The organism is Bifidobacterium sp. wkB344, from assembly GCF_003688305.1.
GTDB lineage: Bacteria > Actinomycetota > Actinomycetes > Actinomycetales > Bifidobacteriaceae > Bombiscardovia > Bombiscardovia mizhiensis.
The window spans coordinates 230,686-288,356 of the sequence record NZ_NPOQ01000013.1; the positions used below are offsets into that span (position 1 = coordinate 230,686).

Sequence of the window (57,671 nt, forward strand, 5' to 3'; positions counted from 1 at the left end):
CGCAACCAGGCCTTGACGGCCAGCAGGAGCAGAACCAGGAGAGCGGGCAGCCAGACCGGCATGGTCCAGAGCGTCACTTTGGCTATCAAAGGGCCGTACCGCTTCCAGAATGAGGGTGAAGACTGCCGGGATGCTTCCTGTCCGCCGACGGTAGTCCGACCCTGGGTGGTTCGGTCGTCGCGGGGAGGATCGACCAGCGGGGGCGGTGGCTGGCGGACCAGGGTGCGCGGGTTGGGTGGCGTAGAGTCCAGGGACCTGTCCGGGGTCTTGGTCTCCGGTGGCGTGGGGTAGAAGGGGACCCATCCTAGACCCTCTAGGTTGACCTCCACCCAGGCCTGGGCATCGCGGCCTGTGAAGTCGATTCTGGTGCTGCCGTCCGCCTGTGTCCTGGTCCGTTCCCTGCTGATGGAGCCGTCACGGTTCTTGGGCAGGAATCCCAAGACCACCCGGGATGGCAGACCCATCTGCCGTGCCAGGAGGGCCATGGCTGAGGCGTATTGCTCGCTGTCGCCCACCATGGCCTGGCCCTGCAGGAGTTGATTGATTCGATAGTCGCCGTGGCCGGAGGCCGAAGGGTAGTCGCCGGCCAGACCGTGGGAGAACCACCCCTCCCGGTGCAGCCGTTCCTCGATGGCCAGAGCCCTGGCACCGCCGCGCACCTGCATGGAGGTCATGGAGGCAGCCGCCTTGGGCAGGCTCTCAGGAGCATCCGCCAGGGGAGGCACCTGCACATCGCCCGGATCGCTGTCGGCGATGCGACGGGTTGCTGGTCTATCTTCGGCCAGGCCATGCACTGTATAGCTGGTCCCCTTCTGCAGGGCCTGATCGGTCAGGGCAGTGTCTGTGGCCTTGTTGAAGTAGAGGTCCTCCCGTTGCAGGCCCTTAGCCGTATCGATGCCGTTGACCTGTCCGGCGGAAGGCAGCCATGCGTGGTTGAATCCCTCTCGAATCTCGAAGGTCGCTGTAAAAGGTCGTCCGGTCGATTTGGTGTCTTTGGCCTTCTCCTGGTGTGTTTCTGTCCGGATCTGGGCGCCGATGCGCCGGTAGTCGGCGGCTCCTGCACCTGAGGAGTCGGACAGATTCCAGACCTTGCCGTCATAACGGTCCATGACGGCCATACGAACTGGGGTGCCAGCGGGCAGGTTGCGGACCGTGACCAGGGTATCGTCGCGGTGGCGTTTGATGTAGGCGCGGTAATCGCTCAAGGGGCTGGTGAACTGGTAGGGGTCTATGGGCGGCTGATAGTGGTCGCGAATGACCAGTCGGGTCGGGGCGGGCAGGAGCCCAGCGGAGAGCATCAGTCCGGCTGCCAGGGTTAGGGTCAGGAGGGCGGATGCGGGCCCCTGCAGACGCAGCAGTCCCAGCCCACTGGCGCACCAGATCAGCAGGAGCAGCCAGAGGATGCCACCTGTCAACGCCGGATAGAGGCCTCTGCTGGTGCCTAGTGCTGCTGACAGAGCCATGGTGGCCAGAATGGGCAGGGTGGCTGTCAGGACAGCCACGGGGTGCGCCGGCCGTCCCAGGTTGCGGCCCAGGCCATGACGGGCCAGCAGCACGGCCAGGTAACAGGTCCAGAGCATCAGCGTCCACAGGGCCATCAGTCCGCCTGCTTCCGGTCCAAGGGGCGGATCGATGGCTGCCAGGGTCTTGAAGGCGCCGAAGGTGGCGGACCACCCTTGTGCCAGGGTTGCCCAAGTGGGCAGGACATGGGCCAGGGTGGTCCCGTTCAGAGCGAATATAGGTCCTAGCAGGAACTGGGCGGCAATCAGCAGCAGAGGCTGCAGGAGGGCAGTGGCGATCCCACGGCGGGGGAGCATGGCGATCAGCAGTCCAGTCAGACAGGCGGCGGCTCCCACTGTCAGCCAGAAGGGCAAGCTGCCATAGACCGGCAGCAGCTGGAGTCCGGCCAGCAGATCAAGTGGGGCCAATGCGGCGACCAGAATGACGGGGGAGCGGCGCCTGGTCGGGTCGACGGTGGATTGCAGACCAGATTGGTCGATCAGGCGGATAGGCTCCCTCTGGGCTTGGTCCATCCATGATGCGGATGTGCTCATGGCTGGTTCTCCATGAGGATGGGAAGGTCCTTCCTGTTACCCACAACAGCGTTGACCAACCCCGGTTGCGTCTGCAGGCTTGGATGGGCATCCAGGTCAGCAGCTAGCAGCATGACCGGGGATGCGTTCTGGGCCGATCTGTCCGCTAGGACTGAGGGTTGGCGGTCACCCAGCGAACCGGTCACCAGGATGGTCAGACTGGTTTGCTCGGGAGCATCAGCCAGATCGGGCTTGTCGTAGCTGTCCTGGCGGGGGCGGATGGCGCTGCAGGCATCCAGAAAGCTTCGGGGATCCTCCGTAGGCAGGGTGGTGATCCCATGGGCATCGGGATCGTCCGGTTCTGGGGCCAGCGCTTGCAGCCGACGGCCGTCAAGCAGGCATCGGCAGCCCAGAGAGGCATAGATTTCGACTGCCAGCTCGAACTCATCCGCGCTCCTGTAGGAGGTGGCCTGGCCGTCCAGGATCAGTTTGATTCTGGTGCGCAGGGTGGGCTCGTACTGGCGGACCATCAGGGTGCCGGCCCGGGCGGTGGATAACCAGTGAACCCGTTTTATGTCGTCGCCCGGAACGTAGGGGCGTAGGGCATGGAATTCCAGATCGTCGTCGACAATGCCGGGGCCAGGGTTCCCCTCCAGATCGCGCTCCAGCCCGGCTTCGAGGGGCGGCAGTGCCACCGTGCGGGGATGGATATAGAGTTTGCGGGCGCCGGTCAGAATTCGGCGGCGACGGATGAGTCCCAGCGGATCCCCAGCCTCCATGGTCACCGGGCCTAGGTCAATCACGCCACGGGATCTGGCCTCCAGTTTCAAGCGGATCTGGTGACTCTGACCGGGTGCCAGGGCTGGCAGGGGTGCCATGACGGTTCCTTGGCCTAGGGCCAGGCCGATTCGGCCGCGGCGGGTGGAGCGGCTGCCTGGGTTGGTCAGCACCAGGATCAGCTCGGCCTGGCCACCCACCTCCAGATGGCCTTGGTCCAGGCTCGTTTCAGCGTTACAGGACAGGTTGCCCAGGCTCATCAACAACCCCAGTAGGAGCATGCCCACGCCCAGCAGAGCGCTCGCCAGCAGTTCACGCCAGCCTGTAGGGGCGAAGGCCAGAGCGCACAGAAGCGTGGCCAGAGCCATAGCCCGGCCCAGGGCAGTGATCGACTGCCATAGGTCGGCGGCCCGGGATCGCAGGCTCTGTTCGGATCCTGCCGAGGATGCCGGTCTAGCTTTCGGGGCAGTTCGGCTGGCGAAGGCGGTCATGGCTCACTGCTCTCCTGTGGGGACGGGGACCTTGGCCAGGGCTTCGGCCAGCGCCTGGTGTTCATCCATGTCCGCCAGCCTGCTCTGGGAGGTCAGGATCAGCCGGTGGGCCAGGATGGGGTCGACCAGTTTCTTGACATCATCGGGGATCACGTAGTCGCGGCCCTGGGCGCAGGCCCGGATCCTGGCACAACGGACCAGAGCCAGCCCGCCTCTGATGGAGGAGCCGACCCGGATGGCGGGACTGTGCCGTGTGGCTTCGATGATGTGGATGACGTATTCCATGATGGAGGAATCACAGAAAACCTTGGAGGCGCAGGCAGCCATGGCCTCCACCTGGGCGGCATCGACCACCGGTTCCACCAGGCCTGCCCGGTCGCGGATGTCGGCCTCTTCAAGAATACGCATGCTGGCATCGTGTCCAGGCGCCCCAAGCGAGGTGCGGATCAGGAAGCGGTCCATCTGAGCTTCGGGCAGGGCATAGGTGCCCAGCTGTTCGATGGGATTCTGAGTGGCCATCACCATGAACGGCCGAGGGAGGCGGTAGGTGCGGCCATCCACGGTCACCTGGCCCTCCTCCATGACCTCCAGCAGGGCCGACTGGGTCTTGGGGGAGGCTCGGTTGATCTCGTCGGCCAGAACCAGGGAAGCAAAGACCGGGCCGGGCCGGAAGGAGAATTGTCCTTGAGCCTGGTCATAGAAGGTCACACCCAGCAGGTCGGAGGGCAGCAGGTCCGGGGTGAACTGGATCCGCTTGCAGTCCACGGCGATGGAGGCAGCCAGGGCGCGTGACAGCTGGGTCTTGCCAGTGCCCGGATTGTCTTCCAGGAGCACATGGCCTCCCGCGATCAGGGCGGTGACACATAAGGCGACGGTTTCCTCCTTGCCCAGCACCGCCTGGCCGACGTTGTCCACGATGGAGCGGAAGAGGTTGGCGAAGGTCGACACATCCAGGGCGGCCTGGCTGTTGCCTCTGGCATGGCCTGAACGTCGCTGCTGCCTGGTCTCTGCTGCATGACCTCCTGCTTCGGTGGGAGGCCGTTGGTTCTGCCCGGTCTCGACTTCGTATCTGGGAACTGAGGTGCGCTCCAGCTGTGGGTGACGGGATTGATCGGTGGCGTCGACGAGGTCAGGCCCTGTAGGAGCTGAGGACGACCGGGAGAACAGGTCACGGACTGGCTGATGACTGGGGATAGTCCCGTCTTCCACCATGGTGCGGTCCGATGGGGCAGATTCCGTCCCGGATTTCTGATTCATTTCTTGTCCGGCAGCCACGGGGATGCGGCCGGGCCTGGTCCGGTCGTCGTTCGCCGCCGAGTCAGATTCCTGCTGCCCCAGACCGGCCATGAGGGCCTGGCGCTGTCGCTTGAGTACATCCAGTCGGTCGGCGGGGATCCGTCGGCCTTCCTTGCTTGCCTCGCGGGCGGCCTTGGGGGTACTCCTCCTGGTCGCGTCATCCGGGATGGTGCCGTCCTGCTGGATGGGTTCCTGTGCGCTTCGATCATCCATGGTCATTCATCCTTGTCTGCTGAGGGACCCCTGACGGGTAAGGGTCTTGTCGCTTGGTTTGTCGGCATCCTCGGGCAGGGTCAGCTCCTTGGTGGCGGCGGGCGAATGGCCTTCGGATCCCACTCCACGGATGCGAGCTACCGCCCGGAAGTTCAGCCTGGCACCAGGTTTGACTGATCCGGCGGGCAGGGTGATGACATCACTGACCTCCGGCTGACCGCATGGCAGGGTCCAGGAAGCCTTGCCGGGGTCTAGGCCATCGATGCTCACCTGGATGTCTGCGCAGGGTCGGCCGTGTTCGGCACCAGGGTTCAGGACCAGCTTGACCTGATCCTTGCCTTGGTACTCCAGAGTCTGGAATGCAGGCGGATCCGGGTGCGACCAGGTGGTTCCAGAGGCTGAGGCCACAGGTCCTGATCCGGCCATATTGACTGGGGTCACGCTCACTGTGCAGGTGTCTCCGGACTCGTCATGACCCACATCGAAGACCGCCTTGGTGGAGGTGGCCGACCGCCATCGTGGCGAACCGCAGCCGGAACCCTCCCCGTGGACCGTATAGCCCTGGATGGGTGAGCCATGATTCTCTGGCGGACGCCAGGTGACGGTCAGGGTTTCCTTGCTGCCGCCGTCCACAGTCAGTGCCTGCACGCCTCCGGGGAGTGCGTCTGGCCTGGCTGCCGCCGGCGAGGAGGCGGGGGACCAGCCCACCTGGTTATGGGCTTGGACAGTGAAGGAGTAGTCATGGCCGTTGGCCAACCCGTCGACCCGGCAGGTGACGGTATTGCCGCAGGAGCGTTGTCCCGAGCCTGCCGATGAGGTGTAGGAGACTAGATACTCGTCCACCGGACTGCCGTTGGCTGCACCCGGCTCCCAGGCCAGCAGAACCGTTCCGTCGCCTGCCTGGGCCGCGCCCGCCAGCATTCTGGGGGCCTGAGGGCGGTCGATGATGCCCACGGTGATGGTGGCGCTCACCCGGCGGCCCGGATCCCGGCTGCCATCCTCGACCGTGGCCAGAATGGTATTGGTGGAGGCGCCGATGTCACGATCGGCTTTGATGGCGATCCTCCCGTCGCCCAGGTTGTTGGCTGTCAGACGTGAGGTGTCGTCGCTGACCAGGCCGACCACGCGCAGCGGGGTGTCGGGGAAGGGATTGAGGGCATCGTCGAATAGGTTCAATTCCAGACTCTGACCGGCTTTGAGCCCCACCTGGCGTGAGGGGACCGAAGCCAGAGGCCGGGTGGTGGCGACGATGCGGAAGGTCAGGACCGTACGCACCTGGCCGGATGAACCGGTGATGGTTACCGGCAGGGTGGCCTTGGTGCCAGGTGTCGCGGTCTTGTCAGCGGACACGTTCAGCTGGCCTCGAGGACTCAGCTTGGCATGGATCGGCCCCTGGGGGTCCCCGGAAGAGAATGTGCTGTCTGCCGGGTCGCTTCCCTGAGGCCAACGGGTCATGGCAGGCAGGGAGATGGTCTGTGCTGGCTCCCCGGCCACCAGATCGATGACCGGTGCCGAGAGGACTGGCGGTGATGCTCTGCCGCCTGTCACGGTGATGGGCAGGGTCAGCACCGACTCGTTGACGATGGCCTGGCCGCCTGGATCCCCATCACGGACGGCAAAGGTCAATGAGGCTGGACCGGCATAGTCCTTGGCGGCGGTGAACCTCAGGGTGTGCTCGTCCACATAGGGGTCGGACCCGTCGGACTTGGTGGCGGAAACGGACTGGCGGGAGGTGATCCGTGCGGTCTTGCCTGCGCCCACCCTGACCTGATCGGCGATGTCGATGGTGATGCTCTGACCAGCCCGCACTTTGAGGGCCGGAGCGCGTGGTCTTAGGGCCGGAGGGAATACACCATAGGCGGGGACCTTCACAAAGGCCATTGAGGTGATCTTGTACCGGGTGTTGGTGACGGTGTAGGGTACGGCCCTGGCCTGGTCGGTCAGGTCGATGACCAGCTTGGTGGAGCCGGCTTCACCTACGGTCCTGGCGTGGGCCTTGGCCCCGGGATGAATCCCCAGGCGCAGGTCATCGAGCGTACCGGATGGATTGCTGATGGAGTCGGCCAGATTGACTTCCACGCTGCGCTTGTCCACCGTATCCTCGGGAGCCACCTGGTAATCCTGGGCTATGGGCGGCTGGATGGGGGCCTGGGGATCCGAGACCACGGTCAGGGTGGCCTGGTCGCTCAGCCCTGCCCGGTTGTGAGCCCGGTAGACCAGATAGGAGGTGCCTGGCTGTGAGGGGGCGGTCAGCCGGATCATGTCGTCCTTTACGCTGGCTTGGTCCAGGCCCTGGCGCTCCAGGTGGGGGTCCAGACTCAAGGAGTCATCATTCCCAGAGATGTCGTTGAGCAGAACCGGCACGTCGGCCACGGTCCCGGGCCGTAGTCTGACCTTGTCGTCCCGGGCGAAGACCCCGGTTACCGAGGAGTCGGGGAAGACGCCGATGCGCACGTGTGCCTGGGCGCGCTGCCCCATCCAGTCCTCCACGGCGTAGGTGAACTCGTCAGTGCCATGCGAGTCGGGATAGGCCTCATAGATCAGGTAGTCGGCACCGGCTTTGACGATCCTGCCCAGCCTGGGTGCCTGGTTGCCCAAGCCGGACAGGGTGTCGCAGTCTCCGTCCGGGTCGATACCGGTCAAGGGGACGGGGATGCGCACCTTGGTTCCGGCAGCCACCTGGGCCCGCAGATCCTTGGGTGTAGGCGCGGGCTTGCTGGCCGGGTCGGAGGCATGCACCCGGAAGGTGATGATGCCTGAGGCCGCGTTGCCCAGATCGTCCCTGACCGTATAGGTGGCCGGGAAGTCCCCGGTGCGCTCGCTGGCCTGATATCTGACCGTATCCCCGGATACGAAGGCCAGGCCCGCAAAGACCCGCTGATCCGTAGTCAGCTGCTGGTCCAGGGTGACGCTGGTCCCGTCAGCGTGGGTGACCTTGTCCATGACCGAAACCGTGACCAGGCCCGATGAGCGAACCCCTACCGTCAGATTCGGGGCCTTGGGCGCTGAGGCTGCCCTGCTCAGGGAGGGAGGCTGCAGGACGATGGTTCCCTGGGCGCTGCCGCTGGCGTTGGCAACTGTGTAGGCAATGCTCAGCGGCCGTGTGGGGATTTTTCTGGCAGACAGGTAGACCCGGCGGTGGTCCACGATGCCAGCCTTGATGCCGGAGTCCGGATCCACCCGCACATCGGTCAGGGCCAGCACTCCGCCCATGGGATCCAGGTCGTTGTCGAGCGGATCGACGATGGCGGTCTGGTCGGTCCCCAGCAGGGCTACATCGTTGACAGGAACCGGCAGCGCGGATCCGCCATGGTCGTGTTCTACCTCCAGCCTGACCAGCCCTTGGGTCTCCCGGTCACCCTGGGCCACCCGGTAGGGCACGTAATAGGTGCCCGGGTTGGCGGCGGTGGCAGTGAAGGAAAGGCTCTCGGCGTTGACCTTTACCTGGATTCCGTCGGGCTTATCGACCCGGATCAGGCGGAGGGGCTGAGCGGCATTGGCGTGTACGCTCTTGCTCAGGTCCACGGTGGCCTCTCGGCCGACAGTGGCCTGGCGAATGACCGGATCGACCAGTGGAGCCAAGGTGTTGACGGGTCTAATGGTGAAATAGATGAGTCCCTGACCGCGCATGACTCCGTCTGAAACAGTCACCTTGACTGCCAGCCGACCGGAGGTGGCCGATCCGGCACTCATGGTCAGCTGTCCGTCAGCCCTGGTGGACAGGGATATCCGATCCGAATTGACGGACTCGGCACCGGCCAGGGTCAGGGGGTCCCCGTCGGGATCCTCGAAGCCGGCCAGGGCGTTGACGGTGGTTGTGGCTCCCTGCTCCACCTCGTACTCGGGAGGGGTATCGTTCTGGACCGGTGCCTGATCGCCCCGGTCCAACTTGGCCGGGGCAATGTTGAGGTCGATGCCAGCCGAGGAGACCTGGCCGCGTCCGTCGGTGATGGAGTAGTTGATCCGGGCCCGGCCGACAGGTGCGTCGGTGGCATCCACCTGCAGGTAGCGGCCGTTCATGACCGGGGTCAGGCGAAGGTTGCCCTGTGAGCTGCGCGCATCCTCGATTCGCAGAACCGAGCAGTCGGTCTGGTGATCGTTACGCAGGGGATCCAGCAGGGCTCTGGATCCGGCTCGAATGCCCAGACTGTCGTCCTCGGCCTGGATGGGTTGGGATCCTGATCGACAGGTGGCCGCGAACCGCTGACGATTGTCAGCCGAGTCCTGGCGCTGATCGGTCCTGTCCGTGTGCTTGACCTCCATGGTCTGCCACTGCGGCCGAATCACCTTGGTGGAGGTTCGGGGGTTCCAGACATCGCCGGTCAGTACGTCGTTGAGGATGACCCTCCGGTGGTTGGCTCGGAAGACCAGATCCGAGGTGGGGTTGATGGCCTCCAGGGTGGAGGGACGCGGCTGCGGTGACCGAACCTGCGGCATGGCTGTCCCTGTTGCGCACAGTCGCAGGAAATTGTTCCCCGAGGAGGCCCAGGCCGTCCAAAGGCATCCACCAGAGGAGACCGGTTGAGCGGGTTGACCGCTGCCGCCGGTGCCTACAGTCTCAACCTTGTTTCTGGGGTGATCCAGATCAACTAGGTGGACGCTTTCCTGATCGGTCAGGCCCACCCAGGGCCCCTGGCGGTCCATATCCACTGGAGTGGATTGGAGTTGCAGGTCTCCCTGGTGCGGTATCCGGATGGATCCCTGGGGCCAGTAAAGCCGGTCGCCAGCCAAAAGAACGGGCCTTCCGTCGATGACGCTGAAGGCAGTGGCCCGGACGGGGGTGTGGTTTGTCAGGGAGTCCAGTTCACGGTGGGCCCGGGAGTCTGGTCCGTCGATCCTCAACACGACCCCGTCCGAGGGCCGGTAGGCGTAGACGGCTCCGGAGGCATCCACGGTGACGGATGCCCCGGAGCCCAGGGTCAGCACAGGGTCCCGCCGCTGCGGGTCCAGATCTCCCGGCGAAGCGGCCCGGCCCACCCAGATTTTGCCGGTCCGTGCTTGGAAGAGAGCCAGTGTGGGTCCGTTGACCATCCGCTGAACCCTGGCATCCGAACGCGTGGTGTCCCCCAAGGTGGCGGTGGAGGCCGCTATGGGTGCCATGCCTTCCTCCCGGCCCAGGATGACTGCGTATCCGCTTTGGGCCAGGTCGAAGTGGTCGGTGCCCGTCGACAGGGCCACGTCCGCCTCTCCGATGTCGGGCTTGAACCGGGCGACCTTGCGCTCGTTCTGGGAGGTGATCCAGATGCTGCCGTCATCCACCTGAACGGCACGGCGGTCCACCCCATGCACGAATAAGACGCCCAGGATGAGCAGGACCAGCGCCGTCAGCGTGACGGCCAGGATGGCGGCAGGGTTCTTGGCGCGGACAGCCAGAGCATGCCGCAGGCGCAGCCCGGCCCGGCGCATCCGCAGGAATCCTCCCTGCAAGTCCATAATCCCCTGGGTTCCTTTCCTGTCCTGCCACACAGGCTTAGCTTCTTAACTCGTCCCGGACCGCCGTCAATGCTCTCTCTGAGGACTGATTTTAGCTGGTTTGCAAGGGCTTGTCGGTCTGTGAAAGTCGGGGTGGTCGAATGTGAAAATTCGTCCACCGAATGTTACTGAACAGCGCAGATGATGGTCGGTTCCTGGGACATGCTGCGGTCGGCCCGCACCAGGGTGACGGTGATGCAAGTCTGGCCCCCCTGTGGATCGTCGATGCGGGCGGTCGGCTGTCGGGTCTGCACGCTGCGGCCACGGTCGTCGTTGCCACCTTGGTCCAGGGGATGCCAAACGTAGCTGTCTCCCGGTTTTGGATCGGGATTGGTCCAGGTGAAAACTGCCGTGGTGCCCTGGTAACGGCCCTGACCTTGGGTGGGCGAGGGAACCGCGCCCTCCTGCAGATCCTGGGGGCCACTCGAATCCGTCGGGTCCGGGGACTGCGCCTGCTGGGTTTGGATCTGGGAGGCTCCTGTAGTCGGCTGTGAACCTCGCTCGGATCCGTTTGGCAGGCCGACAACCAAGACCCAGACCAAGGCAACGGCCAGGACGGCAGCGAGGATCGACGCCAGAAGAATCAGGCGGCGGCCGCCAGGAAACCGCCTGGCTTGGCTGTCTCCATGGTCAGCGACCGCCTCCCTGTCTGGTTGCAGACGCGATTCGGAACTGGTCCCTGTCCCGGTCCAGGAGTGACCGGACTCCTTGTTCTCCGTCCCGCTCGCAATGGCTCCGGTATGGGCGTGCGGGCGTACATCCGCCTTGGGATAGGGGTCAATTCCCTCACCGATGAAGGGCGTCGCATGGCCGTAGAGCTGTTGCTGGACCTCCTGAAGGGCGCGGCCGAACTCCAAGGCCGAGTAGTAGCGGTCGTCCCGGTCATGGGCCATGGCCTTCTCCAGAACCGCAACCAGCATAGGAGAGGCCTCACCCATGTGCAGAACCGGGGTCTCAGCTCTCAGAATCAGCTGTGCCAGGTGATCCTCATCCCTGGCCCGGTAGGCGTACTCGTAGGGGGAGCGGCCGGCCAGCATGCCGAAGAGCGAGGCACCCAGGGAGTAGATGTCGCTGGCCTCGGATCCTCCCGAGCGGTTGGCCAGGACCTCTGGAGCCGCCCAGGGTATGGAAAGGCCGCCGGCCCGTTCGCCTCCATAGATGCCCGAGGAGATCCCGAAGTCGGCCAGGACGGGTAGGCCCTGGTCGGTGATCAGAAAGTTGCTGGGTTTGACGTCCCGGTGCAGGATTCCGCGTTCATGGGCGCAGTAGAGGGCCGAGGCCATGCGCACTCCCAGGTCCAGCACGCCTTCCTGATCCATGCCTCCATTGAGCATGATGGCCTTGCAGCTGCCGCCTGGAGCATATTCGAGCACCAGACAATCCCGTCCGTCATCGCTGACCAGCGCCTGGTAAATGCTCAGGATGCAGGGGTGGGTGGAGAGCTTGGCCAGGGTCTTGGCCTCCCGCAGAAAGAGCTGATGGGTCTGCCGGTCCATGCTGCCTTGGAGGGCCACCTTGACCGCCACAGGTCGGTTGAGCCCCTCCTGCTCGTACAGGTAGACGGCGGCGGTGCCCCCCAGGTCCAAGGGACGAATAAGCCGCAGCCCGGGCAGCGCTGGCGCATCGTCCATGGCTGGAACCGCACCTGGGCGCTGGGGCTGGGAACCATTCTGCTGCAAGGGACATCACCTCCTAAGGACTGCCTGGAAACTGCTATCCACGATAACAGCACGCCGTTCCCGATCAGGCATCGATTGAGCCTCCTGCGGGCGGTTCCGGACCAGCGGGTTTCGGGGCCTGTAGATGGACCATGCCGGACCCTATTCTTGTAGCTATGAGCAAGCAGCCACCGGTGGATCCGCAAGAGGCCATGGAACCGGTCCGCGCCCTTATCGGCGATCGGCTCCAGAACGGGGAGGGCCGGCCCACCCGGGCCCTGGTGGTGGCTGGTCCTCCCCGCAGCGGCAAGACCAGGCTGGCTACCCGGGCTCTGCTGGCCGGTATGGAGCAGTTTGGCGACGGTGCCAGCATGGCTGTGTCTGGTCGGACCGCGGCCGACCAGGTCAGCCGCCAGGTCATTCTGAAGCGGGGCAGGTCCGACCGCACACGACCGGTGGGTACCCTGCAAGCCCTGGCCTTCCGTCTGCTGACACGGTCCCGGCTGGCCCAGGGGGGCCACGATCCGCTTCTGCCCAGGCTGCTCAATGGTGCCGAGGAGGATGCCCTGCTCAGGCAGGTCATGACCGTCCATCTGGAGCATGTACAGGCCGGGGACGACTGTGCGGTCTGCCGACTTCTGGAACGCTACTTCCGCAACGGGGCGGGCTGGTCCTCCGTCCTGGTTGGCGATGACCAGGGACGGGTCGTAGGGGTCGCGGACAGGTTCATCGCCCAGCTGCGGGACATGTTCGCCCGCATGACGGAATTGGGCTTGGACAGGGATGACCGTGACCAGCTTCTGGATGCCCTGGCCGTCCAACCCATGGATCCCGACCGCCGCGACCGGTTGGGCCTGCAGTGGCGGCTGGCCTTCGCCTTGGAGGATGAGTACCGCCAGAGCATCACCGAGAGCTACCCGGACGAATTCCGTCTGGACCCCTCCATGCTCATGGTCGAAGCCTCCCGCAGTCTGGACGGTCTGGCCGATGACGACCTGCCAGACCTGCTGGTCGTGGACGACTGGCAGGACATCACCCTGGCCGGGATGGGCCTGTTGCAGGGCTTGAACCAGGCTGGCTGCCGACTCCTTCTGGTAGGCAATCCCGACCAGTCGGTCCAGTCCTTCCGTGGCTCCTATCCGGAATTTCTGGCCACTCGCCTGACGGCCTTGTCCAAGCCCATGCCAGGCGCCGCCGCCCCCCTGCTGGCCCAGGACTTCGCCTGCCTGGGCGCCGCCACCGTGACCCTGAAACCCCGGAGAATGGTGGTTCCGGAAGCAGTTGCAGAGCATACCGAAAGCGGCCGGGATTCCGACCCGGCGGCTCCAGGTTCCTACGCCGATCTGGTGGCTGCCAGGGTCAGCCTGGGCATCGCCGGGGTCGAAGAGAACGACACCCCCCTGCCCGACAGACCCGGCAAGCTGCCTGCCTGGCCCGGTGCCGGACCTGTGGCACCCTTGACCGATGGCGACAGTCTTATCCGTGATGGCAGCGTACAGACCAGGCTCTTCCACACCCCCGACCAGGAGGACGATGACCTGGTTTGGCAGATCAAGCATGAGTTTCTGGCCAATCAGCGTGACTGGAACGACATGGCCGTCATCGCCCACGACAACATGACCCTGCGTACCCTGGGCCGCAAGCTACGCGTTCAGGGTGTGCCGGTACGCTTCTCCTCGGTGACCCGTCCGCTCAGCCAGGGGCCCGCCATCCAGGGTCTCTTCGCCCTGGTCGAGCTGGCCCAATCGGTGCTGGACCCTGGTGCCGCCGGAAGCGACCCGGATGATCCTGCGCAGGTGGCCGCCTGGATCCGTTCGCGCCTGCGCACCCTGATGGCTGGGCCGCTCTTCCGTGTTCCCGCCACCGCCGCTCGCGCAGAGCGTCCCGTCAGGATGGAACGCCTGGAGTCCATCATGGAGACCATGGCCGCATTGGCCCCCCTGTCCGGCCAGCAGGGGAGCGACCCGGACTCATCGGGCTCCTTGAAGGACCTGCCGCTCCTGGGACAGGCCTGGCAGACCTGGGTCGAGGACCTGGCCGAGCGGCGGGTTCAAAGGGACCGTTCATCCGGCATCAGCGTCGATGACTCCCTGTTGACCAGGCACGATTCCGTCGAGCCAGGGGACGGGTCTGGTCCCTTCTCCACCGCCTCGGCCCCGGACCAGCCGGTGGATCTGGGAGACCGGGGTGCTCAACAGCCAGCCATTCTGTCGGTTCAAGCCCTGGAGACCCTGCTGGTGCTGGATCCGGATGACCGATCCTCGGGAATCATTCTGGAGGCCATGACCGCCATCGCCGGAGGTCGCCGGGAGGACCCTGACGTTCAGGTCCTGGACAAGGCCCTGCAGGTTCTGCATCTGACCGCCACCCGCATCAGCGCCCTGGAGGATCGCCAGCCCCAATACGTGCTCTGGGAGGCCTGGCGGAGCCTGAACCTGGCCGATGACTGGCAGCGGCGAGCCCTGATGGCCACCCAGGAGGGGGAGGAGGCCAACGACCGTCTGGACGCGCTCATGCGGCTCTTCCAGTACGCGGCTGGCTCTCGTCGCTTCCCCACGGTCGAGGCCTTCATGGACCAGGTGCGCACCATGCAGATCGAGGCCGACTCCCTTGCACGGATCGGGCCCATCGAGCACGCCGTCACTCTGACCACACCCGCCGGCGCTGCCGCCCTAGCCACCGACTGGCCCCTGGTCTGGCTGCCCGCCGTCCAGGACGGGGTCTGGCCCAATCTGATCCCCCGCGACACCATGTTCGGAGCCGAGGAGCTGGCCGACCTGGTCCTGCACGACCGCATCGGCGACCCCCTGGCGGACACGCTCAGCCACGATCCTGCCCTGCGCTCCATCCTCTACGCCGAGAAGAAGGGTTTTCTGGAGGCGTTGACCCGGGCCCGGACCCAGGTACGCATCAGTGCGGTCTGGAACGATGACCTGGTTCCATCGGACTTCCTCTACGGCTATCTGCCTGAACGCTATCCGCGCACCGCCGATATGAGCCAGGCCGAGTTCAGTATGGTCGGTGCTGGTTCAGGCGGCAGTGAGCGCTACGGAGGGCTGGAGGTGTCTGCTAGGGGCCTGACGGCGGCCGCCCGGTCCATCCTGGCTGTCCAGGCGCTGCTCCCGGAAGATCAAGTCGACCGTGAACGAGTGGACGATGCCGTGCAAGCCCTGCGGCTGCTGGCCGACCAGGGCCAGGATTCAGCTGATCCCGGGCATTGGCCCTTCCTCTATGACCATGACCAGGAGGGCGCTGCTGAACCGGCCTCGGGGGAAGAAGTTCATACTGCACAGGCCGCCGAGTCAAGGGCCGTGGGCGCCGCTACAGGTGTCGCCTCGGTTACTGAAAGGGATCATGCCCCTCGTTCTGCACATGCTTCCGTCCATCAAACCGGGCAGGCGGATCAAACACAAAACCGTGACCAGGGTCGTGAGCACCGCCATGAGCACCGGTCCGACCGCCAGGTGGTCCTCCTTTCGCCCTCAGCGGTCGATGCCATCTGGAACTGCCCCCTGGAGTGGGCCCTGGGTGACCAGTTCTCCGGTCCCTCCCCGTCAAGGGTGCCCACGGAGTTCGGTTCCCTGATTCACAAGGTGGCCAGCGAGGGCACAGCCCAGGGCTTGGACCGTCCCGGCCAGGGTGATCCGGACGTCCGCCAGCAGCAGGTGCGGGATGCGCTCCTGGACATCTACCAGGAACTGGCCCCTCAGGAACAGCGCCTGCGGGACCCCGACGAACTCTATGACCAGCGTGGTCGCAGGAGCCGGGTGGAGTCCATCCTGGATAACCTGGCCTCTTATTTCGTCCGCTCATCGGATTCCGAATACGGTCTGGGGGGCAAGAGCCCGGTCCCGGTCGGCGATTTGCTGGGGGTCCAAAGCGAGCGCTCCTTCGACGTCAGCCTGTCTCTGGAGGACCTGGTTCCTGTTTGGAAAGCCACCTTCCCCGACAGGCCTTTGGATGCCGATGGGCTCTTCGCCCTGATGTCCGGCCTGGTCGACGGCTTCCCGGCAGCCCTGGATGCCCGGACGACGGTCCGGCTGACCGGCCGCATTGACCGTCTGGAGGTCAGGTCTCTGCCCGAGGGCATCCGTCTGCGGCTGGTGGACTACAAGACCGGCAGGGTCCCCTATACCCAGGGGCAGCTCTTCAACGACCTGCAGCTGGTCTGCTATCAGCTGGGACTGGCCTTCCCGTCCACGCCCGGCAGCAGCCCGGAGGTGGGGGCGGCCTGGAGCTCGCCCCAGGCCCCCGATCTGGACAGGACCGAGGGGATGAAGCTGAGCCAGTCCCTGCTCCTGCAGCTGCAGGCCCCGCCCAAGGATGCACAAACAGGGCTGCGCAGGGAGGAGATGGCCTACCAACCGCCACTGTTCGAGCATGACAGGCTGGTCACTGTCGCTCAGCCCAGAACCGGCATGCCCTCACCGCTCAAGTCCAAGGCCGAGCCTGCGGATCTGCCTGATCAGGTGCCGCCTGGGGTGGATGCGGACCTGTGGGGCATGGTCCGAGCCGCCCGGGTCTCCTCCCAGGCTGTATGGGGGCTGACCATGATAGCCAGGGTCTTCTTCGCTGCCGGGGTCAAGCTGACGGCTGGCCGGGATGACGCGGTCTTCGACCCTGCCCGTTGCCATCGGGCCGGCAATGGCCAGGAATGTCAGGCATGGCAACTGGTGGCGCCCAATCTACTGGAGGATCAGGAATGAAGCAGACTGCCGAACAGTCCGCCATTGTCGATGCGGATGTCAATGAGGACCTTCTGGTGGTGGCTGGCGCCGGCTCGGGCAAGACCATGACCATGACCAGCCGGATCATCGCCCTGATCCGTCGGGGAGTGCCCTCCGAGCAGATTCTGGGGTTGACCTTCACCCGCAAGGCCGCATCCGAACTCCAGTCCAGGGTGGGGGCGGCGGTCATCCGACGCGACCAGGGCAGAGGCACCTCGGGCGTGGATCCCGAACGCAATTTTCTCAAGCCGACCGTGTCCACCTATGACGCCTTCTTCCAGTCCATCGTGCGCCAGTACGGCCTGCTGGTGGGCATGGATCAGGACACCCGTCCCCTGAGTTCGGCGGGAGCCTACCAGCTGGCCTCACAGGTGGTTGCCGAGCATCTGGATCTGATCTTTCCTGCTGGCTCCTCGGTGCAGGATGGCGAATCCGACGACCTGGGCTCTGCGACCTTCTCGACGACCGTCAACCGGGTCCTGGGGCTGACCGGGGCGGTGACCACCTCCATGATCAGCAGCGACTGCCCTGATTTCGACCAGGCTGTGGAGCGGATCCGTGCCTGGGACCGCGCCTTTGTGGATCGCGCGGACCAGCTGATCGGCGACCAGCCCGTGCCGGACACCGAGCCCAGAGCCGGCAAGACGCCGCCCAAGCGGAGCAAGAAGGAGACCGACGAGCACTATCAAGGCAAAATCGAGGCTTTTCGAGACACCCGACAGAGCATTCGCCTCTACCGGGTGGACGCCATGCGGCGGGCCGTTCTGACACGAGAGAAGCTGCTGACCCTGGTCCAGGACTACCAGCGGGCCAAGCGTCAGGCCAACATGGCCGAGTTCGGCGACTTCACCCTGGCCGCCTTCCAGCTGGTCGAGCGTTTCCCCTCCATCAGCGCCCAGCTGCGTCGCCGCTACAGCCACGTTTTTCTGGACGAATACCAGGACACCTCCACCACCCAGGCGCTGCTTCTAGCGGCCATCTTCCACCCGCAAAATCGACAGGAGGATCAGGGGAGTGCGGACCAGGCTCCCGGCAGGTCCGCCGTGACCGCCGTGGGTGATCCCTTCCAGTCCATCTATGCCTGGCGTGGGGCCAGTCCCGGGGCCTTCCGCACCTTCCAGGCCCAGTTCGGCATGTTGGCCGACCGACCCGCCTCCGGCAATGGTCCCTTGTCTGGCGTGACGGCCTTTGGGCGCTCGCAGGACCAGGATCCGCTGACCCTGTCGCGCACCTTCCGCAACTCCAGTTGGGTACTCAAGGCCGCCAACCAGCTGACCGTCCCCCTGCGCAATCGGGGCCAGGAGAGCCGGTCCGAAGCGGAACTGCGCGAGGTGGACGTGGCCAGGCTCCGTCCCCGTGAGGATGCCGACCCGGGTACCGTGGGCCTCCTGGGCTACAGCACCGGAGGCCAGGAGATCGATGGGGTGGTCAGGTTCGCTCTCAAGGCACGCGAACTCTATGGCAATCACGGTGACTCGCCGCACGTGGCTGTTCTCTTCCGCTCCAAGGCCGCCCTGCCCAGGTACCGCGAGGCCATGGAGGCTGCAGGGCTGAGCTGCCAGGTCGTCGGGTACTCCTCCCTCTTTGATCGACCCGAGGTCATGGATCTGCGGGCCCTGCTCTCCCTGATCTGCGACCATACCGACAGTGATTCCCTGATGCGTCTGCTGGCTTCGGCCCGGTTCGGCATGGATGCGGCCGATCTGAGCGCTCTGGCCTCCCTGGCCGCCAAGGTCAACGAGGACAGCCAGTACCGGGCCCTGGTTCGTGCCGGCCTGGTCGAGTCCGACCCCGATCCGCGCCGCCGTCGTGAGGATCTGCACCGTTACCGTGACCAGGTTCCCAACGATGTCTTCCTGGTGGACCTGCTCCTGCGCGACGACCTGCCAGACCTCTTGAAGGGCTCCGGACTCTCCGCCAGGGGAAGGGTTCTGGCCGCCGAGGCTGCCCGGGTCATCTGCCAGGTCCAGGCCGAGTCCTCGGCCCCCCTGCGCCAGGTGGTCATCGCCGCCATCCGTGCCTTGGATCTGGACGTGGACCTGGTCTTGTCTCGTTCCCTGGCCAATCCCCAGCGTCCTCTGGAGCCCAGCCAGGCCAAGGTAGGCATCCAGGCCCTGCTGGATCAGGTGGATGTCTACCTGTCCGAGCTGCCCCAGGGTCTGGGGCCCAGCCTACGCGGGTTCGTCTCCTGGCTGTCCTCCCTGGACCAGAGTCCCGAAATGCCCACTGACGGGGACGACCGGCAGGCCGATGTGGCCCTGATGACCGTTCACCAGGCCAAGGGTCTGGAGTGGGATGCTGTGGCGGTTGTCGGGCTCAAGCGTGGAGCCTTCCCCAGCAGCCAGGGCGACCGGCTCACGGTCAAGCCCGCCTCGGATCAGCCGGTGGTCCAATCCCCGGATGGCCCGGTCTACCAGTACAACTGCACGGCCCGTACCTGGCTGGTCGATCCCGAGTCCGTGCCGGTACCAGTGCGGGCTGATGCCATGATTCTGCCCCGCTTTCCTCACGATGCCCAACTGGGAGCTGACCCTGAAGACCTGCTGGGTCGGCTTGATCTTGCGGGCCTGGAGGAGGAGGCCATGGGCCTGTCTCGGGAGAGCGGGCTGGACGACCAGGCGCGCCCGGTCCGGGCCGATGCCATCGCCCCCTCTCAGCGCGAACAGTACGGCCGTCGGCTGCTAGACGACGAGCGGCGGCTGATCTATGTGGCGGCGACCAGGGCCCGGCATGATCTGCTGCTGACCTTCAGCCAGGATTCCCAGACGGAGACTGCCGCTTTGAACACGCCGGCTCCGGACCCGGATAAGGCCTCCAACTTCTGGACCGAGCTGGTGGAGCTCTTCCAGGAAGAGCCCGATGCGGTCAAGCTGGAGCAGGCAGAGGATGCGCAGGAGGGCGAACCAACGCCGCCCTTGGGGCTCTTTGTCGGTGAGAACGCCCAGTCCTACCGCCAAGCCATTGTCGACCGCGCCCTGGAAGAAGTGGATCAAGTCGCCGCCCGCGACGGCGAACGTGACCAGGCGCTTTGGCCTCCGATGCTGAGTGCGCGCACACGCCAAGCCCTGGATCGTTCGGCCGCTTGGGTGCGCGCCGGGGAACCGGGCGAGCCCGCAGTTGATGAGGAGGGCGATGACGGGCTCTACGCCAATGCGATCCGCGTCCTGCAGGTCAGCACCGGCCGCCTGGGTGTCGCCGATGACCAGCTGCTCACGGATCTGGATCTGCTGCGGCGCACCGGCCGACGGATCCTGGGGCACGGGGCTAGCAGCGTCACCGCAATTCAGGCTGGTTCGGCAGGGGGCGACCCCAAGATGGAGAGGGATTACTGGCAGGGGCTGGTCAGACCCATACCTCAGGTGGCCTCCCCGCAGGCCGAGGCAGGCACCCGCTTCCATGACTGGGCCAGGCGCTTCATCCTGCCCGAAATTTCCGACCCTCAAGGACTGGTGGACCTGCCCGATCAGGCGGAATCGCCGAATCTGCTCGATGGTCCGCTGGGTCCCGGGGCCATGGCCGAGCGGGCCCGCATGCTGGCCGGGCTTGACCAGGAGCGGGAGTCCCTGGATTCCCAGGCCGATCCCGTGCAGGCCCGTCTGCTGACCTGGGAGCAACGGCTGGCTGAGTCTGACTGGGCCCAGCGCACTCCCGTCTGGGTGGAACGGCCCATCGTGGCGGTCCTGGCAGGCCAAATCGTCAAGGGCAAGTTGGATGCCGTCTTCGCAGGCGGACTGGACCCTGATCGCCCGGATCTGCGCTACACCATCGTGGACTGGAAGACCGGTGCCCGACCGCACGGAGAGGAGTCGACCAACCGCCGTCTGGTCCAGCTGGACTTCTACCGGCTGCTCCTGTCACGCTTGGAGGGTATCGGCCTGTCGACCATCGACGCCTGCCTTTATTATGTAAGCGAAGACCGGCCCCAGGATCGACTCATCAGGGCCCGTGCCAGGACCGAAGAAGAAATTCTCGCATCCCTGGCCGAGGGCATACCCGAGCAGTCGGACGAGGACTGAGTCTGCGACAGACCCCGCCGGATAAGGCGATGGGTGCCGCGCATCAGCAATCATGAACAGCAGGCGATCGGCAGACGGCCAAGTGCCGTCGTTGGGCCAGGCACGCCCGAATGGAGCAATGAGACAGATGACAACGTCCAGTATTCACGACCAGGCCTCCCGGCGGAGGGGGAGCGTGGAAATACGACCCATGGTCTGGGCGGATATGCCCGACTTGGTGGGGACTTTCGACGCTACCTGGAAGGTGCAGGAGGATCCCGAGGGCACCGTGTCCCGGCTGAGCGCCGCCCACTTCATCCTGCACTACCTGGTGGGTACCACCAGGGCCCGGATAGCTGTCGATGGGCAGGACTTTCTGGGGGTGACCCTGCTGGCCGAGGGGGTTGGCGAACTGTGCTTCCCCCAGGCCCAAGAGGAGCTGGAGCGAGTGGACCAACAGCTGTCTGCTACAACCTTGGGCGCTCAGACCCTGGATCGGGCCCGCCAGTGGCAGCTGACCGAGGTCAGGTTGGAAAAGCAGTGCGATCTGGCTGTCCCACCCCAGGCTGAGCTGAGGCTCTTCCTGGTCTCCAGCCGTGCCCGGGGACGCGGTGTGGGCGGTGCCCTATGGCGTGACACCTTGGAACATTTGGACCAGGCGGGCATCGAGCGTTTCTACCTCCACACGGATTCCTCCTGCGACGTGGGCTTCTACGACCACAAGGGCATGGAGCGGTTGGCCGAGCTCAAGGGGCGGGACCATGCGGCCTTCGCCGGGCGCGACCCCTCCGATGACCCGCAGTTCTTCGAAGGGATCGACGACATCTTCATCTACGGAGGTCGTGTGAGCGACCAGCTGGGCAAGGACGGTGACCGTGGCGGCCGCTAAATCCCCATTCCTGCGCCTGTTCACCTATCCGGGCGCCGCCGGCTTCTGCCTGTCGGCCGTTCTGGCCCGTCTGCCCCTGGGCATGATGGGTCTGGGCATCGTGCTGGCCCTGAACAACATCTATGACAACTGGACCTCGGCCGGTCTGATGAGCGCCGTCTACACGCTCTGCGCGGCCCTGGTCACCCCCTTCTACGCCCGCTTGTTCGACCGGTTCGGCCAGCGTCGGGTCGGGGTGACTGCCCTGATCGTGCAGGCTCTGGCCATCCTGGGATTCGCTGTGGGGGCCATGCGCCGGGTTCCTCTGGGAGTGCTCTTCGTGCTGGCGGCCCTGATGGGCCTGACCCAGTTCGCCTTCGGAGCCTTGGTGCGCACCCGCTGGGCCTGGGTGCTGCGCGAGGACAAGACCAACCTACTCAACACCGCCTACGCCCTGGAGTCGGGACTGGATGAGTGCGTCTTCATCCTGGGACCCATCCTCTCCGCCTACCTGGCTACCTCAGTCAGCCCGGTCTCCCAGCTCTACTTGCCTGCCCTGGCCCTGCTGGTCGGCGGACTGACCTTCTTCGCCATGCGTTCCACCGAGCCACCGGCCGTTGTTCGCATGGAGGCCGTCGATCAGTCGGCAGCGGATCATTCCCCGGTAGATGCCCACGGAACCGTTCTGCCGAGTGATACTGATGGCCACCAGGGATCGCGCTCGGCCCTGGTCTACCCGGGCATCCTCCTGCTGGTCGTCATTTTTGTCGTCTTCAACATGAGTTTTTCTGCGGTGGACGTATCGGTGACCGCCCTGACCAAGTCCATGGGTCGCGAGGGTGCTGTGGGCCTGCAGTTGGCCCTGTTCGCCCTGGGCTCCCTGTGCGGGGCGCTGATCTTCGGCTCGGTCAGGCTCAAAGGATCCCGCTGGCGCTATCTGACGACCTTCCTGGTGCTGCTGACCGTGGGCTACGTGGTCTTCCGCCTGGTCATGGACAACCTGGTCCTGCTGGGTCTGGCCGAGGTGTTGACCGGCCTATGCGTCTCGCCCATCTTCGCCACCGGCAACCTGATTGTGCGCGAGAACGTGGATGCCCGCGCCCTGACCGAGGGGCTCTCCTGGCTGTCCACCGGCGGATCCATCGGCCCTTCCCTGGGATCCACCCTGGCCGGAGTCGCCCTGGATCAGTTCGGGCCCCATGGCGGCATGACCATTCCTGCGGTGGTCACCTGCTGCGCGGTCCCTCTGGCCCTGCTGGGCTGGGCCAGGAGCCGCAGGAGGGGTATGGTCGAGAAAAAGACCGAAAATACACAGTGAAATGAAATAAACAATCGAGAAGGAGGCAGCCGATGATCCGCGTATCGGTGCTGGGTGCAGAAGGACGCATGGGAACCGAGGTGGTGCGTGCTCTGAATGACGCGCAGGATATGCAGACGGCCCTGCTGTTGGGCCCGGACGATGATCCGGCAACCATCAATCCGAGCAACACGGATGTGGCAGTCGACTTCACCAGCCCCGATACCGTCCTGGGCAATACCCTGACTCTGATAGAGCAGGGGGTCCACTGTGTCATCGGCACCACCGGCTGGACCAAGGAGCGTCTGGACCAGGTCAAGCAGGCTCTGGACGGGCATCCCGGGATCAGTGTCTTCATCGCTCCCAACTTCGCCATCTCCGCAGTGCTGGCCGACCGGTTCGCAGCCATGGCTGCCCGCTACTTCGAGTCGGCCGAGGTAGTCGAGATGCACCACCCCGACAAGGTCGACGCCCCCTCCGGCACGGCTCTGGGAACCGCTTCCGCCATCGCCGAAGCCCGTCGCCAGGCTGGCATGGGTCCCATGCCCGACGCGACCCAGCAGGCTGATGCTTCTAGGGGCCGGGTGGTTGACGGTGTCCACGTCCATGCCGTCCGGCTGCGGGGCCTGAACGCCCACGAGGAGATCCTCATGGGCAACCCCGGCGAGCAGCTGACCATCCGCGCGGACAGCTTCGAGCGTGTCTCCTTCATGCCCGGAGTCCTCCTGGCCGTGCGCCGTGCCGGGAGCATTCCCGGGTTGACCATGGGCCTGGACCACTATCTGTTCTGATATCCGCAAGAGCGTCCCCTTCTGCAAGTAGCGTGAAGATATGACTGAGATTGGTACCCATCTGCTTCCTCCTGCCCCGTTTGGCCGGGTGATCCCCGCCATGATCACGCCTATGAATAAAGACGGATCCGTTGATTACGAGGCTGCCGCCAATCTGGCCCGCACCCTGGTGGCCGATGGGGCCGACGGCATCCTGGTCAATGGCACAACAGGCGAGTCTCCCGTCACCCACATGGAGGAGAAGGTCAACCTGGTCAGGGCCGTCAAGGATGCCGTCGAAGTGCCCGTCATCTCCGGAGCGGGATCCAACGACACCGCCCACACAGTACGGATGGTGGAGATGACCCAGGAAGCCGGGGCCGATGCCCTGCTGGTGGTCATGCCCTACTATTCGCGGCCCTCCCAGGATGGGGTGGTGGCCCACTTCCGTTCGGTCTGCCAGTCGGCTCAGCGCCCGATTATTCTCTACGATGTGCCTGGACGGACCGGACTGCACGTCGAGCTGGACACCTACCGGAGGCTGGCCGAGCTGGACGGGGTAACAGCCGTCAAGGATGCCACGGGCGACCTGGCCTCCATGCCCCGCAAGCGCCAAGAGACCGGCCTGACCTGGTATTCAGGTGACGATGGCCTCTATCTGCCCTTCCTGGCCTTGGGTGCGGTAGGCATCATTTCGGTGATCGCCCATGCAGCCTCCGGGCCTATGAAGCGCTTGGCCGATGAATTCGATGCCGGTGACCTGGATGGGGCAAGGGATTTGGCCGCACGTCTGGATCCGCTGGTTCAGGCTCTGAATGGCCAGGGTCAGCAGGCCGTCATGGCCAAGGCTGCTCTGAAGGCGGCCGGAAGACTGGATCAGACCACCATGAGGCTGCCCAATCTAGGTCCTGATGAGGATCAGGTGGCTCTTGCCCGTAAGGGCATGAAGGCTGCCGGACTGATCTGAATTACTCCTGAGAGCAATGGCGCTATTGCCCCTGCCTTGGACAGATCATCGCGGACTCCTTCTCCAGCTACGTCCACCGGGTACAGCAGGTGGGAGCAAACCGTTGCTGGTTGTTGGCCGCCCCCGCCGGCTGTTAAGGCAAAGGGGGTCTGTGCCGGGGGAGGTTCAGCAGTGTTTGGCTTGAAGGTTGTGGGTAAGAGTCTTTCAATAGGGCTTGAATTATTTCAAAGTTGAGGCTTTTGGGTGACCTTATGTAACAAGGTGGTTATTTGGTTTCCCACTTTTCGATGATGCTGGGTAAATAGAACGGCATCCTGCCGGTTTCGAAGAGGATGAAATTCGTTTCCCCGTGGAATCCGATCCGTGGTCAAAGACGAGGTCGATGCCTTAAAGCCTCAGGTCTATAATCAGAATAAAGGTGGTGTCGGGTGGAAGACGTTGTTGTCTGAGGCCCTTGGTTATTTGAAGCCTTTCTCGCCGTTAGCAGGGTTCTTGGGTTCCGTGCTTGCGCAGGTGCAGGGCGAAGGGTGAGTGGTAGTGATGTCTGTGTCCAGCGGGGTGTCGGATGGCGCTGAGGATCGGGTTGATGCGTTTGTCCTGTCGTCGATCATGTCGCGTGTGGTCGGGAGCATCCCGCATGCCCAGCCCGGCGCCCGAGAGTTCTCCCTGGGCGGGGTTCTGTGGAAGACGGTGCTGTACGCGTTGACCTATGTGGCCGCGTTCGTCTGCGGCTGGTTCCTCCTGTTTGACCAGAACCAGGATTGGGTGCGCATGTGGGTAGGCCAAGGGTTGCTGCTTGCTGTGCTTTCCGGACTTGCTGTGGTTGTCCTGTTGGGTCGGTATGAGGATGGGAAGGAGCGTCCGGGGCCTTGGTTTGTGGTGTTGTCGCTTCCGTGCGCTCCGGGGTTCGGCGTCATATCGGGTTCCGGCGCCCGTTATTCCGGTGGTGTGTTCCGGTGGGTCCTGGTGTCGCTGGCTGTGTTGGTGGCTGCTGGGGTGTCGGTGTTTCCGGTGGTGATGCGGCTGGCGCGCAACGGGTTCGCGTCGTGGGCGGCGATGGTGGTGTTGTGCGTGGTGCCGTCCTGGATGCTGGCCAAGGCGACGGGGTCTGCTGGCGCGTCCTTGTTCTGGTGCTGCGTGGTGGGCGTTGTCGGCGCCTTGTGGTTCGTGCTGGATATGTGGGCAATCGGGAAGTGCGCGAGCACGCATCGTGATGCGGCTTTCGAGTGGCTGGCGGCTTGGGCGCTGGTGTTCGATCTGATCGTGCTGATCGCCTCCCTCCTGGGAGCCTCCAATGATGACGACGATGCCGGCCGGTGACGCCGGACGGCGGGCTGCGCCATGGGTGTGTTTGCGTTGATGTCGATATTGGATGTTCCGTTCCGACAATCCGTCGGGACGGGCTTATGGAGAAAGCGAAGGTGAGGATTATGGCCAGTGCCTTGTTATCGAAGAGGCCGCCTCGTGTGGATGTGATGAAAGGGTACGAGCCCATGTACGATGCGACCATGCAGGAGTGCATGCAACGGCCTTTCTACCTGTATGCGAGGGGGAAGGGGCGCTCCTGCCGCAAGGAGATATGGGTTTTCGCCGCATTCATCTGGGTCTTGGACACCTTCCTGACCCGCTTGTTCTCTTCGGGTCTCTTGGCCGTCATACCGGGGATGTTCTCCCTGGCAGTGCTGGTGCCTATGCATGCCCTGATGGTGTGGCGTCTGCATGATCTGGCCCTGTCAGGGTGGTTGGCGCTCGTCCCCTATGTGCTGGAGGTGGTCGGCGTGGGGCTGATTGTCGGTCCGATGGTGTCGGATGCCTTGGAAGGGTTGGATCCGTCCGCCCCTTCGCCTACGGGAATCGTCATCCTCCTTCTGGCTGTGGTAGTCCGGCTGGCCATCATGTGCGTTCCCTCGCGTCGCCGTCATCCAGTTGTCGATAGCGGAAGCCTCGGTGCGAGTCAGACTGGCACGGCACAGTATCCAGGGGACCCGAACGGACAGTGACCTCTATCCTGGTAGCAGGAAAGGGCGAACCTCGACGATGCGGGATGGGAAGAGACCTGCATGAACGGCACTGATGCAGGACCGGAATCGACGCTCTGGCGGGTCGAGTGGCGGATTCGAGGCTTTGAGCGGGAGGGTGGTGTGTGATGGCTGGTGGTGTTTCTGGTTCCTTGCGGCTTCCTGCAGGGAAGTCTTGGCTGCAGAGCGCGTCTTCGATCATGTCGCGGGTCGCTGGGTGTGCCCGTCATGCGCCTGCGGGGGAGCGTGCCTTTTCGCGTGCCGGCGTGGTGCGCAAGCTGGCGGTGTACGGGGCTGCTTTCCTGGCGGGGTTTGTGCCGGGCTGGGCGTTCCTGTACGGGGATGAGCAGTGGATGCGCGACCGTTTTATACAGTTCGGACTGGTGGGCCTGTTCTCGGTTTTTGCGATGTGGTGGTTTTTGGGCCGGTTCGAGAGCCGTGGGGGGCGTCCGGGGTTCTGGTGTCTGGCGCTGACGATGCCGATGATGCCCTGCTGGGGGGTGATGTTCGGCGCGATGACCGGCGAGCGTCCGGGGGTGATGCGTTGGGTGTTCGTGTCGGTGGCTGTGCTGGTGGTGGCCGGGGTGACCTGGTTGCGGTTTGTGTCGGATCTGGTGCGTGTCCGTGTGGCGGCCTGGGCGGCTTCGGCTGCATCGTGTGTGGTGCCGTCGTGGATGCTGTGCCTGTTGTTTGGTGGCTCCCCCTTGTCGTGCCTGCCCTGGTGTATGGCGGTGGGCGCGACGGGCGCCTTGTGGTTTCTGCAGGATTTGTGGGCGATTGACTATTGCGCGGGCGACGATCGCGACGCCTCCTTCGAGTGGCTGGCGGCCTGGGCGCTGATCTTCGACCTGATGACCCTGGTGGCCGCTCTGGCACGCGGCAGCACCGCCGTGCAGGATCAGCAATGAGCTTGCTCCGGCTGTGCCGGTTCTTGGCCGGGTGGGCGAAGTGGCGGATTCGAGGCCTTGAGCAGGAGGATGGTGTGTGATGGCTGATGGTGTTTCCGGTTCCTTGCGGCTTCCTGCAGGGAAGTCCTGGCTGCAGAGCGCGTCTTCGATCATGTCGCGGGTGGCGGGGTGCGCGCGTCATGCGCCCGCGGGGGAGCGTGTCTTTTCGCGTGCCGGCGTGGTGCGCAAGCTGGCGGTGTACGGGACGGCCTTTCTGGCGGGGTTTGTGCCGGGCTGGGCCTTCTTGTACGACCAGGAGGAGCAGTGGGTGCGCGACCGTTGTATACAGTTCGGCCTGGCGGGCTTGTTTTCGGGTTTTGCGATGGCGTGGTTTTTGAGTCGGTTCGAGAGCCATGGGGGACGTCCTGGGTTCTGGTGCCTGGCGCTGACGATGCCGCTGATGCCCTGCTGGGGGGTGATGTTCGGCGCGATGACCGGCGCGTATCCGGGGGTGATGCGCTGGGTGCTGGTGTCGGTGGCTGTGCTGGTGTCGGCTGCGGTGACCTGGTTGCGGTTTGTGTCGGATCTGGTGCGTGGCCGTGTGGCGGCGTGGGCGGCTTCGGCTGTGTCATGCGTGCTGCCATCGTGGATGCTGTGCCTGCTGTTTGGTGGCTCCCCCTTGTCGTGCCTGCCTTGGTGCATGGCGGTGGGCGCGACGGGCGCCTTGTGGTTTCTGCAGGATTTGTGGGCTATCGATTATTGCGCGGGCGATGATCGTGACGCCTCCTTCGAGTGGCTGGCGGCCTGGGCGCTGATCTTCGACCTGATGACCCTGGTGGCCGCTCTGGCACGCGGCAGCACCGCCGTGCAGGATCAGCAATGAGCTTGCTCCGGCTGTGCCGGTTCTTGGCCGGGTGGGCGAAGTGGCGGATTCGAGGCCTTGAGCAGGAGGATGGTGTGTGATGGCTGATGGTGTTTCCGGTTCCTTGCGGCTTCCTGCAGGGAAGTCCTGGCTGCAGAGCGCGTCTTCGATCATGTCGCGGGTGGCGGGGTGCGCGCGTCATGCGCCCGCGGGGGAGCGTGTCTTTTCGCGTGCCGGCGTGGTGCGCAAGCTGGCGGTGTACGGGACGGCCTTTCTGGCGGGGTTTGTGCCGGGCTGGGCCTTCTTGTACGACCAGGAGGAGCAGTGGGTGCGCGACCGTTGTATACAGTTCGGCCTGGCGGGCTTGTTTTCGGGTTTTGCGATGGCGTGGTTTTTGAGTCGGTTCGAGAGCCATGGGGGACGTCCTGGGTTCTGGTGCCTGGCGCTGACGATGCCGCTGATGCCCTGCTGGGGGGTGATGTTCGGCGCGATGACCGGCGCGTATCCGGGGGTGATGCGCTGGGTGCTGGTGTCGGTGGCTGTGCTGGTGTCGGCTGCGGTGACCTGGTTGCGGTTTGTGTCGGATCTGGTGCGTGGCCGTGTGGCGGCGTGGGCGGCTTCGGCTGTGTCATGCGTGCTGCCATCGTGGATGCTGTGCCTGCTGTTTGGTGGCTCCCCCTTGTCGTGCCTGCCTTGGTGCATGGCGGTGGGCGCGACGGGCGCCTTGTGGTTTCTGCAGGATTTGTGGGCTATCGATTATTGCGCGGGCGATGATCGTGACGCCTCCTTCGAGTGGCTGGCGGCCTGGGCGCTGATCTTCGACCTGATGACCCTGGTGGCCGCTCTGGCACGCGGCAGCACCGCCGGACAGGATCAGCAATGAGCTTGCCCCGGGGGGATGCTGCTCTCTGCCCGGCTGAGTAGTGCCAGGTGATGGATAGACGCGGATCGAACGCACAACGTGGGAGGCGGCAGGGTGGCCTGGCTTGCCCGCCTTCTGGCTTATGCTACTGGGAACCGCCTCTTTCCCCTCCTGTTGATTTGGGCAGGGACCGTGACTGACAGTGTGAGGGGGAGGGGTGTCGCGAGGGTGATGAGTCCCCGTCTGCAAGTAGCGTTGAAGTATGTCTGAGCTTCAAACCCATCTGTTGGACAAGGCCCCGTTTGGGCGGGTCGTGCCGGCCATGGTCACCCCCATGAACCATGACGGGTCCGTGGATTTTGAGGCCGCTGGCAAACTGGCCCGCAGGCTTGTCGCTGATGGGGCGGATGGGTTGCTGGTCAACGGCACCACCGGCGAATCTCCGGCCACCCACATGGAAGAAAAAGTCGATTTGGTGCGAGCCGTCAAGGATGCCGTCGATGTGCCCGTCATCTCTGGAGCAGGCTCCAATGATACGGCTCATACGGTACGCATGGCCGAGATGACCCAGGAAGCCGGGGCGGATGCGCTCCTGGTGGTCATGCCTTACTACTCCAGACCCTCCCAGGATGGGGTTGTAGCGCATTTCAGGTCCGTCTGCCGGTCTGCGGATCGTCCCATTGTGCTCTACGATGTACCTGGCCGCACCGGGTTGCACGTGACTGTGGATACCTACCGTCGTCTTGCCGAATTGCCGCATGTCGAGGCAGTCAAGGATGCCACTGGTGATCTGGCCGCAGTTCCCATCAAGCGCAAGGAGACGGGGCTGATCTGGTATTCCGGTGATGACGGGCTGTACCTGCCCTTCCTGGCCTTGGGTGCCGTCGGCATCATATCGGTCATGGCTCATGTGGCCAGCGGTCCTATGCAGGACCTGGCGACTCGGTTCGATCAAGGCGACCTGAAAGGGGCGCAGAGGTTGTCGACCGCCTTGGCGCCGCTGGTCCAGGCTCTGAACGGCCAAGGGCAGCAGGCGGTCATGGCCAAGGCCGCTTTGAAAGTGGCCGGCGTCTTGGACAGCACGACGATGAGGCTCCCTAATCTTGGGCCTGGCAAGGACCAGCTGATCCAAGCCGAGAAAGGCATGAAGGCCGCAGGGCTGATGCGTTCCTGACAAGCAACCAAGCGTCGCCCCTGTATCAGACGGGGGTACAGATAATAGAAACACAAGTGAGAATGGCAAGAAAACAAGAAGAATCAAATACGACCGGCAAGAGTAGAAATCGTCGGTCCTCCTCCAAGAACGGCAAGCAGGGGTCAGGCAGGTCCCGGGGAGAGTCCCGCAACCGCCGCAACGGCGCCATCGCCCGCGGCAAGGGTACTCAGGCCGAGCAGCGTCTGGTGACGCCCCCCAAGTACCGTAAGGGTTCCATGCGCATCGTCCCCCTGGGTGGTCTGGGTGAGATCGGTCGGAACATGAATGTGATCGAGTATAACGGTCACATTCTGCTGATTGACTGTGGCGTGCTCTTCCCGGAGGAGGAGCAGCCGGGCGTGGACCTGATCCTGCCTGACTTCAGCTATATCAAGGACAAGCTGGATCAGGTGGATGCTCTGGTGCTGACCCATGGGCATGAGGATCATATCGGCGGCGTGCCCTACCTGCTCAAGCTGCGTCCGGATATCCCTCTGATTGGCTCCAAGCTGACTCTGGGGTTCGTTGACGCCAAGTGTGAGGAGCATCATCTCAAGCCCACTGAGGTTGAGGTCAAGGGCCGCGACAAGCTCAAGGTGGGCCCCTTCAACCTGGAGTTCGTGGCGGTCACCCACTCCATTCCTGACGCCCTGGCTGTCTCGGTGCGCACTCCTGCGGGTCATATCATCGACACCGGCGATATGAAGATCGACCCGTTGCCTTTGGATCACAGGCTGACCGACCTGCGTGAGTTCGCCAAGCTGGGCGAGTCCGGCGTGGATCTGCTCATGGTCGATTCCACCAATGCTGAGGTTCCCGGCTTCGTCAAGCCCGAGATCTCCATCGCTCCTGCCTTGGACAAGGCCTTTGCCGAGGCCCAGCGCAAGATCATCGTGGCCTCCTTCTCCAGCCACGTCCACCGGGTGCAGCAGGTGGTCGATGCCGCCCACAAGTTCGGTCGTAAGGTGGTCTTCGCCGGACGGTCCATGGTCCGCAACATGTCCATCGCCTCCGACCTGGGCTACCTTCACCTGCCCGAGGACACCGTGGTCGACCTCAAGGATGCCCACAGCATCCCGGACGAGAAGATCGTCTACATGTGCACCGGATCCCAGGGCGAGCCTATGGCGGCTCTGGGCCGCATCGCCGACGGGACCCACCGTGACATCACCATCAACGAGTTCGATACGGTCATTCTGGCCAGCTCGCTCATTCCCGGCAACGAGCATGAGGTCTACAAGGTCATCAACAAGCTGGTGCGCCTGGGCGCCAAGGTGGTCAACCGCGACAACGCGGCCATCCACGTCTCCGGCCACTCCGACGAGGGCGAGCTGCTGCACTTCTACAACATCGTGCAGCCCAAGTGCGCCATGCCCATCCACGGTGAGAACCGGCACCTGGTGGCCAACGGTCTGATTGCCGTCAAGACCGGCGTGGACCCGCAGAACGTGGTCCTGGCCGAGGACGGCGACGTGGTGGACCTCTACCATGGCCAGGCCGCTGTGGTCGGATCAGTGCCCTGCGGGTACGTCTATGTGGACGGCGACTCCGTGGGTCAGCTGACCGACGACGAGCTGGAGCAGCGCCGGATTCTGGGCACCGAAGGCTTCGTTTCCGCCTTCGCCGTGGTCGACACCGAGACCAGCAAGGTTGTCTCCGGCCCCAAGCTCTACCTGAATGCCGTGGCCGAGGATGAGAGCGAGTTCAAGTCCATCAACTCCCAGATAGTCGATCAGCTTGAGGATGCCATGGCCAAGGGAACCACCGGCACCTACCAGCTCCAGCAAATGATGCGCCGCACTCTGGGCGGCTGGATCTCTCGCAAGCTGCACCGTCGGCCCATGATCGTGCCCGTGGTGGCAGACATCGCCACTGACGTGCAGCCGCAGGACTGAGCTCCACTGCCTGCATACAGATACGGAAGGCTCCGGTCGCCCAGATGGACGGCCGGAGCCTTCAGTGTTATCAGTAGACAGCAGAGCTTACATGCTCACGATGATCTTGACGTGGTTTTCCGCGTCCTCACGCAGCGGACGGAAGCCCTTGTCCACGATGTCCTCAATCTTGATCCGGTCGGTGATGAAGGTGGACAGGTCGATGTTCCGGTCATGGATGAGCTTGATGGCATCGGCATGATCGTTGGCGTATCCCATGGACCCCGACATCAGCTTCTCGCCGAAGCCCATCTCCATGGTCAGGTCCAGGCTGATGGGCTTGACGTGGATGGCCACGACGACCAGGCTGCCCTGGGCCTTGAGTGCCGACAGAAGCTGGTGGACCACCGGTCCGGCGCCAGCCGCGTCGAAAGCCACGTCGGCGCCACGGCCATCAGTCTCGGTCTTGACCCGCTCCAGCAGATCATCCTTGCTGGGGTCGATGACCAGATCAGCGGCACCGGACTGCAGGGCCTTGTCCTTGCGGGCTTGGGAGAGCTCGGACATGATGACCTTGAGCCCCTTGGCCTTAAGCACGGTTCCCAGCAGCAGGCCGACAGGTCCTGCTCCGCCCACAAGGGCGGTCTGCCCGGGCTCGGTGTGGATCAGACGAACGGCGTGGTAGGCCACTGAGAAGGGTTCGATCAGGGCTGCCTGATCCAGGGGCAGGTCGCCCACAGGGAAGACGCGCTCGGCGGCCACCACCATGTGTTCGCTCATGCCGCCGCCCCAGCCGTTGATGCCGATGAAGCCCAGCTTGGAGCAGTCGTTGTAGTTGCCGGCCTTGCAGGCTGGACATTCTCCGCAGGCCATCTCGGCCTCGACTACCACGGAATCGCCCACCTTCATGTCGGTGTGCACATCATCGGCAATGGCCTCGATGGTGCCCGAAATCTCATGGCCGAAGACTACCGGCAGGGTCTCCCCGGAAAGAGGATGCGGGGTATCTTTGGAGTTGCCGCCGTTTTGCTCGCCGTCATAGTAGAGGTGAAGGTCGGAACCGCAGATACCGGTGAAGGCGGGGTGGATCTTGATGGTTCCCGGTTTGAGCTCAGGCTCGGGCACATCCTCCAGACGTACATCTTCCTTGCCGTAGTACATCAATGCTTTCATATCGTATATCCTCTCTGATATGCGTGTAGGCCCTACACGGACGAAGTTGAATTCCCAACATGACATCCCTGCGGGCGGGTGACGCTCCCTCCTTGGAGACCGCCTAATTCCCATATTACCGCGGATATGTGGTCACGGTAACAGGAGTTTTGGCCAGGACCTCGCCACCCTGGTCGAAGTCAAAGTCGCCCAGCCAGTGTCCGAACCTGCTGGGTCCCCTGCCGCACCAGACCACACAGGCGCTGCGGTCAGCCTGTCCGCTCAGCAGACGGTTGGCGGTTCCGGTCACCCGGTCGTTGCCAAGACGATAGTCCAGGAACTTGCCGTCCCCGTAGTGGCGGGCCACCCGCTGACGTTGCTCCTGGTCCAGCACCCGCCAGGGGTCGACAGCGCAGAAGACTCTGGCAGGCAGGTCATGCTCTGCTGCCTGGATCAGGGCCAGGCCTCCGCCCAGACTATGCCCGGTAAAGAGCACCCCGCGTTCGGTTCCCGCCTTGCGTCGTGCCAGGTCAAGTGCCTGCCTGGCCAGGATGCCTGCCTGCTGCGTCTGCCCCGGTTCCCCGTTCAGCGGCGGCAGGAAGCAGGTCAGCGCGGCATGGATGTCGTGGCGGGGGTCGTCGCGCAGGTTGGTGCCTGCATAGACCACGACCAAATGGGCATAGTCCGGACCATCCGCCAGGCCCTGGGCGGCGATCATTCCCTCGAAGCCGTTTTCGGGGCAGTAGCGGGAGCGCAGCACCCAGTAGCTGCCCAAAGCCGGATCCTCGAACCAGTGCAGGCCCGGCCGGGTCTTGACATCCCCTCGGCCGATCCCGTAGGAATACTGGCAGAGCATGTTGAGCTGCTGTGTGGTAAACCCGGTCCGGACCTGCATGGCGTTCCCTTTCTGCCAGATTCGTGAGGCATCGACCATGACCAACCGCCTGGGGGTCCGACTATTCCCGTCCAGACTGCGCCGTCAGAAAAGAGGGAAACCGTCCCGCTGGCCCGTCGGCTGGTGACCGCATTAGACTTGACTTGCCATATCCATACAGGACCTATGCCGATGCCGGTGGGGGCACCGACATCCATGCGCGAAAGGAAATTCATGCCCGGAGCCAATTTGACTCGTGTGGAAGCCGAAGAGCGAGCCGTCGTCGTATCCAATGTCAGCTACAAGGTCAATCTGGACCTGACCAAGGGGCCTGCCACCTTCCCCTCCACAGCCCTGATCGACTTTGATGCCCGGCCGGGGGAGTCCACCTTTGTGGATCTGATTGCCGACCAGGTCAGTCTGATCGAGCTCAACGGCCAGCGTCTGGATCCGGCCCTGGCCTTCCGGGATGACCGGATTGAGCTTAAGGACCTGCGCGAGCACAACCAGCTGCGGGTGGAGGCCCTCTGCCGCTATTCGCGCACAGGCGAGGGTCTGCATCGCAGCGTTGACCCCTCGGATGGCAACGTCTACCTCTACTCCCAGTTCGAGGTGCCCGACGCTCGCAGGGTCTACGCGGTCTTCGACCAGCCGGACATCAAGGCCGTCTTCGATTTCACCGTGGACGCCCCGGCATCCTGGACGGTTCTGTCCAACATGCCTCCTGCCTCCCACCAGGACCTGGACAGCCGCACCGCCGAGGGGACCCTGGAGGGCGGCCGCACCGAGGGCGTGACCCGCTGGGTCTTCGAGACCACCCCGGTCATGAGCTCCTACCTGACCGCCTTCGCCGCCGGACCCTACGCCCAGTGGACCAGCGAGTACCAGAACGAGGACGGACGGACCATCCCCATGGGCCTGTACTGCCGCCAGGCGCTCAAGGACTCCCTGGACGGGGACGCCGAATACCTCTTCGACGTGACCAAGAAGGGCTTCGCCTTCTACGCCAAGACCTGGGACCTGCCCTTCCCCTGGGCCAAGTATGACCAGATCTTCGTGCCCGAATACAACGCGGGCGCCATGGAGAACATCGGCCTGGTCACCTTCCGCGACTCCTACGTTTTCGAGTCCAAGGCCACCGGGGCCCAGATCAACCGCCGTGTGGAGACCGTCCTGCACGAGCTGGCCCACATGTGGTTCGGCGACCTGGTGACCATGAAGTGGTGGAACGACCTGTGGCTGAACGAGTCCTTCGCCGAGTTCATGTCGACCCTGGCCACCGCCGAGGCCACCGAGTGGACCGACGACTGGGCCACCTTCTGCTCCGGCGAGAAGAGCTGGGCCCTGACCGAGGATCAGTTGCCCACCACCCACCCTGTTGTGGCCCCCATCCGCGACCTGCATGATACCGAAGTCAACTTCGACGGCATCACCTACGCCAAGGGCGGTTCCGTCTTGAAGCAGCTGGTCGCCTACGTGGGCCGTGAGCGCTTCTTCCAGGGCATCCACAACTATCTGACGGCTCAGGCCCACGGCAACGCCACTCTGAAGGATCTGCTGACCGAGCTGGAGAAGACCAGCGGCCGCGACCTGGGCAACTGGTCCCGGCTCTGGCTTGAGGAGGCCGGCATCACCACGCTGACCAGCCAGGTGCAGACCGATGAGCAGGGAACCATCACCGCCATGCGGATCGACCAGACCGCCCCCGAGGAGCACCCGGTCCTGCGGCCGCACCGCCTGGCTGTGGGCTTCTATGACGAGGACCAGTCCGGCAAGGTGGTGCGTACAGACCGCTTCGAGCTGGATCTGGACGGCCAGGGAGCCGAGGTGCCCCAAGTCGTTGGCAAGAAGCGTCCGGCCCTGATCCTGATCAACGACGACGACCTGACCTATGCCAAGCTGCGTCTGGATCAGGATTCCCTGGAGTATGCCACGCAGAACCTGTACCGGATCGAGGACCGCCTGGCCCGGGCCGTGGTCTGGCTCAGCCTTTGGGACATGACCCGGGATGCGCAGTTCCCTGCTGAGCGCTTCATCAGCCTGAGCCTGAAGGCCCTGGCCACCGAGCACCAGTCCACCACCTTCCGCTACGCCCTGTCTCAGATCTCCACGGCCGCCCACCACTTCACCGCCTCCCGCCGCCGCCAGCCCATACTGCAGCTGGTGGCCAGCACGCTCTGGGATCTGGCTATGAAGGCCCAGCCCGGTTCCGATGAGCAGTTCCAGCTGGTCCGCGCCTACCTGGGCTACGGGGACGACGCCGACTTCGAGGATCACGCCCGCGGCCTGCTGAGTGGCGACCTGAAGCTGGAGGGGCTGACCATCGACAACAACACCCGTTGGCTGATTATCCACGCCCTGTCCGCCCACGACCTGCTGGCTGACGGTGAGATCGACCGGGAGCTGGCCGCGAAAGACACCACGGAGAACCGCGAGTTCGCCATGGGCACCCGGGCTGCCCGTCCGACGGCCGAGGCCAAGGCCTGGGCCTGGGATCAGGCCCTGCACAACGAGGATCTGACCAACTCGCAGATCGAGGCCCTGGCCGACGGCTTCTCCGGCTCGGGTGACCAGGAGCTCTTCGCGTCCTACGTTGACCGCTTCTTCGCAGCCGTGGACGAGGTCTGGGCACAGAAGACCTTCCACATCGCGGAGACCCTGCTCAACCCCTTGTCGGCAGGCGGGCTCTACCCGACCAAGGCCGACCCAGCCGCCCTGGTCAAGGCGGGCGACGCCTGGCTGGCCGACCACGCCGAGGCCCCCAAGGCCCTGCGAGGGATGATCATCCAGAACACGGAGTCCTCCAGGCGCATCCTCAAGGTCCGCGAATACAACGAGCGCCTGCGCTGAGTGTTCTGCCCGCCCTGGCCCTGGTGGCGACGGGTCAGGGGCGGGGCCATAATGAATCTGTTGCCTGCATGCAGGATGGTACGTTCGGAGGAGAGCAAATGCCCAGATTATTCGGTACCGATGGTGTACGCGGTTTAGCCAATAGAGACCTGACTGCACAGCTGGCCTTGGATCTGGGCGATGCAGCAGTCCGGGTCCTGGGCCGTGGCGCGGATCGGTCCGCAGGTCGCCGACGGGCCCTGATTGGCCGCGACACCCGGGTCTCCGGGGACTTTCTGGCCTCGGCCCTGGCTGCCGGCATGTCATCGGGCGGCTTTGACGTGATCGATGTGGGCATCATCCCTACTCCGGGCATCGCCTACCTGACCAGCGTGCTGAACGTGGAGATGGGGGCGGTCATCTCCGCCTCCCACAACCCCATGCCAGACAACGGCATCAAGTTCTTCGCCCGGGGCGGGTTCAAGCTCCAGGATTCCAAGGAGGACGACATCGAATCGGTCCTGGGCCAGGACTGGGAACGTCCGGTGGGCGAGGGCGTGGGCCGCGTCTCCCATGACACGGTGACCGCCACCAACATGTACATCGACCACCTTGTTGAAGCAGTTGCCCCTGTCGCCCCCGACAAGACCCAGCCCAAGCCCTTGGACGGTCTGCGGATCGTGGCCGACTGCGCCAACGGAGCCACTTCGGTGGTGGCCCCCGAGGCACTACGCCGGGCCGGTGCAGACGTGGTGGTCATCAACGCCTCGCCGGACGGATACAACATCAACAAGCACGCCGGTTCCACCCACCCCGAGCAGTTGCAGGCCATGGTCCAGGCCTCGGACGCGGTCATGGGCGTGGCCTTCGACGGGGATGCCGACCGCTGTCTGGCCGTGGACGAAGAGGGTCACATGGTCAACGGCGATCAGATCATGGGCATCCTGGCCCGTGCCAAGCAGCGCGAGGGCAAGCTGGCCAACGACACCCTGGTGGTCACGGTCATGAGCAACCTGGGGCTCAAGCTGGCCCTGAAAGAGATGGGCATCGTCACCGTGCAGACGGCTGTGGGCGACCGCTACGTCCTGGAGGAGATGCTGCGCGGAGGCTACACCCTGGGCGGCGAACAGTCCGGGCACGTGATCAACCGGGAGTTCGCCACCACCGGTGACGGGACCTTGACGGCCCTGACCCTGGCCAAGGAGGTCGTGCGCTCGGGCAAGAGCCTCAAGGAACTGGCCGCCGACTTCCCCCAGCTGCCCCAGCAGCTGATCAACGTGCCCGGTGTGGACAAGAACGCGGCACGCACCAACGCCAAGGTTCAGGATGCGGTCGAGGCTGAGGAGCGGATGCTGGGCAGTACCGGCCGGGTCCTGTTGCGGCCCTCGGGCACTGAGCCCCTGGTCAGGGTCATGGTCGAGGCGGCCACCCAGGAGCAGGCCGACCAGGTCTGCCAGCGGCTGGCCTCAGTCGTGGCCGACGAGCTGGCCATCTGAATCGACGACCCAGGAAAGGCGGAATCATCCATGTTCGGCAGAAAGGCGGCCTTCGACGCCGATCTCAACCACCGGGTGGAATCAATGCTGGCCGAGGCTGGCAAAGAAGAGCTCTTGCCTATTGTGCAGATGGGTGAGCCCGTCCTGCGCCAGCAGGCCCAGCCCTACCAGGGTCAGCTGGCAGCCAAGACTCTGAACAGGCTGCTTAAGGCCATGCGCGCCACCATGCTTGAGGCGCCAGGCGTGGGGCTGGCAGCACCTCAGGTGGGCCTAGGTCTGGCCATCGCGGTCATCGAGGACCATGTCCGCGACGACGAGGATGATCCGCGTCAGATCGACGAGCTGCCCTTCAGGGTCATCATCAACCCCTCCTATGAACCTATCGGGCAGGAGACCGCTTCCTTCTACGAGGGATGTCTGTCACTGGAAGGATTCCAAGCGGTCCGGCGGCGCTGGTTGGACATCACTGCCAGCTGGGAGGATCGTTCCGGGCGCAAGCACCGCCAACACATGCACGGCTGGCCTGCCCGCATCTTCCAGCATGAGACCGACCATCTGTCAGGCGAGGTTTACATTGACAAGGCCGAGATCCGCAGCCTGTCCTCCGACGATAACCTGAGCGAGTACTGGGCCTACGACCCGGTACCCACCGAGGCGGCGCGGGAGCTGGGCTTCACCCTCTGAATTCTGCGAATCCTTTAAATTTTCTTGACCCTCTGATCCAGGGCTATATCCTCAGTCAGTTCCGGTCCGTCACCCTTCAGGGGTGCCACCGGGTGCATGGTCAGTGTCTCAGAGGCATGGCGGCCAGGCTCCACGGCCTTGGGCAGGATCTCCTTGCCTTCTATGCTCGGATCCAGCCAGGAATCCAGATTTTCCTCAGTGATCAGCAGGGGCATCCGATCGTGTACCCGGGCGGCATCTGGCGTGGCTTGTGTCGTCAGGATGGTGGCCGTCAGCAGCCAGGGCTGGCCAGGTCTGGCACGCCACCAGGAGTAGAGGCCTGCGATGCTCAGGGTGTGGCCGTCGGGAGTCTGGAAGTAGTAGGGCTGGTGGTCTGGTGTCCACTCGTAGTAGCCACTGGCCGGAATGATGGCCCTCTGACTTTTGGCCGAGTCCGCGTAGGTCCGCTTGCTCAGGGCGCTCTCCACCCGGGCATTGTGGGTGGGATAAGACATCTGATCGGTGTCCGACCAGGAGGGGACCAGGTTCCAGCGGGCCGTATGCAGGTGCCGCTGCCCATGTCGGTCCTGGGCCACCAGGGCGATGACCGACCCGGGGCTGATGTTCCAGGAGGGCTTGGGCAGTCCCGGAGCCTGCCGGGCACCATAGTCTTGGGCCAGACTGGAGTAGTCCAGGTCAGCCGCGAATCGTCCACACATGAAGCCCATTCTATGGATGCTTGGAGCCCTCGTCGAGGAAACGCCGGAGGCCTCTTCCCGGGCCAGTCTAAATGCTTATTGACCCCTCTTTCCTGCTAGCATGAAGGTGGTCTGCGGCAACGGTGCATACATTGAGGATGACCGTGGCCACAGCGCAGTGTTCAACATTGTTTTTTGCCCTGCCTGGCATGAGGCCGGTGGCGGCATGGTGATTAGGAGATGGTTTATGCCTCAGAAGATCAAGGCGTCGATTGCCTATGGCATCGGCAAGGGCTTTGCCCAGCCCGAGGAGATCATCATTGACGACCCTATTGGCGCGGAGGTCCTGGTGGATGTGCAGGCCTCGGGTCTGTGCCATTCGGATCTGCATCTGGTCGAAGATGACGACAAATTCTTCCCCTTCCCGGCCGTGATCGGCCATGAGATCTCGGGCATCGTCGAGGCCGTGGGCCCCGAGGTGTCCGGCATCAAGGTGGGCGACCACGTGGTGGCCTCCCTGGAGCAGGTCTGCGGACACTGCGCCAACTGCCTGAAGGGCCAGCCCCAGTCCTGCACTCAGCAGCAGGAGTGCGGGCGCGGCGCGGGCGAGAAGCCCCGCCTGTCCTTCCCTGACGGTCGACCCATCACTCAGGCCTTCGGCACCGGCGGTTTCGCCGAGAAGGCCCTGATTCACGAAAACCAGCTGGCCGTGGTCAACAACCAGGTCAAGTGGGATGAGGCCGCCTGCATCGGCTGCGCCACCATCACCGGAGCAGGAGCGGCCATCAACACCGCCCATGTGCGCCCTGGCGACACCGTGGCTGTGATCGGTACCGGCGGCATCGGCCTGAACATCATTTCGGGAGCCCGGATTTGCGGCGCCAAGCGGATCATCGCCATCGACCTGCTGGACAACAAGCTGGAGTTCGCCCGCAAGTTCGGCGCCACCGACGTGATCAACTCCAAGAACGAGGATCCCGTGGCCAAGGTGCGCGAGCTCACTGACGGAGGCGTGGATCAGGCCTTCGAGGCCATCGGTCTGCCCGTCACCATGAAGCAGGCCTGGGACATGCTGGGCGTGGGCGGCACCGCCTACCCGATCGGCCTGACCAAGCCGGATGCCACGGTCTCGCTGGAGATCAACCCGGCCGACCTGCTGGTTCACCAGCGCGGCTTCAAGGGCGTGTGGATGGGCTCCACCAACATCAAGCACGACATCCCCATGTATGCCGACTTCGCTGTGGACGGACGGCTGAACATGCACGACATCGTCAGCCAGCACATCAAGCTGAGCCAGATCGACGAGGCCTACAAGCAGCTGGTCAACGGCGAGGTCATTCGTTCGGTTATCACCGAATTCGACTGATCACTTCCAACTGTTCGGCATGACTGCTGAAGGTTATGTCGAGCAGATTACAGGGGGCTCCGGGTGCGCAAGGCATCCGGAGCCCCCAGTAATTTTCTGCTCATCCAAGAGACGGATCAGGACAGGAGCCTGCCGATGTTCTCGGCCACTGCGGCGAGGTTGTCGGCGGCCTTGGCTATGGCATCCTCAAGGCTGACAGCCCCGGGGCTGATGCTGAAGATGGCATCGATGCCCACCTTGTAGAGCTCTTCGGTCCCGGAGCCCACGTTGCCTGCCAGGGCAATGACCTTGCAGCCGGGGGAGGACTCCTTGACGGCCTTGGCTGTGCCCATGGGGGTCTTGCCGAAACCGGTCTGGAAGTCGATGCCGCCCTCGCCGGTGAAGCATAGGTCGGCGTCGCGGGCCAGCTCTTTGAGGTGGGTGGTCTCCACCACAATATTGACGCCCGAAGCCATGACGGCCGGAGTGAAGGCAAGGAAGCCTGCGCCCAGACCTCCGGCGGCTCCTGCGCCCGGTCTGGTCTCCACATCCCGGTGCAGATCTTTGCGAATGACGGCTGCATAGTGGGCCAGGGCCGCATCCAGGGTAGCCACCATGGATGGGTCCGCCCCCTTTTGTGGTCCGAAGACGGCCGAGGCACCTTCGGGGCCGGTCAGGGGGTTGGTTACGTCCGAGGCCAGACGAATGCGGGTGCGGGCCAAACGGGGATCCAGTCCGGAGATGTCAATCCGGTCCAGCCGGGCCAGTGCTGCTCCTCCCTGGGTCAGCTCATGTCCGTCAGCGTCCAGGAGCCGGGCTCCCAGAGCCTGAGCCATACCGGCGCCGCCGTCGTTGGTGGCCGAGCCTCCAAGGCCGACGATGATCTCCTGTGCGCCCTGGTCCAAGGCCTTGCCGATCAGCTCGCCCGTGCCGTAGGTGGTGGTGACCAGCGGGTCGCGGGTCTGTTCGTTGACGAACTGGATGCCGCTGGCCGCAGCCATCTCGATGGCGGCGGTCCGTCCGTCGCCGAGAATGCCGTAGCTGGCCATGACGCTCTGGCCTAGAGGTCCGGTGACCTGGGCCTGGATCATATGGCCTCCTGTGGCATCGACTAGGGACTGGACCGTGCCCTCGCCGCCGTCGGCCATGGGCACCAGGACTGTTTCGGCCTTGAGGGGGCTGCGTCGCAATCCGCGTTCGATGGCTTCTGCAGCCTCCTTGGCGGTCAGGCTGCCCTTGAAGGAGTCGGGTGCAATGATGATTTTCATGGTTGTGACCTTTCCTGACCCGTCGTTTCAGAAGACCAGATAGACCAGCATGGCCACCAGGGTCATGGTCAGGCCCACCAGGAACTCGAAGGGGACCACCTTCATCCGCTCGCCCAGGGTCATGTTGATGGACTTGGCGGTGACATGGAAGTAGTTGCCGTGGGGCAGCTGGTCGATGACCGTGGCGCCTGCCTGCATGGTGACAGCAGCAGCCACCCCCGAGGTGCCGAAAGCCAGGATGGACTTGCCGAAGGAGCTGCTGCCCAGGATGACGCCCGTGGAGGTGGAAGCGGTGGCGGCAGCCATGAGGATGCCGGCGATGGGGGCCAGCATGGAACCGGGTACGCCCATGGCGTGGATGAGGTTGACGATCTGCTTGGGCAGGTCGGAGCTGGTGATCAGCCCGCCCAGGGCTCCGGCTCCGATCAGGATGAGGACCACGTCCACCATGCGCTGCAGGCCGGCACTGGTGTATGTGAGGATTTTGCCGCCTTGTCCCATGGCCAGCAGACCCAGGATGGATGCCAGGGGCAGGATGTACATGGCATCCACCTGGAACCGCTCCAGCAGGCCGATGTGCAGAATGGAACCCACGGGGTTGAGCAGGAGCAGGACTACAGCGGTGATTGGGGCCACCAGGGAGCGACCCAAGGAAGGCAGATCCTTGTCCTTGGAGGCTTTAGCTGCATCCTCGCCAAGGTCGTCCATGGTGACGATCCGCCCGCGATGTTGCATGATGGTGGCCAGCAGAACGGCCATGGCCAGTCCGCATAAGGCTGGGATGAAGCTGCCGATCATGACAGCCGAGGGCTGTACGTGGAATCCCGAGGCTACCGCGATGGTGTTGGGGTTGGGCGAGATGATGTTGCCGGCCTTGCCGCCGCCAGACAGGGCGATCAGCAGAGCCAGTTTGGAGATCTTGAGCCGGCTGCCAACCTCGATGGCGATGGGTGCCACAATCAAGACGGCCACGGGGATGAAGACTCCGACGGCGCAGATGATCATGGTTGCCAGGGCCAGCGAAAGGATGGCCATGCGCTCGCCCAGGCCGTCCACGATGGCTCGGGCTATACGGTTGGCGGCGCCGGACTCCATCATGACTCCTGCCAGCACGCCAGCAGCCAGAACCCGGATAACCGTGCCCATGACGCTTTGAGAGCCAGCCACCACGATGTTGGCGGTCTGGCCCAGGGAGGCGCCCCCGATCAGGCAGCCTACGATGGCCCCCAGCATGAGCGCATAGGTGGTGTTGAGTTTCCTGAGAATGAGGATGATGGCCAGGGCCAGACCCAGCAGGGCGGCCCACCATGACAAGGTAATGTCCATGTCGGTTCCTTTGATCCGTATCTTGTGCCAAGGACCATGCTTGGCATCGTCATAGATGCCAGACCAGCAACGATCCTTTAGCTTTTCTCACTATCAGTGTGGCTCTGTCAAGCTCTTTTTGCCAGGTCACCCATACTTGAAAAGCGAAGGATGGTGTGCGAAAAAATGGTTCATGTACCATATTTGTCAGGAGGCGAGCCATGACCATAGATCCTGCGACGGCGCAGACAATCGTCGACAACCTCAAGGATGTAATCGAGTACAATATCAATTTCTTCGACACTGAGGGAACCATGGTGGCCAGCACTGATGCCTCGCGCATAGGCAGCTTCCATGGCGCGGCCCGCCAGGCGGCCGTTGACGGTCAAACCGTTGCCGTGGATCGTCGGCATCCTTATAAGGGAGCCCAGGACGGGGTCAATGTGCCGGTAGTGCTCAATGACGCAGTGGTGGCGGTCATCGGGATCACCGGCCCCGTGAACAGGGTGAGGGCTCTGGGCGGGATCATCGAGCGCATGACCGGGCTCATGCTCTGCGCCAACATGGAGCAGATTGCTCGATTCAACAGGCGGATCATGACCAGTAACCTGGTCAACCTGCTGACCTTGGAGCACAAGGACAATGAATTGATGAACGCCTTGGCCCTGGCCCTTGATCTGGACTTGTCAGGTCCACGGCTGGCTCTGGTCGGCAGGGCTCCAGGAGTCCGGTTGGAAAGGCTCAATCAGGATCGGCTCTACGAAAAACTCTGCAAGACGTGTCTGTCCTTCGGGGTTCCCCTCTTCGCTGTAAGTCCCAGGGACTTTCGCATCTATGCGCCGCAGATGGGGCAGGCCGAGCTTGATGATTTCGTGGCCGCTTTACGGCAGGCTCTTGCTGGTGCAGTCGGCTCCCAGGTGGTGTTGGGTGCGGGGACGATCCAGGCGGATCCGGACCAGTACTGGCGCAGCTACCGGCAGGCATGCATCGCAGCGCGATGGGCCGGATTCACTGACAATGACCAGCGGTATAGGTACGAGCAGATGGGCGCGGGGCTGCTGATCACCTCAATGCCCACTGAGCAGTGCCTGGCCTTTGTGGAGCAGGTCTTTGCAGGCCTGGAGCCGGATCGCATTGAGCAGTTCGACAGGGTCTTCAGCGCCTACACCCGGCACAACGGTAGCATCACCCACGCCGCCCAGGAGCTTTTCATCCACAAGAACACCATGCAGAACCGGCTGGATGCTCTGGCGAGAGAGACAGGCTACAATCCCCGTCACCTGAGCGATTATCCCATTCTGGCCGCAGCCTTCGAACTTCGCAAATACTTAGCTTACAAGGATATTCCCGACGAAAGTGCAGAGTTGAGCGACCGTCCTGAGACTGCTGACCAGCCTGGCGGGACGATAGACTCTGTGTCCTAATCCTCCGCCACCTGGTCATCGGCGGAAAGCTGCTTCAGCTCGGCACGGACCTTCTGGAGCTTGGCGAAGGCTGTGTTGCGGTCCTGGGTGGTTTTGGCCCGGCCGTGGTCTCCTGATAGCTTCGCTTCCTGGGCCTTGAGCAGTTCGATGCGCTCGCGAACGGCGAGGCGTCTGTCCAGATCCGTACCGTCAGTCTGGTCCAGGGTCACCTGGGCGCACAGGCTGTCCCAGAGCTGGTCCATATCGTCGCCGGCCAGGGTCAGATTGGTCTCATCGGCAGGGCGGGGTCTGCCCAGGTGGAGCGTGTGCCTGGTCTCATGACCGGCCTTGGTGGGCAGGGCCCGGCGGACGGCCGGCGTGCAGACGAGACCCTCTTCACCTTGGTGAATGGTGATGAAGACCATGCCTGAGGAGCGCATGGTAGCGATATGTTCCAGCACATCCTCCGGCACATCAGAGGTCTTCAACCCGATGGCCATGACCAGCACCTCATGGCAGTGCGCGCCATCCGTTACAGGGACGGTACCGGGCCGCAGCAGGGCCAGCATGACGATCCTGTCGACGCTGGTGGAGAAGTGCTGACGCAGCCGTGAAGAGACGGGAGGTCGCGTGGTAAAAGCTCTTATGGGCAGTTCCCCTTTGGCTGCCGGAATGGCGGTGGTGGGCGGCAGGCCCAGGGAGAGCGCGGACACGCCTTCGTAGCTTGCGATTGTCATCCTTGGCCTTTCTGTCGCTGTTTCCGTTATTCTACCGGCAGGAGCGCGATCAAGGGCAAGAGTGTCCGTTTGCCGGAGTTTGGCCCATTGCCCATCGAGCAAACATTTTATGAGGATTGTTGCTGGTCCCGTAGATTGTCGCCGTTCGTCGGTAACGCTGTTTGATCGATCTGGAGATGCTCCCTTCGATATTGCCGGGGCGTAATCCCGTACTCACGAGTGAAGGCTCGCGTGAAACTGGTCAGACTGGGGAACCCGGCATCGGCGGCTATGCCCGATATGGGGCCATTGGATCGATCCATGTTGGTGCGTGCCTCGGCCAGTCTCAATTTGGTCAGATAGGACTTGAAGGTGGTGCCAGTGGTCTTTCGGAATAGGCGGCTGAAGTGTTCTCTGCTGTAGCCGAAGTAGGCTGCCACGGTCCGTTCCGTCAGATTCTCCGCGTGGTGGTTGGCTAGATAGCCAAGGATCTGTCTGGTGACATTGCGCCCTGACCTGATTGATTCCGGCGGTCGCACACCGATGGTGAACCTGGTGTACAGCAGGTGCAGCAACTGAAAAAGTGTGGCATTCAGCAGAAAGGCCGAAGCCGTGTCCTGCTGCTCATACAGGCTGCCGATCCTGATCATCAGATGGTCCAGATTCTTTCGGTCTTCCACGTTGGCATTGGGAGCGGAGAGCGAGAAAAGAAATCTATCGGCAAAGGGGTAAATCCGGCCGACGACTTCATTGTTAAAGGTGACTGAGATGATTTTGACCATACCTTGGCTATGGTCCACCGTGCGACCCTGATGCATCTGATAGGGGCTGATCAGCAAACTGTCGTTGTCGCTGAGCATGTAGTGCTGGTCTTCGACCTGGAAGGTGCCGCCCCCACGGATGATATGGATTGCTTCCAGACCCTGATGCCAATGGGCACTGACCAATTCGTCGTTGTCGTGATGAACGATGACCAGTCCCGGATAGCCCTCTGGATAAATGTCCTCTTCCAAGAAGTCAGGGCTGATCACCGTGTTGTACTGATGGGAGCTTTGTGGACGCTGCGGCATAGTACATCTCCTTTCCGTGGAAAGCAGTCTGTACATTATTTCATTTTTGACAGGCAGATAGGTCACAAAATGTCACATTCGGGTCACCGATTGCCATTCTCTAACCCGTGGACATGCATATCGTAGTTATAACGATGTGTCATGCTACAAAGGAGTGACCGTGTCACAAAATAACAATCAATCATCATTATCTGGTGATGTGACGGAAGTGCTTGATCCGTCTGTGCGACGCCGCATCATTCTGGTCTGTCTGGCAGGGGCAACAGGGGGATTGCTGTTCGGCTACGACACCGCAGTGATCAACGGGGCCGTGGATTCCATCGCCGGCACAAAAGCAGGTTTCGGCCTGAACAGCTTCATGAGCGGTATGTCCGTATCGGCTGCCCTCTTGGGCTGCGTAATCGGTGCCTGGTTCGCCGGCAAATTGGCTGACCGATTTGGTCGAGTAAAGATCATGCTTTCGGCTGCTTTGCTCTTCGTGGTCAGTTCAATAGGGTCGGCCTTCGCTCCGGAGATATGGAGTTTCCTGCTCTTCCGAATCATCGGCGGCATTGGTGTGGGCTTTGCTTCGGTGGTCGGCCCAGCCTATATCGCTGAGGTTTCTCCCACCAAAATGCGTGGATTCCTGACCAGCTTCCAGCAGTTCGCGGTGGGCATCGGCATGTTTGCTTCCGTCATAGTCAACAATGTGCTGGCCAAGAGTTCGGGCGGAGCTGACCAGGCTCTGTGGTTTTCAGTGCCCACCTGGCGGTGGATGCTGCTGATGATGCTGGTCCCTGCTCTGATCATGCTGGTTGTCTGCTTCAAGTTGCCCGAATCGCCCCGGTACCTGGTCATGAAAGGACGCGATCAGGAGGCTGCCGACCTGCTCAGGCAACTCAACGGCACTCGGGATCCGCAGGCAAAGGTGGCTCAGATAAGGCTCTCGGTCGGCAGCGAGACCACCCCCCGCCTGTCCGACCTGCGCGGACGCACCTTCGGCCTGAAAAAGGTGGTCTGGATAGCCATTGCTGTGGCGTTGTTCCAGCAATTCAACGGGGTCAACATCATTCTTTACTATGATTCCAGCCTTTGGCGATCCCTTGGTTTTTCTGAGCAGCAGGCATTGAACATCTCGGTTATCCGTGCGTTTGTCGCGTTCATCCCCATGATCGTTTCCATGGCCCTGATTGACAGGATCGGCCGGAGAAAGCTTCTGGCCTTCGGTTCCGCCGGTATGGCCATTTTCCTCCTTATCGCTACTTTCGGTTTCTACCATGCCCAGGTCACTGCCGCGGGCCTGTCCTTGAAGGGTGTGTGGGCGCCGCTTACTCTGGTAGCGGTCTACCTCTTCTACTTCACATTCTGTGGCACCTGGGGGCCGGCTATGTGGGTGGTCATTGGTGAGATCTTCCCCAACAATATCCGTGCCATGGGCGTGGCTGTAGCAACAGCCTTCAACTGGATCGGGAATTTTTTGGTGTCCACCTCCTTCCCATGGCTGCGGGATGTGATCGGCACTGGCAACGTATATTTGCTGTACACCGTCTTTGCGGCGTTGAGCCTGCTGTTTGTTCTGAAGGTTCTGCCAGAGACCAACGGCGTAGAGCTGGAAGATATGAAGGCTGAATGATGAGCAACGATGCAGAGATGACCGTAACCGACGAGGAACGTGAACTCCTGGAGGGCTGGACCGAGGTTGACGGGGACCTGGAGGGCTGCAGTGCCGATATAGCCAAGACCGTTCTGAGCTCTCGGCTGACCTTTGGGCGCATGGATGCTCCCCGTTCCCGTCACTGGCAGGTGCCCGAGAGGGTGGACTGCCTCAACGACATCGCCTATGTGGACGACGGTCTGCGCGCCCACAAGCTGGACCTTTACCTTCCTCATGATGCCCTGCTGCGCAACGGCAGGGTAACGCCGGTCTATATCGATATCCACGGCGGCGGATTCATGTATGGCTACAAGGAGCTCAACCGAAACTTCTGCACCCACCTGGCCCAGCGTGGCTTTGCGGTCTTCTCGGTCAACTACCGGCTGATCCCCAGCACGGACTTCATGGGCCAGTTGAGCGACGTGCTGACTGCTCTCACCTGGATCAAGAATCACTTGGAGGCGTATCCGGTTTCGCCTGATCGGATCTTTCTGACGGGAGACTCGGCCGGAGGCACCCTGGCACTCTATACGCTGGCCGTGGAGTCTGATGATCAATTTGCGCAAAGGCTGGGTCTGAAGCCTGCTGGTCTGCAGCCTCGGGGTGCTGCTTTCGTCTCAGGCCTGCTCGATCTGACCCCTTACTTATCGGTGGATCTGGAAGACTTCCATCCGACTGGTTCGCCCACCGATGACCTGACAAGGGTCGCACCATCCTTCTTCAGGAGCTTCGTGCAGGCTGGGGGCGACCGGGTGGCCGACCTGACGACCATGGTTGATATGGTCCACCTGCCGCCGGTATTCATGAACACCAGCGCCGACGACTTCCTGCAGGGCGATGCACTCAAGATGGCCGAGATTCTGTGCAGGAAGGGCCGCGACTTCGAGTTGCATGACCTGCGGCCCAACCGTCTGCAGACCCTGGGGCACGTCTATCCGGTGGCCATGACCTGGCTGGAGGAGAGCCGGCAGGCCCTGGACCAGATCCACGATTTCTCCTACGACCTGATTTGAGCCTCTGTGCGCGCCCGGTTCATCCGGTCGCTGGCTATGATGGGAGGAGAAAGGTGGGCATCGATGGCGCAAGGCCCCCGGTGTCTGCACCGCCGCTTACAGAGGAGTGATTCATGGACGAGAAGACCTTGGTAGAGAAGCTAGGCAACCTGGAGACCATCGACCAGCTGGTTGATCTGTCCAAGGAGATCGGCCAGCCGCTGTCGTACAACGACGCGGACCAGCTCTTCGGCAGGATCAACCAGTGCAAGAATGACGTCGCACAGCTGGGCGGCGACACCATCGCCAAGCTGGCCAAGAAGGTCTTCAACATCTGAGGCATCAGAATCTGAGGTATCAGATTTCATAAGGGCGGGCCGTTGTCCGGTTCCGCCCTCTTTTTATGCCCGATTTCATGCCTGGTCCCGGGCCTCCTGCTCGATCTGGGCCAGGCTCTTGCCTCGGGTCTCGGGCACCATGATCCAGGCGAACACCAGGGCGCATACATTGATCAGGGCGAAGAGCAGGTAGGTGCCGGTGCCGCCCAGCCGGGCCAGGAGGGTGGGGAAGACCAGGGAGAGCCCGAAGTTGGTCAGGTTCATGGCCACGTTGGCGTAGCCCATGCCGCGGCTCTTGATCTGCTGGGGGAAGATCTCGGACAGGAGCAGCCAGGTGACCGGGGCCACCAGCCCCTGGACGAAGACCACATAGATCATCATCATGCCGATCATGATCCAGGCGGCCGTCCGTGACCCGCTGCTCGGGGCTCCGACGAATCGGTAGCAGACCCCGATAGCGGCCAGGAAGACGATAGTGCCTGCAAGTCCTACAGCCAGAATGACGCGGCGGTCGAAGCGGTCGATCAGTCCCAGCCCTCCGATGGTGGCCGCTACGGCGGAGACCAGGATGACGGGCACGGTGGCGATCATTGATAGTGAGGGGTCGAAGCCCAGGGTATCAGTGAAGATGGTCGGCGCGTAGTAGTTGACGATGTTCAGTCCGGTCAGCTGGTTGATCATGGCCACGCCGATGCCCACGATCAGCACCCGCCGCAGCCAGGGGGTCTTGAAGCTGGGGGTCTTCGCGCTCGCCGGCTGCGACAGCTTCTGCATGGTCACCCGGGCCTCTGCCTGGTCGCGGGTGGACTGAAGGAAGGCTGCTGCCTGGTCCGGCTCGCCTCGGCGGATCAGGTGGGCCGGGCTGTCATGCAGGAAGCAGGCCAGCAGGGCCAGCAGGATGGCCGGAGGCACTAGGGCCCAGAGCATGGTCCGCCAGTCGGCACCCATCCGGTCCAGGATGGCGTTGACGCTGACCGCCAGCAGCTGCCAGACCACGATCATGACCGAGTTGACCGAAACCACCCGTCCGCGTTCCGCCGTGCCGACCATGTCGGCCAGGTAAATGGGCACGATGGTGGAGGTCATGCCGATGCCGGCTCCGATGATCAGTCTTCCCAGTCCCAGCAGGGCCAGGCTGGGGGCCAGGGCGCTCAGCAGGGCTCCGGGGATGGCCAGCAGGGCGCCGGTCAGGATAATGTGCTTGGGGCCGAAACGGTCGTTGAACTTGCCTGCCAGGTAGGATCCCAGTGCGGCGCCTATCAGCAGGGCTGAGGTGACCATGCCCTGTTCTCCGGCCGTCAGGTGTCCGCCCGAGCCGGAGCCCAGGTTCATATTGACCAGCGCTCCGGAGATGACGGTCAATGTATAGCCGTAGAGGCCGCCGGCCAGCACGCCCAGGGCGGTCATCAGTTGCAGGTTGCGCCGCCGTCCTTGAATCGCGGTCATGGGTTCCCCTTTCGCCTGTTCATCCGGGCTGAATCAGAGTCATCATAGGCACCTGGGGGACCGGTCCGTCGATCCGGCTCGCCATTGTGGACAGGGCAATCGGCCGGAAGAAAACCAGCTGTTGGATTCGCTGTCTGGATTCGTCATCCGGGCCCTGGTCGCCGGCTACATGAACATTTGAGGATATTGTCCACGACTTGCGCATGTCATGGGCAGCGAAACTGCTCAATTTCGCATATGATAAACAAGCATTCACCACAAGGACATCGTGGATGCATACGGCCATGGTTCCATACAGCCATGGCAATGAAAGGAAACATTGTATGCGCAAGCTGATTCTGGATCTGGACACTGGTGTCGACGACACTCTGGCTATCTCCTATGCCCTGGGCAGCCCCGAAGTTGAGCTGATCGGCATAACCGGAACCTATGGCAACGTGCTGCTGGAGCAGGGCATCCGCAACGATCTGGCCATCACCGACCTGCTGGGCCACCCCGAGGTCAAGGTCTACCCGGGCCTGCCCCACGCATCCAAGGCGGACTCTTTCCAGGTGCTGCCTGTCTCCGCCTTCATCCACGGAGAGAACGGCATCGGCGACGTGGCCATCCCCGACTCGGACCGCAAGGCGGAGACGCAGTCGGCCGTGGACTTCATCATCGATGCGGTCAACACCTATGGCAAGGATCTGGTCTACGTGCCCACCGGCCCCATGACCAACATCGCCGCCGCCCTGGCCAAGGAGCCTGACATCGCCCAGCGCATCGGCTCCATCGTGCTCATGGGCGGGGCCCTGACCGTGCCGGGCAATGTGGACGCCTGGCAGGAGGCCAACATCTCCCAGGATCCGGACGCGGCCGACGTGCTCTTCCGCTCCGGCGCGCCCGTGACCATGGTCGGCCTGGACGTGACCCTGCAGACCCTGCTGACCTACAAGGAGACCGCCCGCTGGCGGCAGCTGGGCACCGCGGCAGGCAACTTCCTGGCTGACATGACCGACTTCTACATCAAGGCCTACGAGACCACCTCGCCCCACCTGGGCGGTTGCGGCCTGCACGATCCGCTGGCCGTGGGCGTGGCCGTGGATCCGACCCTGGTCACCACCCTGCCCATGAACATGAAGGTGGAGACCGAAGGCGCCACTCGCGGGCGCACCATCGGCGACGAGCAGCGGCTCAACGACCCGAACAAGACCATGCGCGTGGCCGTCGGCGTGGACGTGCCCCGCTTCCTGGACGAGTTCATGACCCGCATCACCAAGCTGGCCTCCCAGGCTGACTAAGGTCCGTCATCCCCGGCAAGTTCACGCAAGAGAAAGAGTATTGAAGACATCATGTCCGAAAAGCAATCCACCGAGGATTCGACAGCAGTACGATCGCTGATCCTGCTGCTGATCACCTTCGTCCTGGGCACCCTGTGCCTGCAGGGCTTCAACCTGGTCTTCCAGCAGGTCGGCAAGGACGCCGGCGCTCCCGATCAGGCCTCGCTGATCACGGCCCTGCCCAGCATCGTCCTGGGCATCGTCTGCTTCATCTACGGGTCCCTGGGTGACTTCGTATCCCTGCGCAAGCTGGTCACCTTCGGCCTGTGCATACTGTTCATAGGGTCCGTGTACGGATACGTGGCCAACACGATCATGGCCCCCAACATCTGGAATGTGATCGCGGCCCGGCTGCTGCAGACCGCCGGCGAGCAGGTGGCTGGCTCGGCCTACCTGGTCGTGGCCACCAAGTACCTCAAGCCCTCCCTGAAGGTGATCTTCTTCGGCATCTTCACGGCCGGCTACCAGGTGTCTGCAGCCATTGGCATCTTCGCCGCCGGTCTGCTCAGCTCCATAGCCTGGCAGTACCTCTTCCTGATTCCCGCGGTCACCATCATCTTCCTGCCCATCCTGCTCAAGAGCCTGCCCACCGGCGGCGGCAACGGCGAGAAGGTGGACTGGCTGGGCTTCGTCATCTTCGGACTGGCCACGGCCCTGCTGACCCTCTTCTTCTCTTACACGGCCTGGTGGCTGCTGGCGGCCTCCGCTGTCTGCTACCTGATCTTCGCCGTATACATCAGCCGGGCCAAGAGCCCCTTCATCACCCCGGACTTCTTCCGCAACAAGCGCTGGCTGATGGGCATCGGGCTGATCCTGATCTTCTACTTCATGAACTACTGCATGTCGCCCATCTTCAACGCCATCGGGCGTGACGTCTACAAGGTGTCGACCACCACGGTCTCCCTGCATGTGGTCTGGGCCTTCCTGGTGGCCGCTGTGCTGGGCACCACCTCGGGCGCCATCGTGGACAGGATCGGCCGCAAGACCGCCATCATCATCGCCGCCTGCCTGATGATCCTGGGCTTCGCGGGAACGGCTCTGGTGGTCAACTCCGGCCTGCTGGCCCTAACGCTGACTGCCTGCGTCTACTATGCCGGCGTCGGCCTGATGTATTCGCCCATCGTCTCCACCGTGCTTGACACCCTGCCCCAGGACCAGTCGGGCCGCGGCGTGGGCATGAACGACCTGGTCATGAACGTGACCGGCTCCATCGGCATCGCCATCATCGGCGGCCTGATGGGCAAGCCCAGCCTGGAGGGCTTCAGCATCATGGGCGCCACCGGCCCGGCTGCCAACTACAGCAACCTGTTGCTGATCGGAGCTGCCGTGTCCCTGCTGGGTCTGGTCGTGTATTTGGCCTGCAAGAAGACCATCTACGCCACGACTGCCGACCAGCAGTAGAACAGTTGCAGTCGACCGTCCGAGTGCGGCAAGAGGAGTTGCCTCCTCTGTTGCGCTTGGGCGGTCGACTGATATGTGTGGTGGGGGCGCGGGAGGGAAGTGTCGGCTCTCTTGGGGTTTGAGCCTTGATTAGCACGTTCCTCCCTGCTCCCCCTAGGTGGGCCGGGGGCGGGGGGATTGATTCGCCGCCCGGCCGCTCTTACTCGTGCGAAGCATGTGACAGTTGGTGTTGTTCCCTCCGGTGGCGGCGTGAGGCGAGGACCCCGCCCATGCCGGTCATGCCGGTGGCCAGGGCGAGCAGAATGCCCTCACCACCGGCCCTTGGGAGCACGCCTGCGGGCAGGTACGTGTACCTGAGGGAGGTGTCCGGCGTTTGGGGTGCGCCGCCCAGCGTGTAGTCCACGCTGACGGTGACCATACCCGGCTGGTGCGCGGGCGTGAACACGGTCACGCTATTGCCGTCGCCACGGGTCAGGCCTGATACGGGGGTCTGGTCGAATCTGACGCCGGTGATCACCAGCTGCAGGTTGAACGACACCGGCACAGGAACAAGACTTCTGCCTCCTGTGGGGATGCTGTTGTTGCCGAGCTGGCCATTGCTGTTAGATCCCCACGCCCAGGCGTTCCCGTCGCTGCCCACGGCCAGCGAATGATCGCCTCCGCCGCTGACCTGTGTGGTTTTCAGTCCTTTGCTCTCGTCGGAGGGGTTGTCTGGGTCGCGCACGCGCACAGGTACAGGCGCATTGCTTGTGGTGTTCTTGCCGAGCTGGCCATTGCTGTTGTCTCCCCAGGCGTAGGCGTATCCGTCGCTGCCCAGGGCCAGCGAATGATTGAATCCGCCGCTGACCTGTGTGGCTTTCAGCCCTTCGCTTGCGTCTGTGGGTCTGGCTGGGTCGCGCACGTGCACAGGAAATGGCGAATTGCTGAAGCTATCGATGATATTGATGCCGAGTTGGCCAGAGCCGTTGTATCCCCAGGCGTAGGCGTATCCGTCTGTGCCCACGGCTAACGAATGGTCGTCTCCGGCGCTGACCTGCACGGCTTTCAGTCCTTTGCTCGTATCATTTGGGCTGCTGGGGTCGCGCACGCGTACAGGAAAGGCCGAGTCCATGTAGCTGTTGTTGCCGAGCCAGCCAAAAGTATTGGCTCCCCAGGCGTAGGCGTATCCGTCGCTGCCTAAGGCCAGTGAATGCTCGCCTCCGCCGCTGACCTGTGTGACTTTCAGTCCTTTGTTCGTATCGGTGGGGCTGTTGGGGTCGCGCACGCGTACAGGAACAGGCGAATTCCTTGTGCCGTTGTTGCCGAGCTGACCAGAGTTACTGCGTCCCCAGGCGTAGGCGTATCCGTCGCTGCCTACGGCTAGCGCATGCTCGCCTCCGCCGCTGACCTGTGTGACTTTCAGTCCTTTGTTCGTATCGGTGGGGCTGTTGGGGTCGCGCACGCGTACAGGAACAGGCGAATTCCTTGTGCCGTTGTTGCCGAGCTGACCAGAGTTACTGCGTCCCCAGGCGTAGGCGTATCCGTCGCTGCCTACGGCTAGCGCATGCTCGCCTCCGCCGCTGACCTGTGTGACTTTCAGTCCTTTGTTCGTATCGGTGGGGCTGTTGGGGTCGCGCACGCGTACAGGAACAGGCGAATTCCTTGTGCCGTTGTTGCCGAGCTGACCAGAGTTACTGCGTCCCCAGGCGTAGGCGTATCCGTCGCTGCCTACGGCTAGCGCATGCTCGCCTCCGCCGCTGACCTGTGTGACTTTCAGTCCTTTGTTCGTATCGGTGGGGCTGTTGGGGTCGCGCACGCGTACAGGAACAGGCGAATTCCTTGTGCCGTTGTTGCCGAGCTGACCAGAGTTACTGCGTCCCCAGGCGTAGGCGTATCCGTCGCTGCCTACGGCTAGCGCATGCTCGCCTCCGCCGCTGACCTGTGTGACTTTCAGTCCTTTGTTCGTATCGGTGGGGCTGTTGGGGTCGCGCACGCGTACAGGAACAGGCGAATTCCTTGTGCCGTTGTTGCCGAGCTGACCAGAGTTACTGCGTCCCCAGGCGTAGGCGTATCCGTCGCTGCCTACGGCTAGCGCATGCTCGCCTCCGCCGCTGACCTGTGTGACTTTCAGTCCTTTGTTCGTATCGGTGGGGCTGTTGGGGTCGCGCACGCGTACAGGAACAGGCGAATTCCTTGTGCCGTTGTTGCCGAGCTGACCAGAGTTACTGCGTCCCCAGGCGTAGGCGTATCCGTCGCTGCCTACGGCTAGCGCATGCTCGCCTCCGCCGCTGACCTGTGTGACTTTCAGTCCTTTGTTCGTATCGGTGGGGCTGTTGGGGTCGCGCACGCGTACAGGAACAGGCGAATTCCTTGTGCCGTTGTTGCCGAGCTGACCAGAGTTACTGCGTCCCCAGGCGTAGGCGTATCCGTCGCTGCCTACGGCTAGCGCATGCTCGCCTCCGCCGCTGACCTGTGTGACTTTCAGTCCTTTGTTCGTATCGGTGGGGCTGTTGGGGTCGCGCACGCGTACAGGAACAGGCGAATTCGTCCTAGTGTTGTTGCCGAGCTGGCCGTACTTGTTGTTTCCCCAAGCGTATATGTATCCGTCGCTGCCCAATGCCAGGGAATACTCGCCTCCGGCGCTGACCTGCACATAGGTGAAATCCTCTGGAAGGTCCGGATACGTGTTGCGGTCAGGCGTCTTCACCCTGACCGGCGTAGTCTGGCTGGTTCTCGTCCCGTTGCCGAGCTGGCCGTCGCTGTTGTTTCCCCATGCGTAGGCGTTCCCGTCACTGCCGACGGCCAAGGAAAAACCATAGGAAGTATAGCCGTAGCTTTTTGACCCGCTGACTTGGCTGAATCTGATTCCTTGGCTGGTGTCTGGCGGGGTGATGGTAGTGGTTTCGTTGCCAAGCTGGCTGCCCCTGTCGGGGTTGATCCTCCACGTGTTGTTCTGTGTGTTGGGCGTCCAGTGTGCGGTGAGAGCGAGGTCTTCGGTGACGGGCTTGCTGAAATCGTAGGCGACATCGCCGATGAACCATCCGTCAAACTGGTAGCTTTTACGCATTGGGTCGGGTGAGGGTCGCTTCGCTCTACCGTATGGGTAACTGATCTGCTGTGGTTTGGGTGCTTGGCCTCCTCCGGCTGTATTGAAAGTGACTGTAGGGATGGAATCCTGTTTGGCATCCCTTAGCAGTGTCTGGTCGACGGTGTACTTCAGGTTCCTAGTGAAGGCCTGGCCGTCCTGCCTGCCTGTGATGGTGATGGTGGCTGTCCCGGGGTTGTGGGTTGGAAGCTTTATCTGCCAGGATCCGTCTTCTTTACTCAGTCTCATTGGCTGGCTGTCCATGCTGGCTGTTTCCAGGATCGGTGTCTGCGTGGTGTTTAGTCTGATTGGTTTGTCTTGAGCGTCTAGGCTCCACATGGACATGCTGCCTTGCCTGTCCAAGGTGGTGATTTTACTGCCTATGCTGATGGCCTGT

General features: G+C 63.3%; 38 protein-coding genes (2 of these 38 only partly in view). 24 read left to right on the forward strand and 14 right to left on the reverse strand.

Translation table 11 applies throughout. The annotated features are described in order from the left end of the window. The 5 genes from CI601_RS04400 to CI601_RS04420 all read right to left on the reverse strand — a co-directional run. Positions 1 to 2,054: the 5' portion of a transglutaminase family protein gene (locus CI601_RS04400; protein WP_121914444.1), read on the reverse strand. The gene continues 358 nt to the left of window position 1, outside the view; only the first 2,054 of its 2,412 coding nucleotides appear in the window; its start codon is at positions 2,052 to 2,054; its stop codon lies beyond the left edge, outside the window. Next, entirely contained in the window at positions 2,051 to 3,301 is a 1,251-nt protein-coding gene (locus tag CI601_RS04405) for a DUF58 domain-containing protein (RefSeq protein WP_121914445.1), read from the reverse strand. Before CI601_RS04405 ends, CI601_RS04400 begins: the two co-directional genes overlap by 4 nt. Before the next feature lie 3 nt (positions 3,302 to 3,304). Further along, on the reverse strand, positions 3,305 to 4,810 hold the full coding sequence (locus tag CI601_RS04410; RefSeq protein WP_259465314.1) for a MoxR family ATPase: 1,506 nt from the start codon (positions 4,808 to 4,810) through the stop codon (positions 3,305 to 3,307). A gap of 6 nt (positions 4,811 to 4,816) precedes the next feature. Continuing rightward, positions 4,817 to 10,243, reverse strand: a complete 5,427-nt coding sequence (locus tag CI601_RS04415; protein WP_121914446.1) for an Ig-like domain-containing protein — start codon at positions 10,241 to 10,243, stop codon at positions 4,817 to 4,819. Positions 10,244 to 10,407: 164 nt separating this feature from the next. Next, positions 10,408 to 11,961: a serine/threonine-protein kinase gene (locus CI601_RS04420; protein ID WP_121914447.1), complete on the reverse strand. Its 1,554-nt coding sequence runs from the start codon at positions 11,959 to 11,961 to the stop codon at positions 10,408 to 10,410. A gap of 155 nt (positions 11,962 to 12,116) precedes the next feature. On the opposite strand from CI601_RS04420, the gene CI601_RS04425 reads away from it, so the two are divergent. From CI601_RS04425 to CI601_RS04485, 14 genes are all read left to right on the forward strand, one after another. Further along, positions 12,117 to 16,646, forward strand: coding sequence for a PD-(D/E)XK nuclease family protein (locus tag CI601_RS04425; RefSeq protein WP_183129748.1), 4,530 nt, complete (start codon positions 12,117 to 12,119; stop codon positions 16,644 to 16,646). Further along, positions 16,643 to 20,683 carry an ATP-dependent DNA helicase gene (locus CI601_RS04430; protein ID WP_259465315.1) on the forward strand — a complete coding sequence of 1,347 codons (4,041 nt, stop codon included), beginning with the start codon at positions 16,643 to 16,645 and terminating at the stop codon, positions 20,681 to 20,683. The genes CI601_RS04425 and CI601_RS04430 overlap by 4 nt, the downstream gene beginning before the upstream one ends. 127 nt (positions 20,684 to 20,810) lie before the next feature. Then, a complete protein-coding gene (locus CI601_RS04435; RefSeq protein ID WP_183129749.1) occupies positions 20,811 to 21,551 on the forward strand; it encodes an N-acetyltransferase in 741 nt (246 codons plus the stop codon). Next, positions 21,538 to 22,848 carry a sugar MFS transporter gene (locus CI601_RS04440; protein WP_121914451.1) on the forward strand — a complete coding sequence of 437 codons (1,311 nt, stop codon included), beginning with the start codon at positions 21,538 to 21,540 and terminating at the stop codon, positions 22,846 to 22,848. The genes CI601_RS04435 and CI601_RS04440 overlap by 14 nt, the downstream gene beginning before the upstream one ends. Before the next feature lie 32 nt (positions 22,849 to 22,880). Beyond that, positions 22,881 to 23,618, forward strand: a complete 738-nt coding sequence (gene dapB / locus CI601_RS04445) for a 4-hydroxy-tetrahydrodipicolinate reductase (RefSeq protein ID WP_121914452.1) — start codon at positions 22,881 to 22,883, stop codon at positions 23,616 to 23,618. Between the two features lie 40 nt (positions 23,619 to 23,658). Further along, on the forward strand, positions 23,659 to 24,564 hold the full coding sequence (gene dapA / locus CI601_RS04450; RefSeq protein ID WP_121914453.1) for a 4-hydroxy-tetrahydrodipicolinate synthase: 906 nt from the start codon (positions 23,659 to 23,661) through the stop codon (positions 24,562 to 24,564). Positions 24,565 to 24,927: 363 nt separating this feature from the next. Next, on the forward strand, positions 24,928 to 25,095 hold the full coding sequence (locus CI601_RS08430) for a hypothetical protein (RefSeq protein ID WP_183129750.1): 168 nt from the start codon (positions 24,928 to 24,930) through the stop codon (positions 25,093 to 25,095). 9 nt (positions 25,096 to 25,104) lie between these two features. Then, positions 25,105 to 25,884, forward strand: coding sequence for a hypothetical protein (locus tag CI601_RS04455; protein ID WP_121914454.1), 780 nt, complete (start codon positions 25,105 to 25,107; stop codon positions 25,882 to 25,884). A 110-nt stretch (positions 25,885 to 25,994) separates the two neighbouring features. Then, positions 25,995 to 26,564 carry a DUF805 domain-containing protein gene (locus CI601_RS04460; RefSeq protein WP_183129751.1) on the forward strand — a complete coding sequence of 190 codons (570 nt, stop codon included), beginning with the start codon at positions 25,995 to 25,997 and terminating at the stop codon, positions 26,562 to 26,564. Between the two features lie 146 nt (positions 26,565 to 26,710). Next, entirely contained in the window at positions 26,711 to 27,490 is a 780-nt protein-coding gene (locus tag CI601_RS04465; RefSeq protein WP_147437940.1) for a hypothetical protein, read from the forward strand. A gap of 79 nt (positions 27,491 to 27,569) precedes the next feature. Continuing rightward, positions 27,570 to 28,352, forward strand: coding sequence for a hypothetical protein (locus CI601_RS04470; protein ID WP_121914457.1), 783 nt, complete (start codon positions 27,570 to 27,572; stop codon positions 28,350 to 28,352). 79 nt (positions 28,353 to 28,431) lie between these two features. Beyond that, complete coding sequence (locus CI601_RS04475) at positions 28,432 to 29,214, forward strand: hypothetical protein (protein WP_121914458.1); 783 nt, start codon at positions 28,432 to 28,434, stop codon at positions 29,212 to 29,214. A gap of 241 nt (positions 29,215 to 29,455) precedes the next feature. Continuing rightward, a complete protein-coding gene (dapA, locus tag CI601_RS04480) occupies positions 29,456 to 30,367 on the forward strand; it encodes a 4-hydroxy-tetrahydrodipicolinate synthase (RefSeq protein WP_121914459.1) in 912 nt (303 codons plus the stop codon). A gap of 62 nt (positions 30,368 to 30,429) precedes the next feature. Beyond that, positions 30,430 to 32,283: a ribonuclease J gene (locus tag CI601_RS04485; RefSeq protein WP_121914460.1), complete on the forward strand. Its 1,854-nt coding sequence runs from the start codon at positions 30,430 to 30,432 to the stop codon at positions 32,281 to 32,283. A gap of 87 nt (positions 32,284 to 32,370) precedes the next feature. On the opposite strand, the gene CI601_RS04490 is transcribed toward CI601_RS04485, so the two are convergent. After that, positions 32,371 to 33,435, reverse strand: coding sequence for a 2,3-butanediol dehydrogenase (locus CI601_RS04490; RefSeq protein ID WP_121914461.1), 1,065 nt, complete (start codon positions 33,433 to 33,435; stop codon positions 32,371 to 32,373). 115 nt (positions 33,436 to 33,550) lie between these two features. Next, a complete protein-coding gene (locus tag CI601_RS04495; protein WP_121914462.1) occupies positions 33,551 to 34,348 on the reverse strand; it encodes a hypothetical protein in 798 nt (265 codons plus the stop codon). Positions 34,349 to 34,522: 174 nt separating this feature from the next. Here CI601_RS04495 and pepN point away from each other — a divergent pair, with 174 nt between their 5' ends. The 3 genes from pepN to CI601_RS04510 all read left to right on the forward strand — a co-directional run bounded on the left by pepN (position 34,523) and on the right by CI601_RS04510 (position 39,297). Beyond that, the gene (pepN, locus tag CI601_RS04500; protein WP_121914463.1) at positions 34,523 to 37,138 is read left to right on the forward strand and encodes an aminopeptidase N; all 2,616 of its coding nucleotides are present in this window, start codon (positions 34,523 to 34,525) and stop codon (positions 37,136 to 37,138) included. Positions 37,139 to 37,236: 98 nt separating this feature from the next. Then, positions 37,237 to 38,613, forward strand: coding sequence for a phosphoglucosamine mutase (gene glmM, locus CI601_RS04505; protein WP_121914464.1), 1,377 nt, complete (start codon positions 37,237 to 37,239; stop codon positions 38,611 to 38,613). A 30-nt stretch (positions 38,614 to 38,643) separates the two neighbouring features. Continuing rightward, positions 38,644 to 39,297: a peptide deformylase gene (locus tag CI601_RS04510; protein ID WP_121914465.1), complete on the forward strand. Its 654-nt coding sequence runs from the start codon at positions 38,644 to 38,646 to the stop codon at positions 39,295 to 39,297. A 14-nt stretch (positions 39,298 to 39,311) separates the two neighbouring features. Here CI601_RS04510 and CI601_RS04515 read toward each other — a convergent pair whose 3' ends face one another. After that, the gene (locus CI601_RS04515; RefSeq protein ID WP_121914495.1) at positions 39,312 to 39,995 is read right to left on the reverse strand and encodes an SOS response-associated peptidase; all 684 of its coding nucleotides are present in this window, start codon (positions 39,993 to 39,995) and stop codon (positions 39,312 to 39,314) included. A 226-nt stretch (positions 39,996 to 40,221) separates the two neighbouring features. Here CI601_RS04515 and CI601_RS04520 point away from each other — a divergent pair, with 226 nt between their 5' ends. Next, entirely contained in the window at positions 40,222 to 41,340 is a 1,119-nt protein-coding gene (locus CI601_RS04520) for a zinc-binding dehydrogenase (RefSeq protein ID WP_121914496.1), read from the forward strand. A 116-nt stretch (positions 41,341 to 41,456) separates the two neighbouring features. Here the strand turns inward: CI601_RS04520 and CI601_RS04525 are convergent, their stop codons facing one another. After that, entirely contained in the window at positions 41,457 to 42,587 is a 1,131-nt protein-coding gene (locus tag CI601_RS04525; protein WP_121914466.1) for a glycerate kinase, read from the reverse strand. Between the two features lie 27 nt (positions 42,588 to 42,614). Then, positions 42,615 to 43,913 (reverse strand): GntP family permease, encoded by a 1,299-nt coding sequence (locus CI601_RS04530; RefSeq protein ID WP_121914467.1) that lies wholly within the window; start codon positions 43,911 to 43,913, stop codon positions 42,615 to 42,617. Between the two features lie 200 nt (positions 43,914 to 44,113). Between CI601_RS04530 and CI601_RS04535 the strand changes: the two genes are divergently transcribed. Then, on the forward strand, positions 44,114 to 45,316 hold the full coding sequence (locus CI601_RS04535; protein ID WP_121914468.1) for a sugar diacid recognition domain-containing protein: 1,203 nt from the start codon (positions 44,114 to 44,116) through the stop codon (positions 45,314 to 45,316). Here the strand turns inward: CI601_RS04535 and CI601_RS04540 are convergent. After that, the gene (locus CI601_RS04540) at positions 45,313 to 46,032 is read right to left on the reverse strand and encodes a DUF4391 domain-containing protein (RefSeq protein WP_121914469.1); all 720 of its coding nucleotides are present in this window, start codon (positions 46,030 to 46,032) and stop codon (positions 45,313 to 45,315) included. The genes CI601_RS04535 and CI601_RS04540 overlap by 4 nt on opposite strands. Before the next feature lie 107 nt (positions 46,033 to 46,139). Next, entirely contained in the window at positions 46,140 to 47,081 is a 942-nt protein-coding gene (locus CI601_RS04545; protein WP_183129752.1) for an AraC family transcriptional regulator, read from the reverse strand. A 199-nt stretch (positions 47,082 to 47,280) separates the two neighbouring features. On the opposite strand from CI601_RS04545, the gene CI601_RS04550 reads away from it, so the two are divergent. The 3 genes from CI601_RS04550 (at position 47,281) to CI601_RS04560 (ending at position 50,044) form a co-directional block, all read left to right on the forward strand. Continuing rightward, positions 47,281 to 48,693 (forward strand): sugar porter family MFS transporter, encoded by a 1,413-nt coding sequence (locus CI601_RS04550; RefSeq protein WP_121914471.1) that lies wholly within the window; start codon positions 47,281 to 47,283, stop codon positions 48,691 to 48,693. Then, entirely contained in the window at positions 48,693 to 49,727 is a 1,035-nt protein-coding gene (locus CI601_RS04555) for an alpha/beta hydrolase (protein WP_259465316.1), read from the forward strand. The genes CI601_RS04550 and CI601_RS04555 overlap by 1 nt, the downstream gene beginning before the upstream one ends. Positions 49,728 to 49,840: 113 nt before the next feature. Beyond that, positions 49,841 to 50,044, forward strand: coding sequence for a hypothetical protein (locus CI601_RS04560; RefSeq protein WP_121914473.1), 204 nt, complete (start codon positions 49,841 to 49,843; stop codon positions 50,042 to 50,044). Between the two features lie 75 nt (positions 50,045 to 50,119). Here the strand turns inward: CI601_RS04560 and CI601_RS04565 are convergent, their stop codons facing one another. Beyond that, positions 50,120 to 51,490, reverse strand: coding sequence for a sugar porter family MFS transporter (locus tag CI601_RS04565; protein ID WP_121914474.1), 1,371 nt, complete (start codon positions 51,488 to 51,490; stop codon positions 50,120 to 50,122). A gap of 323 nt (positions 51,491 to 51,813) precedes the next feature. On the opposite strand from CI601_RS04565, the gene CI601_RS04575 reads away from it, so the two are divergent. Beyond that, positions 51,814 to 52,770 carry a nucleoside hydrolase gene (locus CI601_RS04575; RefSeq protein ID WP_121914476.1) on the forward strand — a complete coding sequence of 319 codons (957 nt, stop codon included), beginning with the start codon at positions 51,814 to 51,816 and terminating at the stop codon, positions 52,768 to 52,770. Between the two features lie 51 nt (positions 52,771 to 52,821). After that, positions 52,822 to 54,210 carry an MFS transporter gene (locus CI601_RS04580; protein WP_121914477.1) on the forward strand — a complete coding sequence of 463 codons (1,389 nt, stop codon included), beginning with the start codon at positions 52,822 to 52,824 and terminating at the stop codon, positions 54,208 to 54,210. A gap of 199 nt (positions 54,211 to 54,409) precedes the next feature. Here CI601_RS04580 and CI601_RS04585 read toward each other — a convergent pair whose 3' ends face one another. Then, positions 54,410 to 57,671: the 3' portion of an InlB B-repeat-containing protein gene (locus tag CI601_RS04585; RefSeq protein WP_121914478.1), read on the reverse strand. Its footprint extends 1,046 nt past the window's final position; 3,262 of the gene's 4,308 nt are visible here — the last part of the coding sequence; its start codon lies beyond the right edge, outside the window — the gene reads right to left on this strand; it ends in the stop codon at positions 54,410 to 54,412.

Excerpts from the sequence above, each read along its gene's own strand:
- CI601_RS04555 (WP_259465316.1), top strand. The coding sequence starts at position 48,693 with ATGAGCAACGATGCAGAGATGACCGTAACCGACGAGGAACGTGAACTC.
- CI601_RS04545 (WP_183129752.1), bottom strand. The coding sequence starts at position 47,081 with ATGCCGCAGCGTCCACAAAGCTCCCATCAGTACAACACGGTGATCAGC.
- CI601_RS04460 (WP_183129751.1), top strand. The coding sequence starts at position 25,995 with ATGGCCAGTGCCTTGTTATCGAAGAGGCCGCCTCGTGTGGATGTGATG.
- CI601_RS04410 (WP_259465314.1), bottom strand. The coding sequence starts at position 4,810 with ATGGATGATCGAAGCGCACAGGAACCCATCCAGCAGGACGGCACCATC.
- pepN (WP_121914463.1), top strand. The coding sequence starts at position 34,523 with ATGCCCGGAGCCAATTTGACTCGTGTGGAAGCCGAAGAGCGAGCCGTC.
- CI601_RS04510 (WP_121914465.1), top strand. The coding sequence starts at position 38,644 with ATGTTCGGCAGAAAGGCGGCCTTCGACGCCGATCTCAACCACCGGGTG.
- CI601_RS04490 (WP_121914461.1), bottom strand. The coding sequence starts at position 33,435 with ATGAAAGCATTGATGTACTACGGCAAGGAAGATGTACGTCTGGAGGAT.
- CI601_RS04405 (WP_121914445.1), bottom strand. The coding sequence starts at position 3,301 with ATGACCGCCTTCGCCAGCCGAACTGCCCCGAAAGCTAGACCGGCATCC.
- CI601_RS04430 (WP_259465315.1), top strand. The coding sequence starts at position 16,643 with ATGAAGCAGACTGCCGAACAGTCCGCCATTGTCGATGCGGATGTCAAT.
- CI601_RS04560 (WP_121914473.1), top strand. The coding sequence starts at position 49,841 with ATGGACGAGAAGACCTTGGTAGAGAAGCTAGGCAACCTGGAGACCATC.
- CI601_RS04525 (WP_121914466.1), bottom strand. The coding sequence starts at position 42,587 with ATGAAAATCATCATTGCACCCGACTCCTTCAAGGGCAGCCTGACCGCC.
- CI601_RS04515 (WP_121914495.1), bottom strand. The coding sequence starts at position 39,995 with ATGTGTGGACGATTCGCGGCTGACCTGGACTACTCCAGTCTGGCCCAA.
- dapB (WP_121914452.1), top strand. The coding sequence starts at position 22,881 with ATGATCCGCGTATCGGTGCTGGGTGCAGAAGGACGCATGGGAACCGAG.
- CI601_RS04475 (WP_121914458.1), top strand. The coding sequence starts at position 28,432 with ATGGCTGATGGTGTTTCCGGTTCCTTGCGGCTTCCTGCAGGGAAGTCC.
- CI601_RS04425 (WP_183129748.1), top strand. The coding sequence starts at position 12,117 with ATGAGCAAGCAGCCACCGGTGGATCCGCAAGAGGCCATGGAACCGGTC.
- CI601_RS04485 (WP_121914460.1), top strand. The coding sequence starts at position 30,430 with ATGGCAAGAAAACAAGAAGAATCAAATACGACCGGCAAGAGTAGAAAT.
- dapA (WP_121914459.1), top strand. The coding sequence starts at position 29,456 with ATGTCTGAGCTTCAAACCCATCTGTTGGACAAGGCCCCGTTTGGGCGG.
- CI601_RS04565 (WP_121914474.1), bottom strand. The coding sequence starts at position 51,490 with ATGACCGCGATTCAAGGACGGCGGCGCAACCTGCAACTGATGACCGCC.
- glmM (WP_121914464.1), top strand. The coding sequence starts at position 37,237 with ATGCCCAGATTATTCGGTACCGATGGTGTACGCGGTTTAGCCAATAGA.
- CI601_RS04580 (WP_121914477.1), top strand. The coding sequence starts at position 52,822 with ATGTCCGAAAAGCAATCCACCGAGGATTCGACAGCAGTACGATCGCTG.
- CI601_RS04495 (WP_121914462.1), bottom strand. The coding sequence starts at position 34,348 with ATGGTCGATGCCTCACGAATCTGGCAGAAAGGGAACGCCATGCAGGTC.
- CI601_RS04530 (WP_121914467.1), bottom strand. The coding sequence starts at position 43,913 with ATGGACATTACCTTGTCATGGTGGGCCGCCCTGCTGGGTCTGGCCCTG.
- CI601_RS04535 (WP_121914468.1), top strand. The coding sequence starts at position 44,114 with ATGACCATAGATCCTGCGACGGCGCAGACAATCGTCGACAACCTCAAG.
- CI601_RS04465 (WP_147437940.1), top strand. The coding sequence starts at position 26,711 with ATGGCTGGTGGTGTTTCTGGTTCCTTGCGGCTTCCTGCAGGGAAGTCT.
- CI601_RS04470 (WP_121914457.1), top strand. The coding sequence starts at position 27,570 with ATGGCTGATGGTGTTTCCGGTTCCTTGCGGCTTCCTGCAGGGAAGTCC.
- CI601_RS04575 (WP_121914476.1), top strand. The coding sequence starts at position 51,814 with ATGCGCAAGCTGATTCTGGATCTGGACACTGGTGTCGACGACACTCTG.
- CI601_RS04455 (WP_121914454.1), top strand. The coding sequence starts at position 25,105 with ATGTCTGTGTCCAGCGGGGTGTCGGATGGCGCTGAGGATCGGGTTGAT.
- CI601_RS04520 (WP_121914496.1), top strand. The coding sequence starts at position 40,222 with ATGCCTCAGAAGATCAAGGCGTCGATTGCCTATGGCATCGGCAAGGGC.
- CI601_RS04415 (WP_121914446.1), bottom strand. The coding sequence starts at position 10,243 with ATGGACTTGCAGGGAGGATTCCTGCGGATGCGCCGGGCCGGGCTGCGC.
- dapA (WP_121914453.1), top strand. The coding sequence starts at position 23,659 with ATGACTGAGATTGGTACCCATCTGCTTCCTCCTGCCCCGTTTGGCCGG.
- CI601_RS04435 (WP_183129749.1), top strand. The coding sequence starts at position 20,811 with ATGACAACGTCCAGTATTCACGACCAGGCCTCCCGGCGGAGGGGGAGC.
- CI601_RS04540 (WP_121914469.1), bottom strand. The coding sequence starts at position 46,032 with ATGACAATCGCAAGCTACGAAGGCGTGTCCGCGCTCTCCCTGGGCCTG.